This is a genomic window from Micromonospora sp. NPDC048063 (assembly GCF_043202855.1).
Lineage (GTDB): Bacteria > Actinomycetota > Actinomycetes > Mycobacteriales > Micromonosporaceae > Micromonospora.
In genome coordinates this window covers 223,663-279,721 of record NZ_JBIDBG010000001.1, presented here as the reverse complement: position 1 = coordinate 279,721, position 56,059 = coordinate 223,663, and the positions used below count along the sequence as shown (strand labels likewise).

At 74.9% G+C, this 56,059-nt stretch carries 52 protein-coding genes (1 of these 52 cut by a window edge); 14 read left to right on the top strand and 38 right to left on the bottom strand.

Annotation, left to right across the window (positions count from 1 at the left end; translation table 11 throughout):
* Window positions 1-9 precede the first annotated feature (9 nt).
* From ACGFZ2_RS01315 to ACGFZ2_RS01290, 6 genes are all read right to left on the bottom strand, one after another.
* Window positions 10-303: a DUF6510 family protein gene (locus ACGFZ2_RS01315; protein WP_357463842.1), complete on the bottom strand. Its 294-nt coding sequence runs from the start codon at window positions 301-303 to the stop codon at window positions 10-12.
* Between the two features lie 20 nt (window positions 304-323).
* On the bottom strand, window positions 324-1,058 hold the full coding sequence (locus tag ACGFZ2_RS01310) for a ferredoxin reductase (protein ID WP_393448886.1): 735 nt from the start codon (window positions 1,056-1,058) through the stop codon (window positions 324-326).
* Window positions 1,055-1,645: a sulfite oxidase-like oxidoreductase gene (locus ACGFZ2_RS01305; RefSeq protein WP_393270992.1), complete on the bottom strand. Its 591-nt coding sequence runs from the start codon at window positions 1,643-1,645 to the stop codon at window positions 1,055-1,057. The genes ACGFZ2_RS01310 and ACGFZ2_RS01305 overlap by 4 nt, the downstream gene beginning before the upstream one ends.
* 80 nt (window positions 1,646-1,725) lie before the next feature.
* Window positions 1,726-2,745, bottom strand: a complete 1,020-nt coding sequence (locus tag ACGFZ2_RS01300) for a TerC/Alx family metal homeostasis membrane protein (RefSeq protein WP_393448883.1) — start codon at window positions 2,743-2,745, stop codon at window positions 1,726-1,728.
* Between the two features lie 190 nt (window positions 2,746-2,935).
* Window positions 2,936-3,925, bottom strand: coding sequence for a glycosyltransferase family 9 protein (locus tag ACGFZ2_RS01295; protein WP_393448880.1), 990 nt, complete (start codon window positions 3,923-3,925; stop codon window positions 2,936-2,938).
* Window positions 3,918-5,096 carry a glycosyltransferase family 4 protein gene (locus tag ACGFZ2_RS01290; RefSeq protein WP_393448877.1) on the bottom strand — a complete coding sequence of 393 codons (1,179 nt, stop codon included), beginning with the start codon at window positions 5,094-5,096 and terminating at the stop codon, window positions 3,918-3,920. Before ACGFZ2_RS01290 ends, ACGFZ2_RS01295 begins: the two co-directional genes overlap by 8 nt.
* Before the next feature lie 73 nt (window positions 5,097-5,169).
* Between ACGFZ2_RS01290 and ACGFZ2_RS01285 the strand changes: the two genes are divergently transcribed.
* A complete protein-coding gene (locus ACGFZ2_RS01285; RefSeq protein ID WP_393448874.1) occupies window positions 5,170-6,336 on the top strand; it encodes a CaiB/BaiF CoA transferase family protein in 1,167 nt (388 codons plus the stop codon).
* Between the two features lie 106 nt (window positions 6,337-6,442).
* On the opposite strand, the gene ACGFZ2_RS01280 is transcribed toward ACGFZ2_RS01285, so the two are convergent.
* Window positions 6,443-6,853 (bottom strand): DUF2267 domain-containing protein, encoded by a 411-nt coding sequence (locus ACGFZ2_RS01280; protein ID WP_357704191.1) that lies wholly within the window; start codon window positions 6,851-6,853, stop codon window positions 6,443-6,445.
* Window positions 6,854-7,007: 154 nt separating this feature from the next.
* Between ACGFZ2_RS01280 and ACGFZ2_RS01275 the strand changes: the two genes are divergently transcribed.
* Window positions 7,008-7,277, top strand: a complete 270-nt coding sequence (locus ACGFZ2_RS01275; protein WP_357463863.1) for a DUF2795 domain-containing protein — start codon at window positions 7,008-7,010, stop codon at window positions 7,275-7,277.
* 53 nt (window positions 7,278-7,330) lie between these two features.
* Window positions 7,331-7,990: a DUF1345 domain-containing protein gene (locus ACGFZ2_RS01270; RefSeq protein ID WP_393270982.1), complete on the top strand. Its 660-nt coding sequence runs from the start codon at window positions 7,331-7,333 to the stop codon at window positions 7,988-7,990.
* Window positions 7,991-8,210: 220 nt separating this feature from the next.
* Here ACGFZ2_RS01270 and ACGFZ2_RS01265 read toward each other — a convergent pair whose 3' ends face one another.
* From ACGFZ2_RS01265 to ACGFZ2_RS01245, 5 genes are all read right to left on the bottom strand, one after another.
* Window positions 8,211-8,870: a hypothetical protein gene (locus ACGFZ2_RS01265; protein WP_357463869.1), complete on the bottom strand. Its 660-nt coding sequence runs from the start codon at window positions 8,868-8,870 to the stop codon at window positions 8,211-8,213.
* 42 nt (window positions 8,871-8,912) lie between these two features.
* On the bottom strand, window positions 8,913-9,884 hold the full coding sequence (locus tag ACGFZ2_RS01260; protein ID WP_350712187.1) for a pirin family protein: 972 nt from the start codon (window positions 9,882-9,884) through the stop codon (window positions 8,913-8,915).
* Between the two features lie 671 nt (window positions 9,885-10,555).
* Complete coding sequence (locus ACGFZ2_RS01255) at window positions 10,556-11,191, bottom strand: hypothetical protein (protein ID WP_393266068.1); 636 nt, start codon at window positions 11,189-11,191, stop codon at window positions 10,556-10,558.
* Between the two features lie 13 nt (window positions 11,192-11,204).
* Window positions 11,205-12,896 (bottom strand): DUF4012 domain-containing protein, encoded by a 1,692-nt coding sequence (locus ACGFZ2_RS01250; RefSeq protein ID WP_393448870.1) that lies wholly within the window; start codon window positions 12,894-12,896, stop codon window positions 11,205-11,207.
* A gap of 208 nt (window positions 12,897-13,104) precedes the next feature.
* On the bottom strand, window positions 13,105-14,328 hold the full coding sequence (locus ACGFZ2_RS01245; RefSeq protein ID WP_393266074.1) for a glycosyltransferase family 4 protein: 1,224 nt from the start codon (window positions 14,326-14,328) through the stop codon (window positions 13,105-13,107).
* Between the two features lie 159 nt (window positions 14,329-14,487).
* Here ACGFZ2_RS01245 and ACGFZ2_RS01240 point away from each other — a divergent pair, with 159 nt between their 5' ends.
* The gene (locus ACGFZ2_RS01240; RefSeq protein WP_393448867.1) at window positions 14,488-15,063 is read left to right on the top strand and encodes a low molecular weight phosphatase family protein; all 576 of its coding nucleotides are present in this window, start codon (window positions 14,488-14,490) and stop codon (window positions 15,061-15,063) included.
* Here the strand turns inward: ACGFZ2_RS01240 and ACGFZ2_RS01235 are convergent.
* Window positions 15,044-16,501 (bottom strand): polysaccharide biosynthesis tyrosine autokinase, encoded by a 1,458-nt coding sequence (locus ACGFZ2_RS01235; protein WP_393448864.1) that lies wholly within the window; start codon window positions 16,499-16,501, stop codon window positions 15,044-15,046. The two genes, ACGFZ2_RS01240 and ACGFZ2_RS01235, sit on opposite strands and share 20 nt — an antisense overlap.
* Before the next feature lie 334 nt (window positions 16,502-16,835).
* Between ACGFZ2_RS01235 and nhaA the strand changes: the two genes are divergently transcribed.
* Window positions 16,836-18,155, top strand: a complete 1,320-nt coding sequence (gene nhaA / locus ACGFZ2_RS01230) for a Na+/H+ antiporter NhaA (RefSeq protein ID WP_393448861.1) — start codon at window positions 16,836-16,838, stop codon at window positions 18,153-18,155.
* Between the two features lie 136 nt (window positions 18,156-18,291).
* On the opposite strand, the gene ACGFZ2_RS01225 is transcribed toward nhaA, so the two are convergent.
* From ACGFZ2_RS01225 to ACGFZ2_RS01180, 10 genes are all read right to left on the bottom strand, one after another.
* Complete coding sequence (locus tag ACGFZ2_RS01225) at window positions 18,292-18,489, bottom strand: hypothetical protein (RefSeq protein WP_393448858.1); 198 nt, start codon at window positions 18,487-18,489, stop codon at window positions 18,292-18,294.
* Window positions 18,490-18,524: 35 nt separating this feature from the next.
* On the bottom strand, window positions 18,525-18,812 hold the full coding sequence (locus tag ACGFZ2_RS01220) for a hypothetical protein (protein WP_393266086.1): 288 nt from the start codon (window positions 18,810-18,812) through the stop codon (window positions 18,525-18,527).
* Entirely contained in the window at window positions 18,809-19,171 is a 363-nt protein-coding gene (locus ACGFZ2_RS01215) for a DUF1622 domain-containing protein (RefSeq protein ID WP_393266088.1), read from the bottom strand. Before ACGFZ2_RS01215 ends, ACGFZ2_RS01220 begins: the two co-directional genes overlap by 4 nt.
* A gap of 40 nt (window positions 19,172-19,211) precedes the next feature.
* Complete coding sequence (locus ACGFZ2_RS01210) at window positions 19,212-19,799, bottom strand: TMEM165/GDT1 family protein (RefSeq protein ID WP_357699458.1); 588 nt, start codon at window positions 19,797-19,799, stop codon at window positions 19,212-19,214.
* Between the two features lie 243 nt (window positions 19,800-20,042).
* On the bottom strand, window positions 20,043-21,008 hold the full coding sequence (gene egtD / locus ACGFZ2_RS01205; RefSeq protein WP_393266091.1) for an L-histidine N(alpha)-methyltransferase: 966 nt from the start codon (window positions 21,006-21,008) through the stop codon (window positions 20,043-20,045).
* Window positions 21,009-21,049: 41 nt separating this feature from the next.
* Window positions 21,050-21,796, bottom strand: coding sequence for an ergothioneine biosynthesis protein EgtC (gene egtC / locus ACGFZ2_RS01200; RefSeq protein WP_357699454.1), 747 nt, complete (start codon window positions 21,794-21,796; stop codon window positions 21,050-21,052).
* 13 nt (window positions 21,797-21,809) lie between these two features.
* Window positions 21,810-23,147 carry an ergothioneine biosynthesis protein EgtB gene (gene egtB, locus ACGFZ2_RS01195; RefSeq protein ID WP_393266094.1) on the bottom strand — a complete coding sequence of 446 codons (1,338 nt, stop codon included), beginning with the start codon at window positions 23,145-23,147 and terminating at the stop codon, window positions 21,810-21,812.
* A complete protein-coding gene (gene egtA, locus ACGFZ2_RS01190; RefSeq protein WP_393448855.1) occupies window positions 23,144-24,379 on the bottom strand; it encodes an ergothioneine biosynthesis glutamate--cysteine ligase EgtA in 1,236 nt (411 codons plus the stop codon). The genes egtB and egtA overlap by 4 nt, the downstream gene beginning before the upstream one ends.
* Window positions 24,380-24,520: 141 nt before the next feature.
* Window positions 24,521-25,273 carry a hypothetical protein gene (locus ACGFZ2_RS01185; protein ID WP_393448852.1) on the bottom strand — a complete coding sequence of 251 codons (753 nt, stop codon included), beginning with the start codon at window positions 25,271-25,273 and terminating at the stop codon, window positions 24,521-24,523.
* Between the two features lie 15 nt (window positions 25,274-25,288).
* Window positions 25,289-25,918 (bottom strand): RNA polymerase sigma factor, encoded by a 630-nt coding sequence (locus ACGFZ2_RS01180; RefSeq protein WP_393266101.1) that lies wholly within the window; start codon window positions 25,916-25,918, stop codon window positions 25,289-25,291.
* Window positions 25,919-26,452: 534 nt separating this feature from the next.
* Between ACGFZ2_RS01180 and ACGFZ2_RS01175 the strand changes: the two genes are divergently transcribed.
* Together ACGFZ2_RS01175 and ACGFZ2_RS01170 are read left to right on the top strand one after the other, a co-directional pair.
* Window positions 26,453-27,844, top strand: coding sequence for a serine/threonine-protein kinase (locus ACGFZ2_RS01175; RefSeq protein WP_393266104.1), 1,392 nt, complete (start codon window positions 26,453-26,455; stop codon window positions 27,842-27,844).
* 178 nt (window positions 27,845-28,022) lie between these two features.
* On the top strand, window positions 28,023-29,285 hold the full coding sequence (locus ACGFZ2_RS01170) for a nucleotide sugar dehydrogenase (RefSeq protein WP_350707623.1): 1,263 nt from the start codon (window positions 28,023-28,025) through the stop codon (window positions 29,283-29,285).
* 59 nt (window positions 29,286-29,344) lie between these two features.
* On the opposite strand, the gene ACGFZ2_RS01165 is transcribed toward ACGFZ2_RS01170, so the two are convergent.
* The 5 genes from ACGFZ2_RS01165 to ACGFZ2_RS01145 form a co-directional block, all read right to left on the bottom strand.
* On the bottom strand, window positions 29,345-31,828 hold the full coding sequence (locus tag ACGFZ2_RS01165; RefSeq protein ID WP_393266110.1) for an ABC transporter permease: 2,484 nt from the start codon (window positions 31,826-31,828) through the stop codon (window positions 29,345-29,347).
* Entirely contained in the window at window positions 31,825-32,619 is a 795-nt protein-coding gene (locus ACGFZ2_RS01160) for an ABC transporter ATP-binding protein (RefSeq protein WP_393448848.1), read from the bottom strand. The genes ACGFZ2_RS01165 and ACGFZ2_RS01160 overlap by 4 nt, the downstream gene beginning before the upstream one ends.
* A gap of 147 nt (window positions 32,620-32,766) precedes the next feature.
* Complete coding sequence (locus tag ACGFZ2_RS01155; protein WP_393266112.1) at window positions 32,767-33,432, bottom strand: response regulator; 666 nt, start codon at window positions 33,430-33,432, stop codon at window positions 32,767-32,769.
* Window positions 33,429-34,673: a sensor histidine kinase gene (locus tag ACGFZ2_RS01150; protein ID WP_393266114.1), complete on the bottom strand. Its 1,245-nt coding sequence runs from the start codon at window positions 34,671-34,673 to the stop codon at window positions 33,429-33,431. Before ACGFZ2_RS01150 ends, ACGFZ2_RS01155 begins: the two co-directional genes overlap by 4 nt.
* A gap of 62 nt (window positions 34,674-34,735) precedes the next feature.
* A complete protein-coding gene (locus ACGFZ2_RS01145; protein ID WP_393266117.1) occupies window positions 34,736-35,434 on the bottom strand; it encodes a DUF305 domain-containing protein in 699 nt (232 codons plus the stop codon).
* Window positions 35,435-35,571: 137 nt separating this feature from the next.
* Between ACGFZ2_RS01145 and ACGFZ2_RS01140 the strand changes: the two genes are divergently transcribed.
* Window positions 35,572-37,014, top strand: a complete 1,443-nt coding sequence (locus tag ACGFZ2_RS01140) for an LVIVD repeat-containing protein (protein WP_393448845.1) — start codon at window positions 35,572-35,574, stop codon at window positions 37,012-37,014.
* 97 nt (window positions 37,015-37,111) lie between these two features.
* Here ACGFZ2_RS01140 and ACGFZ2_RS01135 read toward each other — a convergent pair whose 3' ends face one another.
* The 6 genes from ACGFZ2_RS01135 to ACGFZ2_RS01110 all read right to left on the bottom strand — a co-directional run bounded on the left by ACGFZ2_RS01135 (window position 37,112) and on the right by ACGFZ2_RS01110 (window position 44,258).
* Window positions 37,112-38,119 carry a linear amide C-N hydrolase gene (locus ACGFZ2_RS01135; RefSeq protein WP_393448842.1) on the bottom strand — a complete coding sequence of 336 codons (1,008 nt, stop codon included), beginning with the start codon at window positions 38,117-38,119 and terminating at the stop codon, window positions 37,112-37,114.
* A gap of 82 nt (window positions 38,120-38,201) precedes the next feature.
* Window positions 38,202-39,134, bottom strand: coding sequence for a PfkB family carbohydrate kinase (locus ACGFZ2_RS01130; RefSeq protein WP_393448839.1), 933 nt, complete (start codon window positions 39,132-39,134; stop codon window positions 38,202-38,204).
* A 175-nt stretch (window positions 39,135-39,309) separates the two neighbouring features.
* Window positions 39,310-40,920, bottom strand: coding sequence for an asparagine synthetase B family protein (locus tag ACGFZ2_RS01125; protein ID WP_393448837.1), 1,611 nt, complete (start codon window positions 40,918-40,920; stop codon window positions 39,310-39,312).
* Window positions 40,921-40,924: 4 nt separating this feature from the next.
* The gene (locus ACGFZ2_RS01120) at window positions 40,925-41,884 is read right to left on the bottom strand and encodes a DUF5715 family protein (protein ID WP_393448834.1); all 960 of its coding nucleotides are present in this window, start codon (window positions 41,882-41,884) and stop codon (window positions 40,925-40,927) included.
* A 140-nt stretch (window positions 41,885-42,024) separates the two neighbouring features.
* A complete protein-coding gene (locus ACGFZ2_RS01115) occupies window positions 42,025-42,864 on the bottom strand; it encodes an isocitrate lyase/phosphoenolpyruvate mutase family protein (RefSeq protein ID WP_393448831.1) in 840 nt (279 codons plus the stop codon).
* Between the two features lie 647 nt (window positions 42,865-43,511).
* Window positions 43,512-44,258, bottom strand: a complete 747-nt coding sequence (locus tag ACGFZ2_RS01110) for an ArsR/SmtB family transcription factor (RefSeq protein ID WP_393266136.1) — start codon at window positions 44,256-44,258, stop codon at window positions 43,512-43,514.
* Between the two features lie 133 nt (window positions 44,259-44,391).
* On the opposite strand from ACGFZ2_RS01110, the gene ACGFZ2_RS01105 reads away from it, so the two are divergent.
* On the top strand, window positions 44,392-46,611 hold the full coding sequence (locus ACGFZ2_RS01105; RefSeq protein WP_393448828.1) for a family 43 glycosylhydrolase: 2,220 nt from the start codon (window positions 44,392-44,394) through the stop codon (window positions 46,609-46,611).
* Between the two features lie 75 nt (window positions 46,612-46,686).
* On the opposite strand, the gene ACGFZ2_RS01100 is transcribed toward ACGFZ2_RS01105, so the two are convergent.
* Both ACGFZ2_RS01100 and ACGFZ2_RS01095 read right to left on the bottom strand, forming a co-directional pair.
* Window positions 46,687-47,292 (bottom strand): response regulator transcription factor, encoded by a 606-nt coding sequence (locus tag ACGFZ2_RS01100; RefSeq protein WP_350681505.1) that lies wholly within the window; start codon window positions 47,290-47,292, stop codon window positions 46,687-46,689.
* A complete protein-coding gene (locus tag ACGFZ2_RS01095; RefSeq protein ID WP_393266140.1) occupies window positions 47,289-48,446 on the bottom strand; it encodes a sensor histidine kinase in 1,158 nt (385 codons plus the stop codon). Before ACGFZ2_RS01095 ends, ACGFZ2_RS01100 begins: the two co-directional genes overlap by 4 nt.
* A 133-nt stretch (window positions 48,447-48,579) precedes the next feature.
* Here ACGFZ2_RS01095 and ACGFZ2_RS01090 point away from each other — a divergent pair, with 133 nt between their 5' ends.
* Together ACGFZ2_RS01090 and ACGFZ2_RS01085 are read left to right on the top strand one after the other, a co-directional pair.
* Window positions 48,580-49,446, top strand: coding sequence for a hypothetical protein (locus ACGFZ2_RS01090; RefSeq protein ID WP_393448825.1), 867 nt, complete (start codon window positions 48,580-48,582; stop codon window positions 49,444-49,446).
* Window positions 49,447-49,549: 103 nt separating this feature from the next.
* Window positions 49,550-51,346, top strand: a complete 1,797-nt coding sequence (locus ACGFZ2_RS01085; RefSeq protein ID WP_393448822.1) for a DEAD/DEAH box helicase — start codon at window positions 49,550-49,552, stop codon at window positions 51,344-51,346.
* Window positions 51,347-51,440: 94 nt separating this feature from the next.
* Here ACGFZ2_RS01085 and ACGFZ2_RS01080 read toward each other — a convergent pair whose 3' ends face one another.
* Window positions 51,441-51,905 carry a MarR family winged helix-turn-helix transcriptional regulator gene (locus tag ACGFZ2_RS01080; RefSeq protein ID WP_393448819.1) on the bottom strand — a complete coding sequence of 155 codons (465 nt, stop codon included), beginning with the start codon at window positions 51,903-51,905 and terminating at the stop codon, window positions 51,441-51,443.
* Window positions 51,906-51,960: 55 nt separating this feature from the next.
* Between ACGFZ2_RS01080 and ACGFZ2_RS01075 the strand changes: the two genes are divergently transcribed.
* Entirely contained in the window at window positions 51,961-52,443 is a 483-nt protein-coding gene (locus ACGFZ2_RS01075; RefSeq protein ID WP_393448816.1) for an SgcJ/EcaC family oxidoreductase, read from the top strand.
* Between the two features lie 88 nt (window positions 52,444-52,531).
* Here the strand turns inward: ACGFZ2_RS01075 and lon are convergent, their stop codons facing one another.
* Window positions 52,532-54,868 carry an endopeptidase La gene (lon, locus tag ACGFZ2_RS01070; protein ID WP_393448813.1) on the bottom strand — a complete coding sequence of 779 codons (2,337 nt, stop codon included), beginning with the start codon at window positions 54,866-54,868 and terminating at the stop codon, window positions 52,532-52,534.
* Window positions 54,869-55,192: 324 nt separating this feature from the next.
* On the opposite strand from lon, the gene ACGFZ2_RS01065 reads away from it, so the two are divergent.
* Entirely contained in the window at window positions 55,193-55,540 is a 348-nt protein-coding gene (locus tag ACGFZ2_RS01065; protein WP_357699401.1) for an Lsr2 family protein, read from the top strand.
* A 398-nt stretch (window positions 55,541-55,938) separates the two neighbouring features.
* A protein-coding gene (locus tag ACGFZ2_RS01060; RefSeq protein WP_393448810.1) for an MDR family MFS transporter crosses the window boundary here: on the top strand, window positions 55,939-56,059 show its 5' end (the start). It continues 1,136 nt past the right edge of the window; 121 of the gene's 1,257 nt are visible here — the first part of the coding sequence; the start codon lies at window positions 55,939-55,941; its stop codon lies off the right edge, out of view.

The window sequence follows — 56,059 nt, the reverse complement described above, 5'->3', positions numbered from 1 at the left end:
GGCCCGCCGTCACAGCGGGCCCGGGTGCGGCTGGTCCAGCGGCATCGGCACCTGGAGGAAGGTGGCCCCACGCAGATCCAGCCAGGCCCGGTCGGGCGAGCGGACCAGCCGCAACATCACCTCGGCGCAGTTCGGGCAGCGGGCCACCAGCCCGGGCGCGTGCGAGTAGACGTGCAGGCCGGCCAGCGGGCCGAGCGTGCCGCAGTGCGCGCACCGCCCGCTGGCGGCGCTCAGGTCGACGGCGAACAGCTCCCGCAACGGGCCGTCGAGCATGTTGCCGTCCAGGTACGACAGCTCGGTCATCGGACACTCCTCCTCGACGCTCAGCCGGTCGGGCCGAACCGCTCGGTCTTCACCCGCCGGCTCTCGTGGCCGAGCCCGACGAGCAGGTCCGCCACGGTCTCCACGAAGCCGGTCGGGCCGCAGACGTAGCAGAGCGGCTCCAGCTCGGGCGGCCAGCCGTGGCTGCTGACGTCGGCCAGGCCGATCCGGTGCGGCTCCCCCCGCCAGCCCTCCGGCGCCTGGCGGGTGTACACGTACGTCACGTCCAGGCCCCGGTCGTCGCGGACGCGGGCGCGCAGCTCGTCGGCGTAGAACACGTCGGCGGGGGTGCGCACCGAGTAGAGCAGCCGGAACGGCGCACGACTGTCGGCGGCGCGGCGCGCCCGCACCATCGCCATCAGCGGCACCACGCCCGAGCCGCCGGCCACCAGCAGCACCGGCGCGGCCTCCTCCGGCCGCCAGACGAACCAGCCGCCGACCGGGCCGCGCACCTCCACCGGGTCGCCCTGGGCGTACACGTCGACGAGGTACGGCGACACCTCGCCGTCGGGCATTCGCTGCACGGTCAGGGCGATCCGGTCCCCGTCGGCCGGTCCGGCCAGCGAGTACGACCGCGCCGCCTGGTACCCGTCGGGGGCGGTCAGCCGCACGTCGACGTGCTGCCCGGGCAGGTGCCCCGGCCAGCCGGGCACCTCCAGCACCAGCGTGTGCGCGGTCGGCGTCTCCAACCGGCGCTCGGCGAGCCGGGCCACCCACCACCGCAGCGGGGCGGTCAATCGCCCTGGTACCGCTGCTCACGCCACGGGTCACCGTAGTCGTGGTAGCCGGCGGTCTCCCAGAATCCGGGCTGGTCCTCCGTGGTGAGCCGGATGCCGCGCACCCACTTGGCGGACTTCCAGAAGTACAGGTGCGGCACGAGCAGCCGGGCCGGGCCGCCGTGCTCGGCCGGCAGGGGGCCGCCGTCGTACGAGTGCGCCACCCAGGCCCGCCCGCCGCGCAGGTCGGCCAGCGGCAGGTTCGTGGTGTAGCCGCCGTACGAGTGGGCCTGCGCGTAGTGCGCGCCGGTGTCGATGCCCTCCAGCAGCGTGTCCAGGGAGACGCCCTGCCAGTCGGTGTCGCGCTTCGACCAGCGGGTGACGCAGTGGATGTCCACCGTCGGGGTCTCCTGGGGCAGCGCCATCAGCTCGTCCCAGGTCCAGCGGAACTCCGCGCCGGACTCGGTGGAGATGAGGAACTCCCAGGTCTCCAGCGGCACCTTGGGCGTCGGGCCGGCGGAGAGGACCGGGAAGTCCTCCGTCAGGTACTGCCCCGGCGGCAGGGCCGGCTCCGCGGAGCGGGGCCGGCCCTGGAAGCCCGGTGACACGATTCCCACCCGTCAGTCGTACCACCCGGGGTGGGTCGGGCAGGCGCGGTCGGCCGGAACGGCACCGCGGCGGGTGACGCTCAGCGCCGCTCGACCACCACTTCCTTCCTGCCCGGCGCGGTGCCGCGGGTGGCCCGGAGGCTGGTGAGCGTGACGACCACCAGGACGCCGATGATGACGCCCAGCGAGGCGAGGGTGGGGATCTCCGGCACGCCCGCCCAGATGCCGTGCGCCCAGTGCAGGCCCAGCTTGACGCCGATGAACGCCAGGATGATCGCCAGACCGTAGCTGAGGTGGACCAGCCGGCTGAGCGCGGCGTGCAGCACGAAGTAGAGCGCGCGCAGCCCCAGCAGGGCGAACGCGTTGGTGGCGAAGACCAGGTACGGGTCCTCGGTGATGCCGTAGACGGCGGGCACCGAGTCGACGGCGAAGACCACGTCGGTGACGAGCAGGGCGACCACCACGAGGGCGAACGGGGTGAGCGTCCGCCGTCCGGCGAGGCGCACGGTCATCTTCGTGCCGTGGTACTCCTCGGTGACCGGCATGAACCTGCGCAGCAGCTGCACCGAGCGCATCTTGTTGATGTCGACTTCCTGCTCGTGCCCGGAGAGGGCGTCACGCAGCAGCTTCACGGCGGTGACGATCAGGATGACCGCGAAGAGCAGGAAGGCGAAGTCCAGGGTCTGCAGGGCTGCCGCGCCGAGGGCGATGAAGACCGCGCGCAGCACCAGCGCCCCGACGATGCCGTAGAGCAGTACCCGCTGGGCGAGCACCGCCGGCACCGCGAACGCGGCCAGCAGCAGCATGAAGACGAACAGGTTGTCGACCGAGAGCGACTTCTCCACCAGGTAACCGGTGAGGTACTCCACGCCCTGCTCGGAGCCGTAGCGGGACCAGACCCACGCGCCGAAGGCGAGCGGCAGGGCGATGTAGAACGCCGACCAGCCCAGCGCCTCCCGGATCGACACCTCGTGCGGCCGGCGGGTGACCAGGAAGTCCAGCGCCAGCAGGGCGAGCACGGCGGCGATGGTGACGCCCCACAGCGTGGGGGTGCCGATCGAGTGGATCTCGGCAACGGCAAGGTACGACAAATCGGACATGGAGCCTCCTCGAACACCGTGTCATGTTCGAGGTCTCCTTCACCCACCGTTCTGTGGGCAACCACCCGAGGCGCGCTCCGGGCACGCCGTACTGACCGGGATGGTTCGTGGGAAGTACTCCCCTCGTGGCGACAAGGTTATGGCAGGCTCGGCGGGCGCGGCAAACGGGGCACACGGGATCACCCGCCGGTCAGCGGGCGGCAACGGCGGCGAGCACGGCGTCCACGTCGAGGTCGGCCATGCACGCCGGGCCCACCGAGTCGAGCGGGCAACGCGCCTCCCACCAGCACGGCTGCTCCGTGATGGCGGTGGGGCGCCGGTGCGGGCACCCCGGCAACCCCTGGAGATCCGTGCCGCCCATCCCGTACCGCCGGGCGTCGGTGGGGCCGAACAACGCGACCGTCGTGGCGCCGGCGGCGGCGGCAAGCCGCACCGGCCCGGTGTCGGGCCCGGCCACCACCCCACCGCGCCGGCCCACCGCGGCGAACTGGCCGGCGAGGGTGGGCAGGTCGGACCGGGGCAACGGCACCCCGAGCGGCGCGTCGGGGTCGACGGGGCCGACCGTGAGCACCGGGTGACCGCGCCGGGCCAGCTTCCCGGCCAGGGCCCGCCAGTGCCGCCCGGGCCACCGCTTCACCGCCATCCCGACGTCGGTCACCAGCACCACGGGCGGCGCGAGCGGCTCCCCCACCAACCGGGCCACCGCCCGCTCCCCGGCGCGACGCGCGTCGTCGTCGACGTGCACCCGCGGGCGGGCGGACCGGTCGGCGGCGTCCAGCAGCCCCTCGGCGTGCAGGATCTCCAGGTAGCGCGCGCCCACCGGCTGGTGCGGTGGCGGGCCACGCCACAGGTTCGTCACCGCCCGCGCGGTGCCGGCCTCCAGCAGCTCCGCGATGCCGTCGTAGCGGGTGGTGCTGACCGCCAGGTCCGGCCGCGCCGCCGCGAGCGCCTCGACCACCGCCTCCCGTTCCGCGCCCGGCCGGCCGTGGCGGGGGGTGCGCACCTCGGTGACCGCCGGGTCGCCGCGCACCAGCTCCGCCCCCGGGTCGTGGGTGAGCACCCGCAGCCGCGCGCCCGGGTTGCGGCGGGCCAGGCCGTGCACCGCCGGCAGCAGCATCAGCAGGTCGCCGATCCCGCCGAGCAGGTCCACCACCAGGATGTCCGCGTACGCCTCAGGCACCGGCCCGCCCCAGCGTCCGCGCGTAGAGGTCGCGGTGCGCGGCGGCGACCCTCGGCCAGGAGTACGCGGCGGCGAAGGCCCGCCCCCGCTCGGCGAGCCGGCGGCGCAACACCGGATCGGCCAGCAGCCTGCCCACGGTGCGCGCGATCGCGGCGCTGTCCCGGCGCCGCCCGATCACCGCCACCGCCCCGCCCCGGCGCAGCTCGTCGTCGGCGGAGTCGGGCACCGTCACCGCCGTCGGCACGCCGTGCGCCAGCGCGGCGAGCAGGGCGCCGCTCTTCGTGCTCACCCCGGCGGTGAACGGCAGCACCGCCACGTCGGCGGCGTGCAGCGCGGCGGAGACCCGCTCGGCGGGCAGGTGCCCGGTGAACGTCACCGCCTCGGCCACCCCGCACCGGCGGGCCAGCCCGGTCAGCTCGGCGCGGAACGCCCGCGCCTCCTGCTCCGGCAACGCCTGCGAGGTGAACCCGCCGACCACCAGCAGCCGCAGTTCGGGGTGGTCGCGCCGCAGGTCGGGCAGCGCCTCGACCAGGTGCCGCAGCCCCTTCACGGGGTGCACGAAGCCGAAGAAGGCCAGCAGCGGGGCGCCCTCGGGCAGACCCAGCTCGGCCCGCAGGCACCGCCCGGCGGTGGCCGCGCCGACGTGGTCGGCGACGTTCGGGGCGATCGGGATGTGCGTCGGGGCGCGACCGGTGCGCGCGCGGACCACGTCCCCGTGGCCGGGGTTCGTGACGATGACCGCCGCGCTGGCCGGCACCAGCCGGCCCGACTCCCGGTCCCAGCAGCGGGCCCGCTCCGCCACCGACCAGAGCCGGCCCGGCAGCCAGCCGGGGCAGGCCCACCACCCGTACTCGTGCAGGGTGGTGACCAGCGGCACCCGCCGGGGCAGCCGCCACGGCAGCAGGCCGGGCTGACCGGAGAACCGGTAGGCCGACGGCGCGAACTGCACGTGCACCACGTCGGGGGCCAGCTCGCGGACCCGGCGCGCGGCCCGGACGGTGGCGGCCCGCCAACGGCCCCCGTCCCCGTCGGGACGCACCGGCACCGGGGTCACCTCGACGCCCACGTCGTCCAGCGCCTCGACCAGGTGTGCCACGTAGTCGCTGACGCCGTCGGCGTCGGGCCGGCCGGGACCGTGCAGCATGGCCACCCTGATCCGGTCGTCGACCACGCCACCTCCCGCCTCTCGCCCGGCGGGTTCCCGACCCCTTCCGGCGCAAACGCGCAGCGCCTATCGTTTGCCGATGACCGAGGACGTGCCGGCCGGCCCGCTGGCCGGCGTACGGGTGATCGAGCTGGCCGGCATCGGGCCCGGCCCGTTCGCCGCGATGATGCTGGCCGATCTGGGCGCGGACGTGGTCCGGGTGGACCGGGCCACCGACGTGGACCCGGGCGCGTTCGGCAGCCCGCACCCGGACCTGCTCAACCGGGGGCGCCGCTCGATCGGGGTGGACCTGAAGTCCCCCGGCGGCCGGGAGGTGGTGCTGGCCCTGGCCGGCGGCGCCGACGCGCTGATCGAGGGCTTCCGGCCGGGGGTGACCGAGCGGCTCGGTGTCGGCCCGGCGGACTGCCTGGCGGTGAACCCGCGACTGGTCTACGGGCGGATGACCGGCTGGGGGCAGGACGGCCCGGCCGCCCCGTACGCCGGGCACGACATCGGCTACGTGGCGCTGACCGGGGCGCTGCACGGGATCGGGCGGCCCGGGGAGCGCCCGGTGCCGCCGATGAACCTGCTCGGCGACTTCGGCGGCGGCGGGATGATGCTCGCCCTGGGCCTGGTCTCGGCCCTGTACGCGGTGCGCGGCGGCGCGCGCGGCCAGGTGGTCGACGCGGCCATCGTGGACGGCGTGGCGGTGCTCAGCACCCAGATCCACGCGCTGCGCCGGCTGGGCATGTGGCAGGACCCGCGTGGGGTGAACCTGCTCGACGGCGGCGCCCCGTTCTACGACACGTACGAGTGCGCCGACGGCCGCTATCTGGCCGTCGGCGCGCTGGAGCCGCAGTTCTACGACGAGCTGGTCCGGCGCAGCGGGTTCCCGCTGCACCCGGACGAGGCGCTGGACCGCACCGACCCGGCGAACTGGCCGGCGCTGCGCCGGGCGTGGGCGCGTCTGTTCCGCACCCGTTCCCGGGACGAGTGGACGGCGCTGCTGGGCCAGTCGGACGCCTGCGTGGCGCCGGTGCTGGACTGGCGGGAGGCGCCCGAGCACCCGCACCTGGCCTCCCGGCGCACCTTCGTGGAGCAGGGCGGGGTCACCCAGCCGGCCCCGGCGCCCCGCTTCTCCGGCACGCCGACGGCGCTGCGCCGCCCGCCGCCGCAGCCCGGCGAGCACACCGACGAACTGCTGGCCGAAGCGGGCTTCGACCCGGGCAGCGTCGCCGCCCTGCGCGCCGCCGGCGCGGTCGCCTGACCGCCGCCGGTCGCGCCGGGTCGGTCGGGGATGGGTCGCACCCCGACGTCCGACCGCCGTGCCGGGTCGCGGGACGGACGGTCGGCGGGCAGGTCGGCCGGCCCGGTCAGGAGCGGCGCAGGGTGGCGCCGGGAGCCATCGCGGGTTCCACCAGCATCCGGTAGTCGCGCGGCAGTTGGGTGGCCACGTCGTCGAACTCGCCGCCGGTGATCGCCTCGCGGAGCGTGATGAAGACCGCGCGGGCGGCGTCCCTGGCCGCCGACTCGTCGATCCCGGCCCGCACCGCGATCCGCGCGACGAACTCGGCCGCACCGAACCGGTCCGCCGACTCCGTGCGCGGCCTCGGCTTCATCACCACCTGCAACGGCTTGGGCAGCTGCGCCGCCAGGTCCAGCACCTCCCCGCCGGTCAGCCGCTCGGCGAGGGTCTCCAGCGTCGCCCGGGTCAGCGCCACCGCCTGCTCGGAGGACATGTGGGTGCGCCGGGCGACCTGGTCGACGAAGGTGTCGTAGTTCATCCGTGGCTCCTTCCGCGCCTGCGTCGGCTGCGCGTACCCGGTGCCCCGTCCACAAAACGGCGGCGGATTTCCCCGCCGGACGGCGCGTGACGGGCCGCCGGGCGGGTAACCGCCGCCGGTCGTGACCGGATCGATGCCCGGAGGAGCCGACACCATGGCGAGTTACGCCGACGTGCTGCAGTACCTGTCGAGCCTGGACTACCCGGCCGGGAAGGACGACGTGGTACGCGAGGCCGAACGCGAGGGCGCCCCGCCGGACGTGTTGCAGGCCCTGCGGGCCCTGCCACCGGTCGACTACGCCAACGGCAACGAGGTGGCCCGCTCCGCACACATCGACGCCGCGCCCGAGGTCGGCCCGTCCCAGCGGGCGGCGCAGGCCCGGGAGCGGCACCAGCGGGTCTCGCAGCACCTGCGCGGCATCTGAGCCTTGCCCGCGCCTCGGCTGACCGGCGGCGGTGCCTGCGCAGGGCGGGACCGATGACGGATGACGGTGCGCGGCCGTACGGGCACACCCCGGCCGCCCTCCAGCTCACCGTGATGGGCGTGGTCGGGCTGCTGGCCGGCGGCCTCACCGCGCTGACGGCCTCGCTGGAGCTCGCCCCCCTGGTCGGCTGGGACGCCGCCGCGCTGAGCTGGCTGCTGCTGGTCTGGCACAAGGTGTGGCCGATGGACGCGGACCGGACGGCCCGGCTGGCGGTGTACGAGGACCCGAACCGGGCGGCCCGCGACTCCCTGCTGCTCGTCGCCTGCCTGACCAGCCTGCTGGCGGTCGGCGTCGTGGTGACCCGCGCCCACCAGGGGCCCGCCACGACCCTCTGGAACGTCTACAGCGGGCTGAGCGTGCTCAGCGTGCTGCTGTCCTGGCTGGTGGTGCACACCGTGTTCGCCGCCCGGTACGCGCGGATCTACTACACCGGGCCGGACGGCGGGGTGGACTTCAACCAGCCGGAGCCGCCGCGCTACTCCGACTTCGCCTACCTGGCGTTCACCGTGGGGGCGACCTTCCAGGTCTCCGACACCGCGCTCACCAGCAACGAGATGCGCCGGACGGTGCTGCGGCACTCGATGCTGTCGTACCTGTTCGGGGCGTTCGTCATCGCGGTGACGGTGAACCTGCTGGCCGGCCTGGCCAGGTGAGCGGGTAGCGGCCGGACAGGCGGGCGCCCCCGCCGCGAACCGCGACCGGGGCGCCACGCAGAACCTGACCGACGGTCGACGAGGCCCGAACCGGGCCGCGACCACCAGGCGGTTGATGTACGCCCGAACCGGGCGGGCATCACTGCCGAGATCATCATACGATGCGCCATCCCCCGTTTGGAGGAATACCGGCGAACTGTGGGCCACCGCACCCCGCGCGTCAGGGGGTCAGCTCCGCGTACCGCTGCTCCAGGTCGACCCGGGCCAGCGCCCCGACCAGCCAGGCGAGCCGCTCGGACTCGCCGCTGCCGGCCAACCCGGCGAGGTCGTCGGCCGAGCGTCCCAGCCCCAGCCGGCGCGCCGCGACCAGCGCCCTGCGGTCGGCCACCGGCGCCACCTCCCGCCACAGCGCCTGCGCCTCGCGCAGGAACAGGTCGGCCACGGCGGCGTCCACGCCAGGCAGCTCGGTGAGCAGCTCGCGCTCCCGGGCCGGGTCGTGGTGCGCCACCGCGCGCAGCCGGCGCAGGTCGCCCCGGTAGCGCTCGACGACGGCCCGGGCCAGGTCGCCCAGGGTGTCGGCGAGCGCGTCGACGTCGCCGCGCTGGCCGCTGTCGCGCAGCACGCGCACCCGGTCGGCATGCAGCGAGCGGGCCAGCCGGGCGGCGCTGTCCCAGCCCGCCTCGGGCAGCGCGTGCGCGGTGTCCAGGGCGCGCCGGAAGTCGCCGCGCCGGGCCAACAGCACGGCGAGGCAGAGCACCTGGAACAGGCTCGACGGGTTGTTCGTGACCCGGAAGCCGTACTGCTCCGCGAAGCCCCGCCCGCTGCCGGCGAGCCGGCGCACCAGTCGCTTCTTGTCCTCAATGCGGGAGATGGTCGGCATGCCGGCGACTACCCATGTCGGGCCCGGCCACGCCTGCCCGAGTCAGCCGAGGACGCCGCCACTGCGGTCGCGCGCCTTGAGCCGGGTGGTGGGCAGTGCCGGGGCGGGCAACGGCGGGGCCGGGTCGTCGGCGACGACGCCGAAGCGCCGCCCGGCCATCCAGTCCTCCCGGGCGGCGGCGACCTCCTCGTGCGAGCGGCCGACGAAGTTCCACCACATCACCAGCGGCTCCTCGAAGGGTGCCCCGCCGAGCAGCAGGAGGCGGCTGCCCACCTCGCCGGTCAGGGTGAGCCCGTCCCGGCCGGTGCCGAGGTAGAGCAGCGCTCCGGGGGCGAGCGACACACCGTCGACCTCGGCGGCGCCGGACATGGCCAGCAGCGCGTACTCGAAGTCGCGGCGCAGCGGCAGCGTGGCCGGCGCGGCCCCGCGCACCTCGAGCTGCGCGCCGAGCAGCGGGGTGTGCGTCACGGCCGGCGACCGCTCGCCCTCCAGCTCGCCGACCAGCAGCGTGACGTCCAGCTCGCCGTCGCGCCAGCGGGGCAGGTCGGCGTGGTGGGCGAAATCGGCCGCGCCGGCGCGGGCCGGGTCCGGCAGCGCCACCCAGAGCTGCACGCCGTGCATCAGCGGCGGATGCCGATCAGGCGACCGTTCGGAGTGCGCGATGCCGTGCCCGGAGGTCATCACGTTGAGCTGGCCGGGGCGGATAGGCTGCACGTTGCCGAGGCTGTCCCGGTGCAGGATCTCCCCGTCCAGCAGCCACGTCACCGTCTGGAGGCCGGTGTGTGGGTGCGGAGGCACCTCCATGCCGGGCCGCTCGGCCACGTCGTCCGGGCCGAAGTGGTCCACGAAGCACCAGGCCCCGACCATCCGCCGCTGGCGCTGCGGCAGCAGCCGCCGCACCGTCGTGTAGCGGCCCAGCGGCACGTCGTGGCCCGGCAGCAGGACGCTGCCGGGATCGGCCGTGGCCACGCCGGGCGGGCGGGTCTGCGCGGGCATTCTCTCGGTACGCTCCACCAGCCCGACTGTACGCCCGGCATCGTGCCGGCTCCGGACGACCACGACACCTTGGCCCCGACGCGGCCGTCCGTCGCCGCCGCCCGACCCCTGTCGAGCTGCCCTCACAGACGGGACACAACCGGACCCCACGGGTTCCGCTGCCTGGTCCCTGTCGAGCTGCCCTCACAGACGGGACACAACCGGACCCCACGGGTTCCGCTGCCTGGTCCCTGTCGAGCTGCCCTCACAGATGGGGCACAACGTGCCACCGCAGGCGACCGAACCTGGTGTCACGGGGGTGGTCTCACAGCTGGGGCAGCTCGACAGGACCCACGTCACCCGACCCACCCGGACCTGCCGACAGCGGGTCGACCCGGTCGCCACCCCGCAGCCGACACCACGCCAACCCCACGGCCAACACGAGGCCAACCCCACTGCGCGACCCCTCACCGACGCCTCGCCGACGCTTCGCGGACGCCGAACGGCAGCCGTACCGCACAACCGACATTCGGGCACGGACGGCGCGCGACCACCGACGGGGTGTGGCCCGCACCGCCACGCAACCCAACGCCCCACCACGACCAACAGCAACCAAAGAACCAGAGAACAAGCCGACGCCCGCCGGGAAACCTCCCGACGGGCGTCAGCCGTTTCGCGGTGCCCGGGCACTGCCCGGAAGGCGCTCACCGTCAGCGCGCGGCCCCCATGCCGAAGCGGTGGCGCTTGCGCCAGACCAGCGACAGCAGCAGAAGCACCGCGCCGGCGCCGACGAGGCCGCCGCCGAACTTCATCGGGGTGCTCAGGCTGTCACCCGTGACGGGCAGCGGCGCCGGGGAGTGCTTCTTCAGCACGGTCAGCGTCGCGGTCGCCACCTTCTCCGACGACTCACCGCGGGCGCGGAAGGTGTAGGTGCCGTGGTGGCGCGGCGTGTAGGTCGTGCGGAACTCGCCCTCGTCGTCGGCCGTGACCTCCCAGCTCCTCGGGTTCGGCTGCGGGGCCTGCTGGAACGAGACGGGCGCCATCGCGACCAGCTCGCCGTTGCTGCGCCGCGCCTGCTCGGTGCCCAGTACGGGGGCGGCGAGCGGCGCCGTGCTGGCGGTGATCACGACCGTCTCGCCCGGCGTCCAGCCGGTGCCGATCAGCGTGGCGGTCTGACCGACCACGACGGTCGTCGGGCTCACCGCAAGGGTTGCGGGGCCGGGCGCGTAGGGCGGTGGTTGGGTTTCGCTCGGCGCCGGCTGCGGCTGCGCCGCCCCCGCGGCGGACGGCGCGGCCACCACGGCCAGACCGACCGCGAGCGCCATGATGATGCGGGATAGCCGCATGATTGGTTCCCTCCTACTGGTCACAGCTTGGTGCGGAAACAACTTGGGTGGTCCATGGGGTGGCGGTGGGGGTCAGCCACAGTTCGGCCGTACCGACGCCGGTCTTCGCGGTGAGCACGGTGACCTCCAAGGTGCGGGAGCCTCCCGGGCCGACCTCGACGTTCGCCGTGGTCACCTGGCGGCGCCGTTCGGTGCCGCTGCCCACCGCCGTCTCGACGCCGTCGAGGTGGGTGGTGAGCACGGTCCCGCCGGCGGGGCTGTACACCGACACCAACGTGCGGGCGGTGTACGGGTCGCCGGCCAGGCCGAGGCCGAGGACCGACTTGCTGAGACCCGACTTGGGCGCCGACGAACGCAGGGTGACCCGGAGCCGGAGTTCCCGGCGGCCGTCGGTCCGGCAGTCGCCGACGGTGAGGGTCGCCGTCTGCCGGAGGTAGTAGCCGAGCTTCGCGCCGCTGCCGTCGTTGAGGAACACGCCGACCGTCGGCACGGCGTCCTTCTCCGGAAGCACCCCGGCCATTCGGCTGTCGCCGATCGTCCGTTGCTCTTCGGGTCGGGCACTCCAGAACAATATCCGGCGTTCGGTGACAGCACGGTCAAATGCGGACAATAACCCCTTCGGGTCGTATTTCTTCGTGACCAGCGCGTCGAACACGGCGGCGGCGGAGGCCGCGAAGAAGGCGTCCTGCTCCTCGTTGTCCATCCGCTGGTAGCTGTCGCCGAGCACCGTCTGGACGACCTTCTCCGCAGCCAGCGGGACCCCGCCGGGCACCATCACCGGGCCGGTGGCCTTCAGCAGGTACGACAGCACCACCGGGTCGACGGCGAGCACGCCGTCCACCGTGGTCCCCGTACGCCGGCGGAACATCTCCCGGTAGAGCGCGGCGGCGGTCGGGAAGTGCGGGGTGAGGTTGACGTCCGCCGGATAGATCCCCGGCAGGTCGGCCCAGAGGTGACGCACCTCCGCGGGCACCTTCAACGGCGGCTGGAACCGGCCCAGCGTGCTGCTGCTGCCCTGCCGCCCCATCCGGACCCGGCCGTCGTCGGCATGGATCACGGCGTACGCGCCGATCATGCCGCCGGTGGCGCGCAGTTCGGCCGGGTTCTGGGACACCACGAGATAGGTGCGCGGGCCGGCGGCGCCCAGCAGGGGCGGAAGCAGCCGGGTGGCCTGGTCCGCCGCGGCGGTGAGGCCCGCCAGGCGGTCGATCTCCCCGCGCAGGTCGGCGAGCGCCTGCCGGACCTGGCTCACCAGGCCGTCGGTGGGCACCCTGGCCAGGCTGCTCCGGGTGCCCTGCACGGCCGCGTTGACGGTCGCCAGTTCCGCCGAGACCGTCCGCAGCCGGGCCACGTCGAGCCGCCCACCCGCCGGCACCAGGCTGGCCAGGTCGGTGCGGAGCAGCAGCGGGAACGCCTGCCGGGCCAGGTCGTCGACGGCGACCGAGATCTGCCGCACGGCGGCCAGGTTGTCCCCGGCGTACGGGGTGTGCCGGCCGAGCCACCAGCCGGGGTCGCCGGTCGCCGACCTGGCCTTGCCCGCCTGCTCCTGGAGCGCGGCCAGGGTGCGCTGCGCGCGGGCCGTGTCACCGCCGACCACCTGGGCGCTGAGCTCCCGGGCCAGCCCGGCGGCGTTGAGCAGGTGGGCGCGGGCCTGCCAGCCCCGGAAGCCCACCCAGCCGCCCGTCACCAGGAGCAGCGAACCCACCACGAGGCAGGCGAGAAGTGCCCGGCGAAGTTGCCGACGCCGCCGGGGCCGGCCCCGCCGCCGGCGCGTTCTCTGGCTCTCCGTCACACCACACGTCCCTTCGCGGAAACGGACAGAAGACCCTATTCCTCCGCCTGTTCCTAGCAGGTAACGATCGTTTTCGCCGGTAGATGACGGTATTGGCCGGTACGCGAGGGTTGCTCGCGGTTCAGCGGCCGGTGGCGCGGCCGGCAGCCGCCTCGTACAGCAGGCGTTCGATCCGGTCCACGCCCGCCGGCATGGACATCTCCCGCAGGTACGCCTCCCGGCCGCGCCGGCCCATGTCCACCCGGGCGGGCGGCGGGATGGTGGCGGCCAGCCAGAACCGGTCGGCCAGGCTCGCCCAGTCCTCCGGCGGGCAGGACAGCCCGGCCCGGGCCCGCTCCACCAGTTCGGCGGTGTCGCCGCCGGCCGAGGCCACCACCGGCGCGGCGCAGGAGAACGCCGCCTGGAGCTTCGCCGGCAGGGTGCTGCGCAGCTCCGGGAGGTCGCGCAGCATGACGAGCTGATAGTCGGCGGCGGCGTACAGCTCCGGCATGTCCAGCGGAGACCGGCGTTCGACGAAGCGCACGTTGTCGGCGCGCAGTTCGGCGGCGAGCCCCCGCACCCGCCGCTCGTCCGCGCCCGAGCCCACCAGGACGAGGTCCATGGTGCGGTCCAGCGCCGCCGCCGCCCGTACCGCCGTCTCCAGGCCCTGCCGGGCGCCGATGGTCCCGGCGTGCATCACCACGCAGCGGTCGTCGCGGCGCACCAGCCGGCGCGCCGCCCCGCTGGGCCGCGCGGGCTGGAAGATCCGCTCGTCGGTCCAGTTGAGCACCACCTGCACCCGGGCCGGGTCGGCGCCGGCGGCCACGACCTTGTCCCGCAGCGACGGCGCGGAGACCGCGATCCGGTCGGCGGCACGGTAGGCCCGGGTCATCGCCGCGCCGATCCGCGCGGCCCACCGCCCGTTCCCGGCGCCGGTCGGCTCGTCCGCCGCCCAGACGTCCTGCACGTGAACGACGGTCGGCACCCGGCCCAGCAGCCGCAGCAGGCCCGCGGCGGCGAAGGCGGTCGCCGGCGGCAGGTGGACGTAGAGCGCGTCGACGTCGGCGAGGAACGGCCGACCGGTCAGCGTGGCGCTGCCGGCGAAGGAGAGGTAGCCGGCCATCCGCGTGCGCAGCGACCCGTCGCCGGCGCTGTAGCGCGGGACCCGGCGGACGGTCAGCCGCTCGCTGCGGGTCTCGTGACGCCACCGCTGTCGCCACCCCGGGTAGACGTGCCCCCCGGGATAGTCGGGGAAGCCGGTCAGCACCTTCACCTCGTGTCCCCGCACCGCGAGTTCCTCGGCGAGGCTGCCCGGGATGAACGCCGGCTCGGGCGGGAAGTGGTAGGACAGGATCCCGATCCTCATCGGCGCGCCTCCGTCCGGGTCGGGCGGTTCGGCGCGGCACGGCGTGGTGGACGCGTCGATCCCGCGTACGATGCCCGCATCCCCTCCGCGTCCGGCCGGCACCGACGGCCGGCGGCCGGCGCGGCGTTGCCCGCGCGAGCACCGACGAGAGGGGTCCAGATGGTCGACCGCGTGCTGTTCGTCTGCCACGCCAACCTGTGCCGGTCCCCGATGGCCGAGTACCTCGCCCGCCGCCTGCTGGCCGGGCAGCCGGTCGTGGTCTCCAGCGCGGGCACCGACGCCGTCGACGGCCTGCCGATGCACCCGTACGCGGCGGAGGTGGCGACGTGGGCCGGCGGTGACCCCACCGGCTTCCGCACCCGGCGGCTGCGCGGGGAGCACCTGGTCGGGGCGACGCTGGTCCTGGCGGCCACCCGACGCCAGCGCTCGGTCTGCACCGCGCTCGCGCCGGCGGCGCTGCACCGGACGTTCACCCTGCGCCAGTTCGCCCGGCTGGCCGAGGCCGCGGACGACGCGGATCCGGCGGACGACGCGATCGCGGACCCGACCGACGGGCCCGTGCGGGCCGCGGTCCGGGCGGCCGCCCGCGCCCGGGGGCGGCTGCAACCCGCCACCCCCGACGCGGACGACCTGGTGGACCCGATCGGCGGGACCGCCGCCGACTTCCGACGCTGCGCCGAGGAGATCGAACGGTCCCTGCGACCCCTCGCGGCGCTCATCGGGACAGCCGGGTGAGTTCCTGCGTGCGGTCGCTGACGCCGTCGATCCGCTCCGCGTGCCGGGCGGTCTTGGCCCGGTCGGCCGGCACGTCCGCGGGCCCGCCGGCCGCCACCACCCGGTAGGCCTCGTACTGGTAGGCCTCGGCCTTGGCCACCTTGGCCATGTTCAACACGCAGCCGAGCAGCCGGACGGAGACCGAGTTCAGGGAACGCGCGGCGGCGGCCACCTGCGTCCGCGAGGTGCGTCCCTGCTGGGAGACCAGGAGCGCGCCGTCGGCCTGCACGGCCACCACCACGCCGTCGGTGACCGCCAGCAGCGGGGCGGTGTCGATGATGACGATGTCGGCCGACTCCCGCAGGGCGAGCAGCAGGTCCGCCATCGCCTTCGAGCCGAGCAGCTCGCTGGGGTTGGGCGGCGCCGAGCCGCTCGGCAGCACCAGCAGGGACTTGTCGCCCCAGCGCTGCACCACGTCGCCGACCTGGACGTCGCCGACGAGCACGTCGGTGAGCCCGATGCCGGCGTCGAGCCCCAGGTAGTCGGCGACCTTCGGCCGGCGCAGGTCGGCGTCGACCAGCAGCACCCGCCAGCCGGCCTCGGCCAGGGCGATCGCCAGGTTGCAGGAGAGCGTGGTCTTGCCCTCGCCCTGCAGGGCGCTGGTGACCGCGATGACCCGGGCGGGCTCGTGCACGTCCACGAAGCGCAGGTTGGTGCGCAGCTTGCGGACCGCCTCGGCGCGGGCGGAGTTCGCCGCGTCGCCCACGATCAACGGCTCCGACTTCGCCGTGCTCTCGAACGGGATCTCACCGAGCAGCGGGCTGCCGGTGGTGCGCTGCAAAGCGGCGGCGTCGCGCAACCGGACGTCGGCCACCCCGCGCAGGATCGCCAGGCCCACGCCGGCGAGCAGCCCCAGCAGCGTCCCGATGACGACGTTGCGGACCGGCTGCGGCGAGACGGGGCTCGAACTGACCCGCGGCCCGCTGACCACCTCGATCTTGATGGGGCCTGCCTTGCCGTCCTGGGTCGTCTCCACCTTCTGCACCAGCTCCACGAACTTCGCGGAGAGCGCCTCAGTGACCTTCAGCGCCCGGTTCTGGTCCGTGTCGGTCACCGACGCGCGCAGCAGGACGGTGCCCGTCTCGGTGGACGTGCTGACCAGACCCTGGACCTCCTCGGCGGTGAGCCCGATCGCGTTCTCGGCCACCACGCTCTGCGCCAGCCGGTCGCTGGTCAGCAGCTCCGCGTACGACTTGACGCGCTGCTGGAGGAAGAGGCCGCCCTGGTAGGCGTCCGTGACGCCCTGGCTCGGCGTGGTGACGAAGAAGGTCACCGAGGCGACGTACCGGGGCTGGGCCCGGACGGTGACGAGGGCGGTGACGCCGAGCGCGACCATGACGGTGAGGAGCACGATCCACCAGTGCCGACGCACGAGGCGGAGTTGGCGGTACAGGTCCATCAGGCGCGCCTCCGTACCAGGCCGGTAACGCCAAAGAACTTCACGAAAACCCCCAAGGTCGACATAATCTCGTGAAACCATTAAAGCGACTCATACGACCTATGTCCTGAGTTATGCATTTTCACCCCTTGACATCTACGACCGACCCGCCAACCGACAAACGGGCGTGCGGCGTCCCGGGACGCGGGGAGAAACGAACGGGCGTGACGTCTCCGACGACGAACCGTCCCGACTCGCCGGTGGCGGCTGCGATGGATAGGGTCGGTGACGGTGTGCCGGGAAGCCTGGTCGGCAGCTACCCCCTGCTGCCCCGACACCAAGGTGAACCTCACGCATGAGCGACCGCGCCCCGCACACCGGCCCTTCCCGCCCGACCCGCCGGCTCTTCTCGCGTACGTCCTGGCCGGAGGCCCGCTTCCTGGCCGACGTACTGCGGACCGAGACGGTCGGCGGCGGTCTCCTCCTGCTCGGCGCGGTGATCGCGCTGGTCTGGGCGAACTCGCCCTGGGAGTCCGCCTACCAGACCCTCGGCGGCTGGGTGCCGTGGGCCGGCGGGGCTGCGCTGCACCTCGACCTGAGCCTCTCCGCCTGGGCGGCCGACGGCCTGCTCGCGGTCTTCTTCTTCGTGGTCGGGCTGGAACTGAAGCGGGAATTCGTCGTCGGCGAGTTGCGGGACCCGCGGCGGGCGGCCCTGCCGGTGGTCGCGGCGGTCGGCGGAATGGCGCTACCGGCGCTGATCTACGTCGCGGTCAACCTGGCCGCCGGCGGCGACGGCCTGCGGGGCTGGGCCATTCCCACCGCGACGGACATCGCCTTCGCCCTGGCCGTGCTGGCCATCATCGGCTCCCACCTGCCGCAGGGCCTGCGGGCCTTCCTGCTCACCCTCGCGGTGGTCGACGACCTGCTCGCGATCACCGTCATCGCGATCTTCTACACCGACGACTTCAGCCCGCTGCCGCTGCTCGCCGCGCTCGCCCCGATCGCACTCTTCGGCCTGCTCGTGCAGCGCCGCAGGACCTGGTGGTGGGCCCTGATCCCGCTCGCGGTGGCCGCGTGGACGCTCGTGCACGCCTCCGGGGTGCACGCCACCGTGGCGGGCGTCCTGCTGGGCTTCACGGTGCCGGTCCTGGGCAGGGACGGCGACACGCACGGGCTCGCCGAGCACCTGGAGCACCGCTGGCGCCCGGTCTCCGCCGGCTTCGCCGTGCCGGTCTTCGCGTTCTTCGCGGCCGGGGTGTCGCTGCGGGGCGCCGACCTGGGCGCGATCGTCACGGACCCGATCGTGATCGGCGTCGTCGCCGGCCTGGTGGTCGGCAAGGCCGTCGGGATCTTCGGCTCGACGTTCCTGCTCGCCCGCTTCACCCGGGCCCGGCTCGACGAGGACATCACCTGGGCCGACCTGCTCGGGGTGGCGCTGCTCGCCGGGGTCGGGTTCACCGTCTCCCTGCTGATCGGCGAACTCGCGTTCGGCGCCGGCAGCGCGGCCGACGACAACGTCAAGGCGGCTGTGCTCACCGGCTCGGTGATCGCGGCGCTGCTCGCCGCGGTCGTGCTGGTCCGGCGCAACGCCGCCTACCGGCGGATCGCCGAGGCGGAGGCCGTGGACACCGACCGCGACGGCGTGCCGGACGTCTACCAGCGCGGGGACGGCTGACCCGGACGGCCGAGGGCTGATCCGGGACGGCCGACGGCTGATCCGGGACGGCCGACGGCTGATCCGGGACGGCTGCGGCCGGAAGCCGCGCGGAACTCCGGCGGAACGACAACCGGCCCGCCGGAGCCCGGACGGGTCAGCGGCGCCGCTCGGCCGCCCGGCGCTCCTCCTGCTCGTCGGCGAGGGCGTCACTGACCGGCTCCATCAGGTCGTCGGCCGGCACCCCCACCTCCTCCGCCCGGTCCTGCTCGTCGGCCCGCCCGCCGGCCGGCGGCTGCGGGGCGGTGGCGTCTCCGGCGAAGCCGTACTCGTTCGGCTCGTCATGCTTGCTCATGTCGGCAGTCCTCCCGCTTTCTCCGGTTTCGCCTCCTACCGCAACGGTAGGTGGTGATCCTCTTGCCCGCTGGAGGCCGCCGATAGTCGTGGCGGCGCCGCGCCGGTGAGCGCGGCCCACAGCAGCCGGCGCAGCAGGACGATCGCCGCCGCGGCCGCCAGCTCCGCCCAGCCCTGGTCGACGGCCAGCCGCAGCAGGCCGGCGGCCGTGAGCAGGTCCAGCAGTACCCGCAGCGCGCAGCGCCAGGAACGCGTGCCGACCAGCGCCGCCAGGCCGGCGAGCGTGGCCAGCGCGGTGGTGGCGGTGGCCAGGACACGGGTCACCTGGCGTGCTCCGTCTCCCCCACCTGCCGCTGCTCCTGGCGGATCTCCCGACCGAGGAAGTAGTTCAGCGCGGTCCGGATGGTGGCGATGGCCGCCAGCTGCCCGATCTGGGTGAAGGTCGGCGAGACCGCCGTACGCAGGATGTCCGCCGCGAGCTGGAACTCCAGCCCGAGGGTGAGGAACCGCCCCAGGGAGAGGCGGATCGGGGTGAACACGGCGGCGCTGCGGTGCCGCAGCCCTTCGACCACGAACCGCAGCGCCGCCCAGGCCGCGCCGACGAAGATGACCACCGCGCCGGCGACCTCCACCGCGGTGACCAGCAACTGGTAGCCGTGGCGCAGCACCTCCTCGACGCCCACCCGCTGGCCTTACCCGGCCCGCCGGGCGGTAGTCGGGGCATCAGGTGAGCTGCGCGACCGCCTCCAGGATCAGCCAGAGGCCGCAGATGGCGAAGAGCGCGGCGGCCCCGTACTTGATGGTCTTCTCCGGCAGCCTCCGGCCGAGCATCCGCCCGACCAGGATGGCCAGCGCGTCCGCCGCCACCATGCCGACCGTCGAGCCGAGCCAGGTGCCGAACCAGCCGTACTTGGTGGCGAGGGTGATGGTGGCGAGCATGGTCTTGTCGCCCAGCTCCGCCAGGAAGAACGCGACCGACACCGCCACGATGGCGGACTTGCTGGTCTTCTCGGCCTTGCGCTTCTCCTCCTCGGTGAGCGTGTCCCCGCGCAGGGTCCACGCGCCGAAACCGAGGAACGCGAGGCCCGCCACCAGCGAGATCCACTCCGTCGGGAGCGCGGCGCCGAGGCCGTAGCCGATCGCCACCGAGGCCAGGTGCACGACGGCGGTGGCGACGGTGATGCCGATCAGGACCGGTACGGGTTTGAAGCGGGTGGCGAAGGTCAGGGCCATCAGCTGGGACTTGTCGCCCAGCTCGGCGACGAAGATGACGCCGAAGCTGACCACCAGCGCGACGAGGAAACCTTCCATGACATCCTTCCGGATCACGCCGGGAGGAGGTACGGGGGCGCCCTCGACCCGGCTGCGACAGCCTGAGTCGAAGGTCTCGCCCGCCCCGATGACGAGGCCGCGTGGCCGGATGCGGAACGCACCAGTGTGTCGACCACGACATTGGGGGCTACTCCCCTTCGCGCCGCCCAGCCTAGCCGACCACCGGCGGGGCCGGGCGCCACGGGTGAAGATCGTCACGCGCCGCCGGCCGGCCGGTCCCGGTCACTCCGCGCGGGCCAGGGTGACGCCGAACAGGCCGTCCGGGTCGGTCCAGAAGTCGTGGACGCCGAAGCGGGCCGCCGCCAGCTCCGCGGCGATGCCCTCGGGCCGGAACTTCGCGGACACCTCCGTGCGCAACTCCTCGCCCTCGGCGAAGGTGACCGCCAGGTCGAGCACCCGGACCCGCATCGGCCGGAGCGCGCGCAGCCGCATCTCGATCCACTCCCGCGCCGGGTCCCAGAGCGCCACGTGGGCGAACGCCTCCGGGTCGAAGTCGGCGCCCAACTCCCGGTTGACCACCCGCAGCACGTTGCGGTTGAACTCGGCGGTGACCCCGGCCGCGTCGTCGTACGCCGGCACGACGACCGCCGGGTCCTTGACCAGATCGGTGCCGATCAGCAGCCAGTCCCCCGCCTCCAGGGCGCCCCGCATCGCGCCCAGGAACCGCGCCCGCTCGGCCGGCAGGAGGTTGCCGATGGTGCCGCCGAGGAAGAGCACCAGCCGCCGCCCGCCGGTCGGCAACCGGCCCAGGTGACGGGTGAAGTCCCCCACGATGCCGCGCACCCGCAGCCCCGGGTAGTCGGCCGCGATCTCGACGGTGGACTGGCGCAGGGCGCTGACCGACACGTCCAGCGGCACGAACGTGCCGAGGCCGCCCCGCCGGGTGAACGCGTCCAACAGCAGCCGGGTCTTCTCCGACGAGCCCGAACCGAGCTCGATCAGCGTCTTCGCGCCGGTCAGTTCGGCGATCGCGCCCGCCCGTTCGGCCAGCACGGCGCGTTCGGCCCGGGTCGGGTAGTACTCCGGCAGCCGCGTGATCTCCTCGAACAGCTCGCTGCCACGGGCGTCGTAGAACCACTTGGGCGGCAGCCACTTGGGCTCGGCCGTCAGGCCGGCGCGGACGTCCTCCCGCAGGCTGCGGCCGAGGTCCTGCTCCTCGAGGTGGATCTCCAGCGGCTCGGCGCCCATGTCTTCCCCTTCGTCGTCGGAACGTCCCTGTCGGCCGGCGGTCAGACCTCGGCGAGGGCGCGCAGACGCACCCCCGTCGCGGTCGCCTCCACCAGTTGTCCGTCCGGCACGGCCTGCCAGCCGGGGTCGTCGTCGTGCGGTTCGGACGCCAGCAGCACCGAGGCCGGGGTCGCGCGGATCGACAGCGCGTGCCCGGCCACGCTGGCCACCACGGTGTGGCCGTCGGTGAGCAGCAGGTTGAGCCGGGACCCGGGGGCCGCCACGGCCACCGCCGTCACGGTCTCGGCGATCGCGCGGGCAGGCTTCACCCCGGCCCGCAGCCGGTGCCGGACCAGCGCCCAGAGCAGCGCCGAGTCGGTGGCCGCGTCCAGGGTGAGCAGGTCACGTACGGGCAGGGTGCCGGCGAGCGGGACCATCGTGTCGGGCCAGCCCCGCACCACGCCGTTGTGGCTGAACAGCCAGGGCCCCTCGGCGAACGGGGCGGCGGCCCCGTCGAGCACCGCCATGCCGACCGTGGCGGAACGGACGGCGGCCAGCACCGCGCCGGCGGAGGTGACCGCCGCGAGCTGCGCGATCGTGGGGTCGCTCCAGATCGGCTGGGCCCGCCGGTAGCGCACCGGCTCGCCGGAGCCCGGATACCAGCCGACGCCGAAGCCGTCGGCGTTGATCGTCCCGCCGCCGCGCATGTCGCGCGGCGCCCAGGACTGCCGCACCAGGGCGTACGGCGGGTCGAACAGCAACTCCCGCAGGGTGACCGGCGGTCCCAGGTAGGCCAGGTGGCGGCACATCAGGCGGCCGTCCTCACGGCTGCGACTCCTCTGGCCGGGCGTCGCGGGCGCAGCGGAAGCCGCTGAAGATCTGCCGCCGGATCGGGTAGTCCCAGTTGCGGAAGGTGCCCCGGCAGGCGACCCGGTCGGTGCCGAACGACCCGCCCCGCAGCACCTGGTAGTCGTCGCCGAAGAAGACCTCCGAGTATTCGCGATAGGGGAACGCGGTGAAGCCCGGATGCCCCCGGAAGGTGGTGGAGGTCCACTCCCACACGTCGCCGATGAGCTGGTGCACGCCCAGCGGCGAGGCGCCCGCCGGGTAGGCGCCCACCGGGGCCGGCCACAGGTGCCGCTGCCCCAGGTTGGCGTGCTCGGCGGTGGGGTCGTCGTCACCCCACGGGTAGCGGCGGGAACGGCCGGTGGCCGGATCCCAGCGGGCCGCCTTCTCCCACTCCGCCTCGGTCGGCAACCGCTTGCCGGCCCAGGCCGCGTACGCCTGCGCCTCGTGGTGGCAGACGTGCACCACCGGCTCGTCGTCGCGGACCGGGGCCCACCGCCCGAAGCGCAGGTAGGCCCAGCCGTCGCCGTCGCGCCGCCAGTGCATCGGCGCGGACAGCCCCGCCTCCCGGCGGTGCCGCCAACCGGCTGGGCTCCACCAGCGCGGGTCGTCGTAGCCGCCGTCGGCGATGAACTCGCGGTAGCGGCCGTTGGTCACCGGCGTGGCGTCGATGACGTACGCCGGCAGGTGGACCCGGTGGGCGGGGCGCTCGTTGTCCAGCGCCCACGGGTCGGTGTCGGTGCCCATGGTGAACTCACCGGCCGGCACCAGCACCTCGCCGCCGACCCGGGTCCGCGGCTCCGGCGGCGGCGGGGCGTGCAGCACCGCCGGGCCGGCGCGGAGCTGGTGGGTGGCGAGCATCGTCTCGTCGTGCTGCTGCTCGTGCTGCACGATCATGCCGAAGGCGAAGCCGTCGGCGACCAACGGACGGTCGGTGAACGCCACCCTGTCCAGCAGGTCGAGCACCTTGTCCCGGACGGTGAGCAGGTAGGCGCGGGCCTCCTCCGGCGGCAGCAGGGGCAACGACGGGCGGTCCCGGCGGGGCTGCTTGAACGCGTCGTACAGGTCGTCGATGTCCCGCCGGACCGGCTCGCGGCCACCCACGTCCCGGACCAGCCAGAGTTCCTCCTGGTTGCCGACGTGCGCGAGGTCCCACACCAGCGGGGACATCAGCGGCGAGTGCTGCCGCACCAGGTCGGCCTCGTCGACCGCCTCGGTCAGCAGCGCCGTGCGGGCGCGGGTGCGTTCCAGCTCCGCCGCGATCCGGCTGCGCAACCGCTCCGCGCCCGGCCGCTGCGTGGTCGCTCCGGTCACGCGTGCCTCCTCCCCGCGGCGGCCCGTCGCCGCCGTACGCCTCGGTCGATGTCGTCGTGCAGGGCCGCCGGCAGGCCGAGCCGGGGCAGGGCGGTCAGGGCCAGGTCGAACAGCTCCACGGCGGCGGCGGCCAGCGCCGGGTCGCGCAGGCCGTGCCGGGCGGCGGCGCGCCAGCGGTGCGCCACCGGGCCGGCGACGGCGCGGGCCGCGTGCACGGTGCCGGGCTCGGCGAGCAGGGCGGCCACCACCGCGAGCGCGACCGCCCAGCCCCGGCCGGGCTGTGCGTCGAGGTAGCGCAGCTCCAGGTAGCCCCGGGGGCGCACCGGCGGGAACAGGGTGCTCACGTGGTAGTCGAGGTCGTCGGTGGTCGGCGGTCGGGGCAGCGCCCCGTCGACCCAGTCGGCGAAGCTGACGGCCGGCGGCGGCGTCCAGTCGGGACCGCCACCGCGTACGCAGAGCAGCGGCGCGGCGAGGACGTAGTCGGTCCAGGCGGCGACCGGGTCGACGTCGGCCCGCGCCGGCGTCCACACCGGCCGGGTGCGGGCCGGGTCGATGGCGAACCAGGCCGCCATGCGCGCGGACGCCCAGCCGGTGGCCCGGCCGGCGTGCCGGGCGGCCGTGGCGAAGGCGGCCAGCAGGGGCGGCCCGAGCGCGTGCGCCGTCGCCCAGCGGGCCGGCAGGTGCTCCGGCTCCCCGGCGTCCAGGCAGACCTGCAGGCCGGCGGTGCTGTACATCATCGTCCGGCCGGCGGCGCCACGCCGGTCGAAGACGTGCCGCATGGCGCGGTAGCGGGGGGTCTCGACCACCGCCCGGGGCGGCCGGTGGGGGTCGATGCCGCTCTGCCCGAGGACCAGCCCGGCGGTGGCGAGCAGGCCGCTCAGCTGGGCGATGTCGCCGTCGGTGGCCTGGACGAGGGTGGCGAGCGAGGTGCGGGGCGCGGTGGAGATCTCCAACTGCCCGCCGGGCTCGACGGTCACGGTGCCACCGTGACGGAGCGGTGCGGCGGGGCTCGCGCGGTCGAGGGTCGGGGGGCTGTGCCGCCCCAGCGCCGCCCGGAGCCGCTCGCCGTCGACGGGGCGGGCGGGGTCGGCGGCGTCGTGCACGGTCCATTCGAGTTCGACGCCGGTGTGGGTCGGCGGGCCGGTCTTGAAGCAGATCCGGGCGAGGTGACCGGCGGCTGCGGCGCGCTCCCGCAGGACGATGCTCCGGTCGAGTTCCGGCGACGTCACCACAGGACGGTCTCCCTTCCCCGCGCCGACTTCCGGGCCATGTCACCGTAGCGCCGCCCACCGTCATCGGCAGGGCGTCGGCGGCCCACCACTTCTGTTTCTAACAGACGGATTTCGCGGGGTCGGCCGGAACGAGCAGGGCAATCAGCCGGTCGCCTCCGGGGACGGTGCCGTCGTGGGCTCGGCGTTCTTCGGCTCGGCCTCGGGCGCCAGCTCCCGGCAGAAGTCGTCGACGTTCTCCCGGCCGCCCGCCGCGGTCACCACGCCGGCGTACGCGGAGCTGTCCAGCGCCTTCTCCCGCTGGGCCGGCGGCTTGGCCAGGTACGCCTGACAGAGCCCCCGCATCTGCTCGGTGCGCTGCTCCGGCGGTCGTGGCCCGCCACCGCCCGGGGCGCCGGGGGTGGCGGCACCGGACGTGGGGGCGGCGGACGGGCCGCGCGAGCCGTCGGTGGGCGCGTCGGAGGGGGTGCCGCCGCTGCCGGTGGCGCCGGTCGACCCACCCTGCTCCGTACCCGTGGTGGCCGGTGCCGGCGTGGCCGGGCGCGGCGGCGGGGCCGGGTCGTCGGGGCGGTCCAGGGTGACGGCCGCGAAGGCGGCGCCCGCCGTCGCGGTGACCGCGATTCCGGCGGCCCAGGCCACGGCGCCGGCGGTGAACCGGCGTCCGCGCGGTGGCCGCGTCGCGGCGGTGGCGGCGGGCGCGGCGGCGCGGGCGGCCCGGAAGGCTGCCAGCGCGCCCTCCTCGCCGGCCAGTTCGCCGGGGCGGGCGGGGGCCGCCGCGGCCGAGAGCAGCCGGGCGAGCGACTCCGGGCCGGCGTCGGGCGAGCCGGCGCGGGCCGCGTCGAGCAGCCGGTCGGACTCGGCCCGGTCGGCGGGCCGCTCGTGCCGGCGGAAGGTCATCTGATTCCCCTCACGTCAACCGTCCGCCGGCTCGGCGTGCGGCGCCTGCCGCCGACCGGCGCGCGGACGCGGCGGGGTGGCTCCCTCGGTGTCGGCCGGCGGCTGGGACAGGTCGTAGCGTGTCATCAGGGCGGCGAGGCGGCGCAGACCCCGGTGGGCGGCGGTGCGCACGGCACCGGGCCGGCGGCCGAGCACCCGCCCGGCGGTCTCGGCGTCCAGCCCGATGACGGCGCGGAGCAGGACCGCCTCGGCCTCCCGGGGCGGCAGGGTGGCGATCAACGCCAGCGCCGCCTCGGTGCCGATGGTCTCGCCGGCCCGTTCGGCGGTGTCAGCGTCGCCGGCCAGCTCGCTGAGCGCCTGCACCGGCACCGGCAGCGACGGGCGGCGGCGTTGCCGCCGCAGGTGGTCCATGGCCCGGTTGCGGGCGATGGTCACCGTCCAGGCCCGGAACTCGCCGCCGGTGAAGCTGGGCAGGTCGCGGGAGATCTGCAGCCACGTCTCCGACGCGACGTCCTCGGCGTCGGCGCCGACCAGGGCGGTCAGGTACCGCAGCAGACCGGGTTGGAGGCTGCGGTAGAGGAAGCGGAAGCCGTCCTCGTCGCCGGCCTGCGCCGCCGCGACCGCGTCGTTCAGCTCAGCGGACACGGGACCGCCACTTCCGCTTCCCGGACGCGCCGGGGTGGCGCACGCCGACCCGGGCGTGCGCGACGCCAGCACGGTCCGGCACCCGGACCTGATCCCGCACCCTCAGCCCCCCGCTGACCTGGTCACGCCCGGGACCGCGGCGGCCCGGACGGTAGTTCTGGACTCTCGCCACGGCGGCACGGCCGGCGGCGCGGCGCCGGCGACGCCGTGGGGCGGGCCCGAGTCGGGCTAACGGTAGGAGCACCGGGCCGATCGGACAAGTCGGCCCCGGTCGGCAAAAGAGTGAGAATTATCTACCTGATCGGGTGGCGGGTCGCCGTAACGCGGCGCGCGCCCGCGACGCTGCGCCCGTGCTGGAGGGGCGTTCGTCCAGCGTACGGTGGCGACGGGCGGATCTCGTCACGGGGCGTCCCCGGACGGTCACACCATATCGGAGGCGACCGCCGGCACACAGCCCCCGACGGGGCGGCCCGCGCCGGTGGGCCGGCCCGCTCACCGCGCGCCGTTCTCCGCCGCTCTGGGTACGGTGGTGCTGTGTTGTCATCGGAGGTCGTACTCAGCGGTCGGTACCGCCTGGACGAGCGTGTCGCCACGGGCGGCATGGGCGACGTCTGGCGGGCCAAGGACCTGGTCCTCGGCCGTCAGGTCGCGGTCAAGGTCCTGCTGCCCGCCCTGGTCTCCGACCCCGATTTCATCGCCCGTTTCCGCGCCGAGGCACGGATCATGGCCGCTCTGCGGCACCCCGGCATCGTCCAGGTCTTCGACTGCGGCGAGGACGACCTGCCCGACGGCGGCCGGGCCGACTACCTGGTCATGGAGTTCGTGACCGGCCAGCCGCTGTCCAAGCGGATCGAGGCCGCCGGCCGGCTCGACGTCGGCGAGACGATGGCGATCGTGGCCCAGGTCGCGCAGGCCCTGCACGCCGCGCACCTCGGCGGGATCGTGCACCGCGACGTCAAGCCGAGCAACCTGCTGGTCCAGGAGGACGGCAGCGTGGTGCTGGTCGACTTCGGCGTGGCCCGGTCGACGAACGTCACGAGCATCACCAGCACCAACGCGGTGCCCGGCACCGCGCTCTACATGGCGCCCGAGCAGGCCGCCGGCCGGCCGGTCTCGGGGGCCACCGACATCTACGCCCTCGGTGCCGTCGCCTACTGCTGCCTGAGCGGCAGCCCGCCGTTCACCGGCGACAACCCGCTCCAGGTCGCCGTCCGGCACCTCGACGACGAGCCACCGGAGCTGCCGCACGACATCCCGGAGGCCGTTCGCGCGCTGGTCTCCCGCGCCCTGGCGAAGGATCCGGCCGACCGGTTCAGCAGCGGGGCCGCGATGGCCCAGGCCGCCCGCGCCGCGGTCTCCGACCCGTCGGCGGCGACCGCCATGGTGCCCGCCCCCGGCGTCGCCGCGCTGCGTGGCGCCGACCCGGGCACCCGCACCGACGTCCCGGTCGTGCCGGCCGCGGCCGGGCGGAAGAAGCGCCGCGGCCCCCTGGTGGGCGCGGCCGCGGCGGTGCTGGTGGCGTTGGCGGGCCTCGGCGCGGCGCTCGGCGCGACGAGGGACACCGACGCGCCCGCGGTGAACGTGCCGAAGACGACGGCGCCGGCCGCCGTGCCGAGCGCGGAGGCGCCGACCGAGCAGACGCAGAACCCGGACCGGGGTCGGCCGTTCCGGCCCGCCGGGTCCACCTCCAGCCCGTCGCCGTCGGCCACCGTGCCGCCGGAGTCGCCCCAGCCGAGCCAGACGGCCGGCCCGGAATCCCCGGGGCCGACGGGCAGCACGGATCCGACGCCGCCCGGCGGCGGCTCTTCTTCGGGCCCGCCGACGGGGCCCGCGACGCCGAGCGGCGGGCCGAGCACCCCGTCGGACGACACGAACAACCCGCCGGGTGGCGGGGGCGGCGGCGCGGCGACGGACCGTTCGGCCTGATCTCGGCACCCGTGCCGCCGCGCGCGCCGGCGGCGATCCCGCCGTTCGGGCGCTCCGGTGACGCACTGTCGACACTCCACGTACCCCGGCAGCACCGGTAATCCCAAAACGGACTTACGGGTACAGAGATCGCTCTAGGCTCCCAAGCAGGTTGTTTCCGTCTGCCTCGGGAGTCCGGGTGAGCGTTGAGAAGTTGGTCGTCATCGGCCAGGGGTACGTCGGCCTGCCACTGGCCATGCGGGCCGTCGAGGCCGGCCTGGACGTGATCGGCCTGGACGTCGACTCCGACCGGGTCAAGCGGCTCGCGTCGGGCGAGTCGTTCGTCGAGGACATCCCCGCCGACCGGCTGGGCCGGGCGCTGGCCAGCGGCCGGTACCACCCGAGCACCGAGTACGCCGACGCCGAGGGCTTCGACATCTGCGTGATCACGGTGCCCACGCCGCTGCGCGACGGCACGCCCGACCTCAGCTTCGTCGAGCAGGCCGGCATCGGCATCGGCCCGTACGTCCGGCCGGGCTGCGCGGTGGTGCTCGAGTCGACCACCTACCCCGGCACCACGGAGGAACTGCTGCGCCCGCTGCTGGAGTCGGCCAGCGGGCTGCGCAGTCCGGGCGACTTCCACCTCGGCTACAGCCCCGAGCGGATCGACCCGGGCAACCAGACGTGGCGGCTGGAGAACACCCCGAAGGTCGTCTCCGGGGTGGACGCGGACTCCCTCGCCCGGGTGGACGGGTTCTACCGGCGGATCGTGGAGCGGACCGTGCCGGTGGGCTCCACCCAGGTGGCCGAACTGACCAAGCTGATCGAGAACACCTTCCGCCAGGTCAACATCGCCCTGATCAACGAGCTGACCATGCTCTCCCACCACCTGGACATCGACGTCTGGCAGGCGATCGAGGCGGCCGAGACGAAGCCGTTCGGATTCATGCCGTTCCGGCCGGGCCCCGGCGTCGGCGGGCACTGCCTGCCGATCGACCCGTGCTACCTGTCATGGCAGGTCAAGCGGCGCCTCGGGCGGCAGTTCCGGTTCATCGAGCTGGCCAACGACGTCAACCACGAGATGCCCGAACACGTGGCGCAGCGGATCATGGGCGGGCTGAACCGGACCGGCCGCACGATCAGCGGGGCCCGGCTGCTGCTGCTCGGGCTGGCGTACAAGAAGAACACCGGCGACATGCGCGACTCCCCCGCGGTCGACGTGGCCCGCCGCCTACAGGCGCTCGGCGCGGACGTGCGGGCGGTGGAGCCGTACGCCGAGCCGCACCACATCCCCGGCGGGGTCCTCGTGGTGGAGCTGACCGAGCGGGAGATCCGGGCGGCGGACGCGGTGGTGGTGGTCACCGACCACGACGTCTTCGACTACGACCTGGTCGTCCGGCACGCCCGGTACGTCTTCGACTCCCGCAACCGGTGCTCCGGGCCGGTGGTGGAGCACCTCTAGACCCGGCACCGCTGGCCGGTCCCGCCACCCGGGCGGGCGACGGGACCGGCCGGCGGATGTCACTGGTCGCCGAGCGCCTCGACCACCGGCCGGGCCAGCGCCCGGCGGGCCGGCAGCACCGAGGCCGCCAGGGCGGCCACCACGGCGACCCCGAGGATCAGCCCGAGCTGCCCCAGCGGCAGCACCACGGCGAAGTCCCCGCTGATCCGGGCCAGCAGGGCCATCGCGGCCGCGCTGACGCCGGTGCCGAGGCCCACCCCGAGCAGCGCGCCGACCAGCGCCATCAGCACCGCCTCGACGGCCAGCACGGCCCGCATCCGGCCCCGGGTCAGGCCCACCGCCCGCAGCACGGCGTTCTCCCGGGTCCGCTCCACGACCGACAGGCTCAGCGTGTTCGCCACCCCGACCAGCGCGATCACCACGGCCAGGCCGAGCAGCGCGGTGACGAACGCGAGCAGCATGTCGACCGTGCTGGTGAGCATCTTCTTGTACGCCCCCTGGTCCATCAGGTTGGCCGTCGGGTAGCGGGCGACCACCGCCTCGATGGCGGCCCGGGCCTGGTCGGCGGTGACGCCGTCGGCGGGGTCGATCTCGGCCAGGTAACCCCGCTCGGCGGGGAAGAGCGCGGTGAAGTCGGCGTCCACCACGTCGATCACGTGACCGGCCGGGACGGAGCTGCCGGCCAGGACCGGCCCGTCGTCGGTGACGACCGCGGCCACCCGGAACGACCGGCCCCGCACGGTGACGGTGGAGTCGGTCGTCCAGCCCCGCGCCTCCGCCAACTCCCGGTGCACCAGCACCGACCCGGGCGCGAGCCGGTCGACGTCGCCCGCCACGACCCCGGTCAGCGTCCGGCCGACCAGGGCGGGATGGGCGGCCCGGACCTCGACGTCGGCGGTGACGGCGCTGCGCTGCTCGTGCACCACCGCCAGCTCGGGCCGGGCGCGCAGCTCGCCGACGAGCGGCGCGGGCAGGTCGCCGCCGATCCCGGTGACCAGCCAGTCGACCCCGATCTCGGCGTCCACGCTGCGCTCGATGCCGTCCTTGGTGCTGCGCGCGCCCACCACGAACGCCGACACCAGCCCGATGCCGATGACCAGGGCGGTCGCGGTCGCCGCGATGCGGCGCGGGTTGCGCACGGCGTTGGCCACGGCCAGGCCGGCGGTGGCGCCGAACAGCTTCCGGGCGGGCCAGCCCAGCACCCGCACCAGCGCCGGGACGAGCACCGGCCCGAACAGCACGATGCCGAAGAAGGTCAGCACCCCGCCGAGCGCCACCAGCACCACCTGGACCGCGGACGCGGCCGCCACCAGCGCGGCGATGCCGGCGACGAAGACCAGCGCACCGACGGCGAGCCGGAGCCGGCCGGCACCGCGGGCGGGCTGGACCGCCGCGTCGGTGAGCGCGGCGACCGGCGGCACCCGGGTGCCCCGCCACGCGGGCAGCAGGGCGGCGCCGACCGTGATCGCGGTGCCCAGCAGCAGGCTGAGCAGCACGGTCGGGGCGGTGAGGGTGAGCCCGCCGGAGACCGGCGCGTCCACCCTCGTCATGAGCTGGTTCATGCCGCCGGCCAGGGCGACGCCCAGCAGCACGCCGGCCGCGGAGGCGGCGGCGCCGATCACGGCGGACTCCAGCAGCGCCGCCCGGAACAGCTGCCCCCGGGTCGCGCCGACGAGCCGCAGCAGCGCCGTGCGCCGGGTCCGCTGGGCGAGCACGATGGCGAAGGTGTTGGCGATGACGAACCCGGCGACCACCACCGCGACCCCGGCGAAGGTCAGCAGCACCATGTTGAACTGCCGCAGGTCGCGGACCGCGTCCTCGACCGCGTCGTCGAGGATGCGCTGGCGCGTCTTGACGGTCGCGCCGGCTCCGGCCGCCTCGGCGGCCCGGTCGGCCAGCGCCGCGTCGGTCACGCCCGGGTCGGCGGCCACCATGATCCGGTCGTAGCCCCGCTGCCCGGTCACGGCCATGGCGTCCGCACCGACCAGACCGATGAACGGGCCGCCGACGTCGCGGGGGGTGCCGGCCACGTCGACCGTGCCGACCAGGGTGTACGGGCGGGCCTCTCCCCCGCTGCCGCCGACGCGTACCGGCCCGCCGAGGGTGAAGCCCTCCTCGGCCACGGTGGGCGCGTCCAGCACCACCTCGCCGGGGCGGTCGGGCAGCCGCCCGGCCACCACGTCGTACGAGCGCAGCGCCGGGTCGACGGGGACCGCCGCGAGGACGGCGTAGCCGAGCACGGGGCGGTCGTCGGCGCCGACGATCCCGCCGGAGCCGAGCAGTTCCCCCTCGGCGGCGGCGACCCCGTCGAGCGCGCGCACCCGGTCGACCAGCGCGGTCGGCAGCGGGTCCTTGGTGGCGGAGTAGACGGCGAGGTCGGTGTGCCGGTCGAACGTCCCGGCCCGGTCGTACGCTCCCGCGCGCATTCCGTCGACGAAGATCAGCGTGCCGGCGATGAAGGCGACGCCGAGCACGATGGCCAGCGAGGAGAGCAGCAGGCGCAGCGCCTCGGCGCGGAGCTGGCGCAGGGTCAGCCGGATCACCGGGCCACCGCCTCGCGGCCGGCGGCCGGCACGCGCGCCGAGTCGAGGCCGGCGAGGGTGTCGAGCACCCGCTCGGCGGTCGGCGCGGTGAGGTCCCGCACCGGCCGGCCGTCAGCCAGGAAGAGCACCCGATCGGCGTGCGCGGCGGCCGTCGGGTCGTGGGTGACCATGATCACGGTCTGGCCGAGGGCGTCGACGGCCTCGCGGAGCAGGCGCAGCACCTCCGCGCCGGAGCGCGAGTCCAGGTTGCCGGTCGGCTCGTCGGCGAAGATCACCCACGGCTTGGTGATCAGCGCCCGGGCGACCGCCACCCGCTGCTGCTGCCCGCCGGAGAGCTCTGCCGGCCGGTGACCGAGCCGGTCGGCGAGCCCCACCGCGGCGACGACCTGGCGCAACCAGGCCCGCTCCGGCCGGCGGCCGGCGATCGCCAGCGGCAGCACGATGTTCTCCTCGGCGGTCAGCGCCGGCAGCAGGTTGAACTTCTGGAACACGAAGCCGACCCGGTCGCGGCGCAGCAGGGTGAGCCGCTTGTCGTCGAGCCGGGAGAGATCGGCGTCGCCGATGCGTACGCTGCCCGCGGTGGGACGGTCCAGGCCGGCGAGGCAGTGCATCAGGGTGGACTTGCCGGAGCCGGACGGGCCCATGATGGCGGTGAACCGGCCGGCGGCGAAGTCGACGTCGACGCCGTCGAGGGCGACGACGGCGGCCTGGCCGGCCCCGTACCGCTTGGACAGGCCGCGGGCGGAGACCGCGACGCCGGCGGTGGCGTGCGCGGGAGGTGCGACGGACACGTGGAGCTCCCCGTGGAGATCGTGACTGGGACGTCTCCGACGCTATGGGCGCGGCGGCCCGCGGGCGTCCACCCACGCGCTCGACCCCGCTGCGACCCTGGGCGGCCCCGACGGGGCGGACCCGTACGACCTGGGTCGTACGCCGACTCAGCCGCCCGGGGTGACCAGGCCGCTCTCGTACGCCAGCACCACCGCCTGCACCCGGTCACGGAGCTGGAGCTTGGCCAGGATCCGCCCGACGTGCGTCTTCACGGTCGCCTCGGCGACGTGCACCCGGGCGGCGATCTCGGCGTTGGAGAGCCCCTGCGCCACCAGCAGCAGGATCTCCCGTTCCCGTTCGGTGAGCTGGGCGAGGCGCGGGTCCTCGGCCGGGCCCGGGCCGAGCCTGCCGGCGAAGCGGTCGAGCAGCCGGCGGGTGATGGACGGGGCGACCACGGAGTCGCCCTGGGCGACCACCCGGATGGCGGCGAGCAGCTCCTCCGGCGGGACGTTCTTGAGCAGGAAGCCGCTGGCGCCGGCCTGGAGCGCGGCGAAGGCGTCCGCCTCGGTGTCGAAGGTGGTGAGCACGAGCACCCGGGGCGAACCGGCAGGACGGTCCCGGCAGATCCGGCGCGTCGCCTCCACCCCGTCCATGGTCGGCATCCGGACGTCCATCACCACCACGTCGGCCTCGACCCGGGCCAGCACCCGCAGCGCGTCGGCGCCGTCGATCGCCTCGCCGACGACCTCCAGGTCGGGCTGGGAGTCCAGCACCATCCGGAAGCCGGCGCGGACCAGCGCCTGGTCGTCCACGATCACCACGCGGACCGTCATGCCGCCACCACCTCCGTCGTCCCGGACGTCGACGGTAGCGGCAGCCGCGCCTCGACCTGCCAGCCCCCGGCCAGCCGCGGACCGGCGGTGAGGCTGCCGTCGTACACGCTCACCCGCTCGCGCATGCCGACCAGGCCGTGCCCGCCGGACGGGGCCGGGCTGACCGGGGGGCGGCCGCGCCCGTCGTCGAGCACCCGGACCACCACGGCGTCGCGGGCATGGTCGAGGGTGACCTCGACGCCGGCACCGACCCCGGCGTGCTTGAGCGCGTTGGTCAGCCCCTCCTGCACCACCCGGTAGAGGGTCAGCTCCAGGCCGGCCGGCAGCGGCACGGGCTCCCCGGTGACCGTGTGGCGTACCCGCAGGCCGGCGGCGCGGAACCGGTCGAGCAGGGCGGGCAGCTCGGTCAGCGCCAGCCGGCGGTGCTCCGGGTCGGCGACCAGCCCCGCGCCGCCGGGCTCGGCCGCCGCGCCCGGGTCGGCCGCCGCGTCGGGCGGGCTCGGCTCCCGCAGTACGCCGACCAGCCGGCGCATCTCCTCCAGCGCCTGGCGCCCGGTGTCGGCGACCACCTTCACCGCGTTCCTGGCGGTCTCCGGGTCGCGGTCGAGCATGAACCGCGCCCCGTCGGCCTGCACGATCATGACCGCCATGCTGTGCGCCACCACGTCGTGCAGCTCCCGGGCGATGCGGGTGCGCTCCCCGGCGACGGCGGCGCGCGCCTCCGCCTCGCGTTCCCGCTCCAGGGTGGCGGCCCGCTCCTCGAGGCTGAGCACGTAGAGCCGGCGGGTCCGCACGTTGAGCGCGACCAGCCAGACCGCCCCGGTGACCAGCCCGATATAGATCGCGGTCGCCCACCAGGCGACGGTGCTCTCGGTCTGGATGGCGGCGAGGACCACCCCGACGGCGGCGGTGATCCCGGCGAGGATGCCGTCGCGGAGCCGGTCGGCGTACTTCACGACGCTGTAGAGGGCGACCAGCACCGCGACGTCGAAGGCCAGTGGGCCCCAGCCGGCGAACACCTGGACCAGCGCGAGCACCGCCACGACGGCGGCGACCGCCGACGGGTGGGACCGGCGGAACAGCAGCGCCACCGCCATCGCGGCGCCGACGAGGGCGGCCTGCCACCCACCGGGCTGGTTCACCAGGCCGGCGAGGCCGAAGAGCACCACCAGGCCGGCGACGAAGACGTCGAAGGCGACGCTGCGCAGCGGGCGGCCGAAGATCGTGCGGTTCACGGTCACCCAGCGTACGTGCCGCTGCCGCCCGCGGGTCACCGCGCGCCCGGCGGGACCACCCAGCCGCGTCAGGGGGCCAGCACGTCGCGCATCCGGTCGATCTCGACGGCCTGCTCGGTGGCGACGGAGTTGGCGAACTCCGACAGGGTGAGGTCGGCGCCGACCTTGAGCAGGTCGGTGGCCATCTGGACCGCGCCCTGGTGGTGCTCGGTCATCATCCTGACGAAGAGCCGGTCGAACTCGGCGCCCCGGGCCGCCGCGAGCTGGCGCATCGCCTCGGGCGACTGCATGCCCCGCATCGTCCCGTGGTCGTGCCCCGGCACGTCCGGGGAGAGCCCGCGGGTCTGCAGCCAGCCCCGCATCATGCCGATCTCCGGGCCCTGGCTGGCCCGGATCCGCTCGGCGAGGGCGCGTAGATCCGGGTCGGCGACGCGGTCCGGGGCCAGCGCGGCCATCTCCAGGGCCTGGGCGTGGTGCGGGATCATCATCCGGACGAACCAGACGTCCATGGAGTTGTGCCGGGACGTGGGGGCGGCGTCGCGCAGTTCCTCGGCGGGACGGACCGCGGCGGTCTCCCCCGGTCGGCCCGGCACGATCACGGCGGGCCGGGCCGGGTCGACGGGCGCCGACGCCGAGGCGGGGGCGGCAACCGGCTGCGCGGAGGGCGCGGTCGAGTCGTCGCCGGACCGGGACAGGACGACGGCCACCACCGACACCACGAACACGGATGTGACGACGGCCAGGATCCGTGCGCGTCGGTTGGTCATGGGCCACTCCCCCGCTAGAGGTCACGGCGATCGTATCCATTGACGGAGACACCAACATGTGACCCAAGTCACATCGACGCACCTCATCGGACGGTAAGGTGTCGACAATCGTCACCCCCTTGCGAAGGGCCTCGCCGATGATCACACTTCGCACGCCGCGGGCCCGGCGGCTCACCACCGTGAGCCTGGCCGCGGCCGGCCTCCTCCTCGCCAGCGTCGCCACCGCCCCACCGGGGAATGCCGGGGTCGCGGCACCCTCCGGCACGGTGGACACCACCTACACCATCCCCGGCGTCGACGAGATCGTCAGCAGCCCCAACCTTCGGCAGGTCGCCAACCTGCCGAAGCAGGCCCCGCTGGACGCCACGAACAGCGACCTCGCCTTCCAGGGCCGCTACGCCTTCGCCGGCAACTACAACGGGTTCGTCGTCTACGACATCTCCCGGCCGACCGCGCCGACGGTCGTGTCGCAGGTCTACTGCCCCGGGTCGCAGAACGACATCTCCGTCCACGGCGACCTGCTCTTCCTCTCCACCGACGCGCCCCGCAGCGACGACTCCTGCAACAGCACCGGATCGTCAGCGACGGTCAAGGAGTCCTGGGAGGGCATCAAGGTCTTCGACATCAGCGACAAGGCCAACCCGCGTTACATCAAGGCGGTCGAGACGGCCTGCGGCTCGCACACGCACACCCTCGTGCCGGGCACGGACCGCAAGACGGTCTACCTGTACGTCTCGTCGTACAGCCCGCGGGCGGAGTTCCCGGACTGCCAGCCGCCGCACGACTCCATCTCCGTCGTCAAGGTGCCGCTGAAGAAGCCCACCGACGCGGCGGTCGTGGCCACGCCGAACCTCTTCCCGGACGGCGGCTACGAGGGCCGCCCGGGCGGGTCGGCGACCACCGGCTGCCACGACATCACCGCGTACCCGGAGAAGAACCTGGCCGCCGGCGCCTGCATGGGTGACGGCATCCTGATGGACATCTCGGACCGGGAGGCCCCGCGGGTCATCAACCAGGTCCGCGACACGGTCAACTTCGCGTTCTGGCACTCGGCCACGTTCAACAACTCCGGCACCAAGGTGATCTTCACCGACGAGTTGGGCGGCGGCGGCGCGGCCACCTGCAACGAGGCCATCGGTCCCAACCGGGGCGCCGACGCCATCTACGACATCACCGGTAGCGGCGACGCCCGGACGATGATCTTCCGCAGCTACTTCAAGATCCCCCGGCCCAACGCGGACACCGAGACCTGCGTGGCACACAACGGCTCGCTGATCCCGGTGCTCGGGCGCGACATCATGGTCCAGGCGTGGTACCAGGGCGGCATCTCGGTCTTCGACTTCACCGACTCGGCCAACCCGCAGGAGATCGCGTTCTGGGAGCGGGGCCCGCTGTCGACCGAGCGGCTGACCGGCGGGGGTTCCTGGTCCGCGTACTACTACAACGGCTACATCTACTCCAACGACATGCAGAAGGGCTTCGACGTCCTGAAGCTGACCGACTGGCGGACCTGGACGGCGAACCTCGTCCGGTACCGCGAGCTGAACGTGCAGACCCAGCCCAGCTACCTGGGCTGGTAGTCGCACAGCGCGCCGACGGGCCCGGCCCCCACCTCGGGGGCCGGGCCCGCCCGCGTTCCGGGTGCAGCCAGTTCCCTCGCCGGGGACGTGCGGAAGCTCAGCTCACCGGGAGCTGGTAACGCCGCTCACCGCCGCCGGTCGCGGTGGTCAGCCGGACCTCGCCGCTGCGCAGGCCGTACGTCACCGACCAGCGGGTGTGCGACTGGCGTACGTCGTTGAGGATCTCGAACGCCGCCGGGGCGTCCGCCGTGCCGCCCGTCCGGTCGAGGGCCGCGGCGATCACGCCGTAGCGGTGGTCGGCCCGGCGACGCTGCTCGTCCACCCCGACGACCGGCACGTTGGTCAGCGCCCGCCAGTCGCCCCGACCCTTCTCGACCGACATCTTCCCGTTGACGAACTCGACCACGGCCGACGCCCCGGTCGCGTCGGCGAGCAGGTAGTGCAGCGGCGGCCCGTCGGTGAAGTCGAGGTTGTAGCGCCCGAACACGGCCACCGCCTCGTCCACCGTGGCCGCATGGTCGAGCACCAGACGCTGGATGCGAACCGACCCGACGGTGGCCTTGCCCGGGTCGGCGACGGCCCGCGCGCCGTCGTCGGCGGCCAGCCCGATTGCCAGCCCCCGCTCGTTCATCCCGTCGAAGGGCAGCAGCGGCGCGTTGAGCAGCCGCCGGTCGCCGGTCGGGTCGGGGCCCACCCCGAGGTAGGACATGTCCACCACGGAGATCGAGGCGTACCCGTCCGGAGGATCGGTGCGCAGCACCAGCGCCGGGTTGGCGTCCCAGTCGAAGTTGCGGGCGAACAACGGCCGGGCCGGGTCGCCGGTGGCGGCGAAGAGGGAGCAGCCGAACGCCTTCGCCGGGCGCGCGTCGGTGCCGACCGTCGCGTCGTACGCCCCGACGTAGGTCATCTCGTACATCGGAAGGTCGTTGACCTTCCGCAGGCTGGCCAGGGTCTTCTCGACCTCGCCCGGCTCCTGCCGGGAGGCGCTGGGCGTGCCGGCGGGCGTCGGTGCTCCCGGCGACGCCGGCGGACCGGGCTCCGCGCTGGAACAGGCGGTCACGGCGAGCAGCAGGGCGACACCGGCGCCCAGGAGAGTCCTCCGCATATCCTCTGGACGCTAGGGCAGGAATCGAGGGTTGTCCACCGCCCGATCGGTCGCCCCGGCGCGGCACCGGCGACCTGGACGGTCAGCCGGCGGGAATCCGGTCGAGCTGCTCCCGGATCGCCTCGTCGGTCAGTGCCGGGCGGCCGCCCGGGTGGCCGACGGTGGCGCCGGCGGCCGCCACGGCGTGACGGGCGACCCGGTCGCGGGGCTCGCCGCGCAGCAGACCGACGGTCAGCGCGGCGACGAACGCGTCCCCGGCGCCGGTGCTGTCCACCGTGGGTGTCCGGCTCAGCGGCAGGAACAGCTCGCCGTCCGGCCAGACGAACGCGTTGCCCTCCCCCGCCACCTCGATCGCCAGCAGGGACGGGCCGCGCCGCAGCAGCTTGCGCCCGGCGGCGAGCCCACCCTCGGCGTCCCGCGGCGCGTCGCCGGTGATCAGCTCGACCTCCTGCGCGTCGGCCCGCAGCACGTCGGCGAGGGCGAGCAACTCGTCGGCGTCGGCCGGGTCGGTCGGGGCGCCGTCGAGCACGACCAGCCGGCCGGCCTCCCGGGCGGTCCGGGCCGCGACCAGGGCGGCCCGCGCCGGCTGTTGCAGCTGCACCAGGACGGCCCGCGCGGCGCGCAGCGCGTCGGCCGCCCCGGCCACGTCCTCGGGGGTGAGCAGGGTGGCCCCAGGCAGGTCCTCCAGGTAGCGCCAGTGGGCCTCCGCGTCGACCACGTCGACGACGAGCCCGGTGGGGCTGCCCGGCCGGCGCAGCACCCGCGCGACGTCGATCCCGTCGGCCCGCGCCTGCGCCAGCAGCCGCTCCCCCACCTCGTCGTCGCCGACCACGGCGAGCAGCCCGACCGACGCGCCGAGCTGGGCGAGCCCGACGGCCTGGTTGGCCCCCTTGCCGCCGAGCAACTCGCGTCGGCGCCGCACGAGGGCGCTGCCGCCGGCCTCCGGTACCTCGTCGACCAGCAGCACGAGGTCCCGCGCCACCTGCCCGACCACCACCACGTCCAGTTCCGTCATGGCTCGGGTTCTACCCCGGGCCGGGCGGCGCAGTCCTCGGCTCGCGCCCGCCCGGCCCGACCGTCGGTGCCGTGGCCCCGGAGGGGCCTTGTGGACGGTCCGACGCACCCCTGCGCTTCGCATTCGGCAAGGGCCACGAGGGCCGACGGCCGTGTACGTGGCTGCACCTGTTCCGTCAACCCGGCAGCGGGGCCTCGTCACCCCGGTTACGGCGCGGGCCGACCAGCCGGCGCACCATCGGCGCGGCGTTCCACTTCGCCGCGCCCACCAGGTCCCGGGCGTGCTCCAGCACCGTGTAGTCGGGCCGGGCCCGGCCGGCCGCGAGCGCCCGGTCGAGATCGTTGCCGCAGCGGGTGAGCACGCTGTCGAAGTCGCGGCGGACCGGTTCCAGCAGGTGGTAGCCGAACGACCGGTGCAGTCGGGCGAAGAGCGGCTTGTACAGCCGGGCCCGCTCGTGCAGGCCGGACGAGTACGACATCGGGTTCTTCGGCCGGCGCCGGACGTAGTCGGGCAGCAGGTCGGCGAAGGCCCGCCGGACGATCCACTTCTCCTGCCCCTCGCGCATCTTCAGCCCGATCGGCAGCCGCATCGCCAGCTCCACCACGCTCAGGTCGAGGAACGGCACGCGGGCCTCCACCCCGTACCCCATGCTGGCCCGGTCGACACGCTGCAACTCCGTACGGCAGAGGTTGCGGATCTTGTGCAGGAAGAGCCGGCGGGACGCCTCGGGGTCGACCTCGTGGTACATCGGGTAGCCGCCGAACAGCTCGTCCGAGCCGTCCCCGGTCAGCACCACCTTCACGCCCAGCTCGCGCAGCCGGCGGAAGAGCGGCACGGAGACCACCGCGTTGATGATGTCGCCGTACTCGGTCAGCTCCGAGATCCGGATGGCCTCCCGGACGTCGGCCAGCCGGATGTCGCGCGGGCGCAGCTCGACCACCTCGTGCGGCACCTCCAGGTCCCGCGCCAACCGCCGCGCGTACGCCACGTCGGGGCTGTCCGTCACCCCGACGGTGACCGCGACGCAGTCGGGGTGCATCTCGCGCACGTGCAGCAGGGCCAGCGAGCTGTCCAGCCCGCCGGAGAGCACCACCCCGACGGTGAGGTCGGTGTCCACCCGCGTCCGGATGCTGTCGGTGAGGGCGGCACGGACGAGCAGGGCGGCCTCGTCCGGGTCGTCCACCACCGACAGCCCGTCGCCGAGGGTGAGCAGGTCGACGTACGCGCGCAGCCGGACCTGCCCGTCGGGCTCGGCCCAGCCGTGGTGCCCGGGCGGCACCTCGCCGATCGGGACGCCGTGCCCGACCAGCGCCTTGACCTCGCTGGCGACGTGCAGGCAGCCGGGCGTCCGGGCCCAGTACAGGGGCTTCACGCCGAGCGGGTCCCGGACCAGCCAGGCGCGGCCCGTGGCCCGTTCCACGACGGCGAAGGCGTACTCGCCGCGCAGCCGGGTGACCATGCCCTCGCCCCACTGCAGGAACGCGGCGAGCACGACCTCGGTGTCGCTGGCGCTGCGGAAGCGGTGCCCGAGCCGGACCAGCTCCGCGCGCAGCTCGTGGTGGTTGAAGACCTCGCCGTTGTAGCAGAGCAGCCACCGCTCGTCGACGGAGGTCCACGGCTGCACGGCGCGCTCCCGGTCCACCACCTTCAACCGTCGGGTGCCGGCGAGCAGGCCGTTCTCGTAGCGGGCCTCGGTGACCTCGCCGCGGGGGGCGAGGGTGGCGAGCATCCGCCGGAAGATCGCCGGGTCGGCCTCGGGGCCGAGGCTCAACGCGATGCCGCACATCGACTCAGACCCCCATCTCGGCTTCGTACGCCCGGCGCAGCCGCCGGCCGCTGGCGGGCGCGAGGCAGAGGTGCCACGCCTGCCCCTCGTCGACCACGTTGACCTCGCCGGCCCGCTGCCGGGCCAGCAGCAGCTCGGCGAGGGTGTCCCGGACGCCGAAGCGGCCGAACCACGCCAGCTCGACGTCGACCGCCCAGCCCAGGCAGTGGCCGCTGGGGACCATGGCGGCGTACCCGAGGCGGCGCAGCCGGTGCTGGTGCTCGGCGCTGCGGACCAGGCTGGTCACCCACAGCGGCGGGGTGGCGGGCGGGGTGTTGGCGGCGAACTCCCGCCCGATGTCGTTGAGCAGCGCCACGACCTCCCGGCGGGCCCGCCGGAAGCGCAGCCCGGCGGTGCGCGGCGTGGCGTCGGGCCGCAGCCGGCGCCGGGCCGCCCGCATCCCGCGTCCGAACAGCGTCTTCGGCTGCTCGATGTAGCAGAACCGGAGCAGGTCGCGGCGGCGCAGCCACTCCAGGTCGACCAGGTCGGGGCTGGCGTCGACCTGGGCGTCGGTGAGGAAGGCCGGCGCGTCGCGCCACCACATCACGTCGACGCGGGAGAGCAGGTAGATGCGGACCAGTGCGGTGAGGTCGGCGGCGGAGCTGCGCGGGTTGGGCTGGTAGCGGGCCATCTCCAGCAGCAGCGTCTCGCGGGCGCCGACGAGCCCCTGGGGGGTGGCGTCGAGCACCGCGGCGATCGCGGGCTCGCGCAGCCGGTCGTCGATCAGCACCTGCCGCGCCGCCGTGCAGGACGCCCCGGCCAGGGCGCCCACCTCGACCAGCAGGTCGGCGACGGCCGCCCGGTAGGCGTCGAGGTCCGGCGTGGCGGGGCGGGGCGGCGTACCGGGCACCCGCCGGCGGGCGCGGGCTGCGGGTGTGACGGAGGGCCCGGGCTGCTGCCCCGGACTTCGGCTGGGCACTCGCATGGTCGGGTCCTCTCTCCCGTCACGACATCACTGTGTGCATCGCCCTACGCACAACGTAACCAGGCGCGACGGGATAAGTACGAACAATCCTCTTATCTCCTCCTAAGGGCCAGCTCCGGGGCGTGGGCGGGCACGAACGGCTACGGCCGGGACGCGCCGCTCAACCGCTGCACCTCGGCGTACGAGGGCGGTTCCCGGTCCGGCGCGGCGCCGGACCGGACGGCGTCCAGGACGTCCAGGGCGGCGCCGAGCGCGGCCCGGAACAGCAGCGAGCCCGTGCTCACCCGGGCCACGCCGATCGCCCGCAGCTCGTCGAGGGTGGGCCCGCCCGGGCGGTACAGCACGTTCAGCGGCAGGTCGATCCCCGCGACGAGGGCGCCGATGGTGTCGGCGTCCGGCGCCGCCGGCACGAAGATCCCGTCGGCGCCGGCATCCGCGTAGGCCCGGGCCCGGGCCAGGGTCGCCGGCAGCGGGTCGGGCACCCCCAGCCACCACGTGTCGGTGCGGGCGTTGACGAACAGGGCCGGCGCCGCGGCCTTGACGGCGGCCACCTTGGCCGCGGTCAGCGCCGGCGGGTCGAGGGTGCCGTCGGCCCGGCCGTCCTCGATGTTGATCCCGACCACCCCGAGGGCGGCCAGCTCGGCCGCCAGGTCGGCGACGGCCGCCGGGTCGTCGGCGCAGCCCGCCTCCATGTCGACGCTCAGCAGCACCGGAAGGCCGCGCAGCGCCCGGGCCAGCCGGAGGTTCTCCGCCCGGGTGGCCGCCGCCGCGTCCGGCAGCCCGGCGGCGGCGGCCACCCCGAGGCTCGTGGTGCCGACCGCCGGGTGTCCGCGCGCGGCGAACGCGGCGGCGCTGGCGTGGTCCCAGGCGTTGGGCAGCAGCAGCGGCCGGTCGGCGTGGTGCAGGGCGTGGAAGGCGGCACAGCGCTCGTTCATCGGGGTGCCGGGTGCGGGCGGGATGACGAGGTCGTCGACAGTCACCCCACGACGGTAGGACCGAAAGCATTCGGCGCCCGCCGAAACGTCGGCCACCCGGCGCGCGGTGCCACGCCTCCGGGCCGAGCGGCCAGGAGCCTGCTCCGGCCGACGCCGGGGCCGCGCGCCCGGTGGCGGCCTGATCGCGGCCGGATCGCGGCCGGATCGCGGATGCCCTGGCCCGCCTCTCAGCAGGCCCAAGGACACGCCGCGGATCGTGGCGGCCGGCTGACGCAAGGCGGGACGAACACGCAACGTGGCGGCCCGAGCCAACCGGCCACCGCTACCTCACGCCCTTTGCTCTGCACCCGCGGCCGCGCCAGCTACGGAAAGTCAACGAAGCTTGCCCGCTCAACCAGCACCGGACCAATGAAGCGCCAGGTCAGTCCTGTGGTGCGTGGATGGGTGCAGAGCAAAGGGGCCAGGGTGAACCGGGCGACTGGATCGCCGACCGCCACAGAGAGTGACGCCCCTGATCCGTCACCGTCGGTAAGGAGATTGGCGGCGGACTTGCACGCCGTCGGTCTCAGGGGTCGAATCCGAAGGCGCCGCCGGACGGGGCGGGGCATCGGCGGGACGCCGACCAATGGGCACGGACCCCTGGGGCCGCACGTTCCGGGGTTCAGCGCGAGTCGGGTCAGGCGCGAGTCGGGTCAGGCGCGGCCGCCGCCGGTATCCGGTGCGGCGGCGGGCGCGAGGTCGGCCGGGGCGAGGCCGAGCGCGGCGGCCAGCGCGGGACCGCCGGCCGCGGTAAGCCGGACGGCCCGGCCGCCGCCTCGGGTGAGCCAGCCCGCGTCGAGGAACCGGGTGCACAGCGCGGCGCCCAGCGCGCCGGCCAGATGCGGGCGGCGTTCGGTCCAGTCCAGGCAGTCGCGCAACAGGGGGCGGCGGGCGGACCGCAGCGGCGCGACCGGCACCCCGAGCCCGTCCAGCCAGCCCAGCCCGGCCGGGGTCAGCGCCAGGCCGTCGGCGCCGTCGAGCAGCCCGCGGTCGAGCATCGTGTCGCGCAGCAGCACGCCGAGGCGGCCGGCGAGGTGGTCGTAGCAGGTGCGGGCGTACGCCAGGGCGGCGTCGGCGCGGGCGGCGCGCAGCGAGCGGACGGGCTGGGGCCGCGCCGGCGCGTGGCCGGCCAGGTCCTCGATCAGTTGGGCCACCGAGGGACCGGCGAGCCGGACGTAACGGTGCCGCCCCTGCCGCTCTTGGACCAGCAGCCCGCCGCTGACGAGGCGGGTGAGGTGATCGCTGACGGTGGAGGGCGCCACCCCGGCGAGCCGGGCCAGCTCGCCGGCCGCCCACGCCCGGCCGTCGAGCAGGGCCAGGCAGATGCGGGCCCGGGTGTCGTCGGCGAGCAGGGCGGCGAGCCGGGCCAGGGTCGGGCCGTCCGTGGCGGTGGTGGTCACGGAACCATGCTGGCACGGGCACGTTCCGGTGCCCACCGAAGTGTCGCCTTCCGCCTTTACAACGTTGTATCCAACGTTGTAGAAACGGACCCAGTGATCCAGGTCGACTTCTCCCCCACCCGAGGTAGGTCTGATGGGACATCTCCGCCGCGCCGGCGCGCTCGCCGCCGTAATCGGTCTGGCCCTGGCCGGAACGGCGTCCGCGCCGGCCGCCGCCGCGCCCGACCCCCGTTACCGCAACCCGGTCTCGGCCGGGTTCGCCGACACCTTCGCCGACCCGGTGGTCGTCCGTGGTGAGGACGGTTTCTGGTACGCGTACGGCACCACCGACCCGTTGCGCGAGGGCGAGGGGACCTTCCACCGGGTGCCCACCGCCCGCTCCGCCGACCTGGTCGACTGGACGTACGTCGGGGACGCCTTCGGCGCCGACCAGCGCCCGGTGTACGCGGCGCCCGGCGCCGGCTTCTGGGCCCCCGACGTGCGCCGGGTCGACGACCGCTGGGTCATGTACGTGACCGTCACCGACACCACCGTCTCCCCCGACGGCGGCGACTTCGCCGTCGGCGCGGCCACCGCGCCCACCCCGACCGGCCCGTGGACCTTCGCCGACGAGCCCGTGGTCGCGCCCCGCCCCGGCGGTGGCGGCGGCTGGCTGTGGACCATCGACCCGAGCCAGTTCACCGACGTCGACGGCCGGCACTACCTCTACTACGGCAGCTACTACGGCGGCATCTCGGTCACCGAACTTTCCCCCGACGGGCTGCGCGCCGTCGGCGCGCCGACGCCGGTCGCCATCGACAACAAGTTCGAGGGCAGCTACGTGCTGCGCCGCGACGGCTGGTACTACCTGTTCGCCTCCACCGCCAACTGCTGTGCCGGCCCGGCCACCGGCTACTCCGTCCACGTCGGCCGGTCGCGCAGCCCGCGCGGCCCGTTTGTCGACCGCGACGGCATCCCGCTGACCGCCTCCCGGGCCGGCGGCACCCCCGTGCTCGCCCAGAACGGCAACCGCTGGATCGGCACCGGTCACAACGGATTCCTGACCGACCTGTCCGGCCAGGACTGGATCGTCTACCACGCCATCGACCGGGCCGACCCGTACCTGGACGAGCCGTTCGGCATCAACGAGCGGCCGATGCTGCTGGACCGCCTCGACTGGATCGACGGCTGGCCGACCGTGAACGCCGGCGCCGGCCCGTCGGAGGGCGCCCGGCCCGCGCCGGTCACCACCGGCCGGGTGGACGAACGCTTCGACGCCGGCCTCGCCGGCTGGCGCGGCACCGCCGGGGACTGGCGGGTCTCCGGCGGCCGGCTCACCGGCAGCGGCACGCTGGCCGGCCGTACGTCCGTCGGCGGGGACCTGCGCGCGGAGGCCGACCTGCGGCCCGCCGCCACCGGGGCGGCCGGGCTGACCCTCGGCGCCCGTGTCGCGGTGCGGGTGGACACCGCCGCCGGCAGGCTGGTCGCCCGGGACGGCGCCCGCACCGCGAGCGCACCGCTGCCCGCCGGCTTCGACGCGGCGGCCGGGCACAACCTCGCCGTCGAGGTACGCGGCCGGCAGCTCACGGCCGAGCTGAGCCCGGCCCGGCTCGGGGACCAGGTGGCGGCGCTGTCGCTGCGGCTGGACGGGCCGGTCGTCGGCCGGATCGCGCTGACCGCCACCGGCGGGGACGCCGGGTTCGACAACGTCAGCGTCGCCCGGCTGCACCGGCCGGTGCGGCACGCCGCGCCCGAGCCCCGGGCCGGCGGCCTGCTGCCGGCGTTCTCCGACGAGTTCACCGACGGGCTCGACCCGGCGTGGCGGTGGGTCCGGCCGGACCCGGCGGCCACCGTGTCCGGCGGTGCGCTGCGCTGGCCCGTGCAGGGCGCCGACCTGACCGGCACCGGCAACAGCGCCGGCGTGCTGCTGCGCGACGCGCCGACGGGCGACTACGTGGTGGAGACGAAGGTGACGCTCGACCTCGGCGAGGAGACCGTGCGCAACTACCAGCAGGCCGGCCTGGTCGCCTACGTCGACGACGACCGCTTCGCCCGGTTGGCGCAGGTCGCCATCTGGAACACCCGCCAGGTCGAGTACGGCTACGAACTGCCCTTCGCCGGCCGGCCGGTCTACGGCGGCAACATCGTCGGCACCCCGGCGACCACCACCTGGCTGCGGCTGGCGCACCGGGTCGACCCGGCCACCGGCGAGCACGAGTTCCGGGCCGGCTCCAGCCGGGACGGGCGGAACTGGACGTGGGGCGGGGTGTGGACCTTCCCGGCCGACACCGCCCCGCGGATCGGGCTGGTCGCCCACGGCGGCGCCGATCCGGCGCTCACCGCGCAGTTCGACTACCTGCGCTTCCACCGCTGAGCGGATCGGACCCCCTGCCGTCGAGGGGCGGCAGGGGGTCCGCCGGTCAGAGCCGCCAGGCTGGCGGGCGGCCGGTCAGAGCCAGCCGTTGTCCCGGGCCGTCCGCGCCGCCTCCGCCCGGCTCGTCGCACCGAGCTTCTGCACCGCCGCGGCGAGGTAGTTGCGGACCGTGCCGCTGGACAGGTGGGCCCGGCGGGCGACCACCGCTACCGGGGCGCCGTCCTCGGCCAGCCGCAGCGTGTCCAGCTCGCGCGGGGTCAGCGGGCACGGCGGGATGGTCAACGCGTCGGCGGCCAGCGCCGGGTCGACGTACCGGCCGCCGGCGTGCACCCGCCGGATCACGTCGGCGAGCGCCCCGCCGGGCGCGCCCTTGGGCAGGAACCCGCGGGCCCCGGCGGTGAGCGCGCGGGCCAGGTGTGCCGGCCGACCCTGGCCGGTGAGGATCACCACCGCGCAGGACGGCAGCACCCGGGCCAGCTCGGCGGCGACCTGGAAGCCGTCGGGGCCGGGCATCGCCAGGTCGACGACGGCCACGTCGGGGCGGTGCGCCAGGGCGGCGGTCACGGCGGCCCCGCCGTCGGCCGCCTGCGCCACCACCGTCAGGTCCTCCTCCAGGTCGAGCAGGGCGGCGAGGGCGGCCCGGATCAGCTCCTCGTCGTCGGCGAGCAGGACCCGGATCATGACGCCGTCGGGACGGTCGCCTCGACGGTGAAGACGCCGTCCTCCCGGTGCGTGCGCAGTTCCCCGCCGGCGGTGGCCAGCCGCTCGGCCAGCCCGCGCAGGCCGTGGCTGTGCCGGTCGGGCGCGCCGGCCGCGCCCGCGCCGTCGTTGGTCACCGTCATCCGCGCCACGTCCGCCTCCTGGTCGATCTCGATCCGGCACCAGCCGGCCCGGCTGTGCCGCAGCACGTTGGTGCCGGCCTCTCGCAGCACCGCCGCGAGCTGGGCGGCCGCCTCCGCCGGCAGCTCGCCGGCGGGCGGCACCACGGTGCACCGCACCCCGGAGGAGCGCAGCACCTGCCCGACTGCGGCGACCTGCTCGGCGAGGTCGACACGGCGGTAGCCGTGCACCGTGCGGCGCAGCTCGGTCAGTGCGGTGGCGGCCAGCCGCTGCGCCTCGGCCGCCTCCCGGCCGGCCCGCTCCGCGTCGGTGGCCGCGAGCCGGGCGGCGAGTTCGGCCTTCAGCGCGATGACGGTGAGGTGGTGCCCGAGCAGGTCGTGCACGTCGCCGGCGAAGCGCAGCCGCTCCTGCGCCGCCGCGAGGCTCGCCTGGGCGACCTGCCCTCGGTCGGCCTGCACCAGCAGCTCCCAGAACCACACCTGGAATCCGTTCACCGCGGCGATGCCGAGGCCGACGCCGCCGCTGATCGCCAGGGACCGACCCACGGGCGTCCCGGTCGCCGTCGCCACCGCCGCGGCGACCGGCAGGGTGGCGGCCGCCACGGGAACCACCATCCGCAACCGGGCGACCAGCGGCACCGCGCCGACGACCGCCGCGCCCAGCCAGGCCCAGGTGGGCCACGCTCCGGCGGCGACCGGCGCCACCAGCGGGACGCTCAGCACCGCCACGGCGGCGAACGCCACGCGGCACCGGCGGCGGACCCGGTCCGCCACGTCCGGTGTCACGGTCGCGTACAGGGCCACGGCCAGCACCGCGGCGACCGCGGCGAGCCCGACCGCACCGAGCGCCACCCGCAGGCCCGACGGCTCCCGGGCCAGCCCGATCGCGGGCAGGAACAGGCCGGAGGCCACCCCGGTGGCGAGGGACACCAGCGCACCGGTCCGGGCCCGGCGCAGGCGCCGGTCCGGTCCGGACACCGTCGGGTCGAACGCCACGGTCCGAATGGTAGGGCGTGGCGGCGGCCCACCGCCGTACGCGGGATGCACGGATCGGCGGTGCGTTCCGCACGGTCGACCGGTGACACGGCGCGGGTGTCCGGCGCGCCCGTCCGGCCGCAGGCTCGGTGGCATGACGGAGACGACGACGAACGCCAACCCGACGACGCCGCACGTCGGTCACGCGCGACCGCGCGCCGCGCTCCTGCGGCACCTGCTGGAGATGGCGCTGGCCATGATCGCCGGCATGCTGCTGCTCGGGCCGCTCCGCGCGGCCGTGGGCACATCGCTCGGCGTCTCCCCCGACCTCGGACGGGCCGACGTCGGCGCCGTGCTGATGGCGACGGACATGAGCGTCGGCATGGCGGTGTGGATGCGGTACCGGAGGCACTCCTGGGCCGCCGTCGGGGAGATGATCGCGGCGATGTACCTGCCGGTCCTGGTGCTGTTCGTACCGTTCCGGGCCGGGCTGGTCGGCGCGGACGCCATGCTCCTCGGCAGCCACCTGCTGATGCTCCCGGCGATGGCGCTCGCGGTGTTGCGGCGGCGCGCCGAGTACGCCCGGCACCCGGCCGCCGCCCGCGTGGTTCCGCGTCACCGGCTGCTGGCGGCGCTGGTGCGCCGCTGGCCGACGGGGCTCGCCCTGCTGGTGACGCTGGACATGCTCCTCTCCCCGTGGGTGCCCCCGGCGCTGTTCCTGCTGGCGCTGCCGGCGGCCTACCTGGTCATCGGCGCGGCGCGCGGGCAGCTGGGCGAGCGCCGGATGCTCGTCCTCCAGGTGGCCGGGCTGGCCGGCTGGGCGGCGCTGGCGCTGGTCGCCACCGTGGTCGACCACGGGCTGGCGGGCTGGCTGGTGGCCGCCGGCTGGCTCGGACACGCGGCCTGGGACGTGGTGCACCACCGCGCGAACCGGGTCGTCCCGCGCGGCTACGCCGAGTGGTGCGCGGTCTTCGACATGGTCGTCGGGCTCGCCGTCGTGCTGGCTCTGCTGACCCGCTGACCCCGACCGGGGTGGGTCGCCGGCACGGGGCGGCGACCCACCCCGGCGGGCTGTTGTGCCGGTCGCCGGAACCGCCGGCCGGCGATGATGAAAAGCTTGCCGCATGAGTTCCGCACCCGTACGGCACGACCCACCGACCGACCCCTCCCCGGACACCCCCGACGAGGTGACCGCCTTCGCGGATCTTGGACTGCGCGCCGAGCTGCTGGGCGCGTTGTCCGCCCTCGGCTACGAGGAGCCCACGCCGATCCAGCGGGAGGCGATCCCTCCCCTGCTGGCCGGGCGGGACCTGCTCGGGCAGGCGGCCACCGGTACGGGCAAGACCGCCGCGTTCGCCCTGCCGCTGCTGCAGCGGATGCCCGACGAGCGGCCCGGCGACCCGGTGGCGCTGGTGCTGGTCCCGACGCGGGAGTTGGCGGTGCAGGTGTCGGAGGCGTTCCACCGCTACGGCAAGGACCTGGGCACCCGGGTGCTGCCCATCTACGGCGGCCAGCCGATCGGCCGGCAGCTGCGCGCCCTGGACATGGGCGTGGACGTGGTGGTGGCGACCCCGGGCCGGGCGCTGGACCACATCGCCCGGGGCACGCTCAACCTGGGCTCACTGGCCACGGTCGTGCTCGACGAGGCCGACGAGATGCTCGACATGGGCTTCGCCGAGGACATCGAGGCGATCCTGGAGCACACGCCCGCGCAGCGGCAGACGGTGCTGTTCTCGGCGACGATGCCGGCGCGGATCGACGGGCTGGCCCGCCAGCACCTGACCGACCCGGTGCGCATCCTCATCGCCCGGGAGCAGCCGGTGGCCGGGGAGGCGCCCCGGGTGCGGCAGAGCGCGTACATCGTCGCCCGGGCGCACAAGCCGGCGGCGCTGGGCCGGGTGCTGGACGTCGAGTCCCCCACCGCGGCGATCGTCTTCTGTCGCAGCCGGGAAGAGGTCGACCGGCTCACCGAGACCATGAACGGCCGGGGCTACCGGGCCGAGGCGCTGCACGGCGGGATGAGTCAGGAGCAGCGCGACCGGGTGATGGGCCGGCTGCGCACGGGCACCGCGGACCTGCTGGTGGCCACCGACGTGGCCGCCCGCGGCCTCGACGTCGAGCAGCTCACCCACGTCGTCAACTACGACGTGCCGTCGGCCCCCGAGTCGTACGTGCACCGGATCGGCCGGGTGGGCCGCGCCGGGCGGGAGGGCGTGGCGATCACCCTCGCCGAGCCGCGCGAGCACCGGATGCTCAAGACCATCGAGCGGGTCACCGGCCAGCGGATCACCATCGACAAGATCCCGACGGTGGCGGACATGCGCACCCGGCGGCTGGAGCTGACCCAGGGCGCGCTGCGGGAGAGCCTGCTGGAGGACGACCTCGACCCGTACCGGGCGATCGTCGAGTCGTTGACCGACGAATTCGACCTGGTGGAGGTGGCGCTCGCGGCGGTGAAGCTGGCGCACGAGGCGACCTCGCCGGGCGCCGACGACGAGGAGGAGATCCCGCAGGTGCCGGTCCGGGCTCCGCGCGAGGGGCGGCCGGAGGGCGGCGGCCGGGGCGAGCGGCGCGGCGGTGGCCGGCCCCGCACCGGCGGCACCACGCAGGTCTTCATCGGCCTCGGCCGGCGTGCCGGGGTCCGCCCGCAGGACCTGGTCGGCGCGATCACCGGCGAGACGGGGGTCAGCGGCCGGGACATCGGCTCGATCGAGATCGCCGACCGGTTCTCGCTGGTGGAGGTGCCCTACGCCGTGGCCGACGAGGTGATCGCGGGGCTGCGCGGCAGCACGATCAAGGGCCGCAAGGCGACCGTACGCCGGGATCGTGACGGTGACGGCGGCGGCGAGCGCCGCTTCGACGGGGCCGACCGGCGCGAGCGCCGCGACCGCGACTTCGGCGACCGGCGCGACCGGCGCTGACGACGACACCACCGTCCCCACCGGCGACAAGCAGCACGCGCGCACCGAGGCCCCCGCCGTTCCGGGCGGGGGTCTCGTCGCGTTCGCGCAGCGGTCAGTCGGCCGGCTCCGTGGCCACCCGTTCGGCGTGCTCCTGCTGCACGGCGCGAGCGGTGGTGAGGAAGTCGACGATCGTCTCGAGCTGTCCGTGGTCGTACCGCGTCAGCGCCCGCAGGCCGGCTTCGCCGACCGGCCGGTAGATCCTCTGCTCGGCCGCCCGGGCCGCCTCGGTCGCCTCGACCAGCACCCGACGCCGGTTGGCGGCGTCCCGGGTACGCGCCACCAGGCCGACCCGTTCGAGCCGGTCGATGACGGTGGTGGTGGCCGCCGGGCTGAGCCGCAGCGCCGCCGTCAACTCGCCGGCCGTCACCGGCCCGTGGCCGAGGACGACGTCCAGCGCCCGCAGATCCGTCCGGTTGATCCCCAGCCGGCCGGCGGCCGCCTCGTCGAAGGCGTCAGAGCTCTGCTGCAGCAGCCGGATCTCCCGGGCCACGCGGTACACCAGCTCACTTTTCGACATTCGAATCTTCCTGCTAGCTTAGATTTCGACAGTCGAACTTTAGCAGGGAGCGACCATGACCGAGAACGACCGCAGGGAGATCCGCGAGCTGTTCGACCGGCTGCTACGGGCGTGGACCGACAACGACGCGGTCGCGTACGGCGCCTGCTTCACGGAGGACTCCGACTACGTGTCGTACGACGGCACCCGGGCGGCCGGACGGGCACCGATGCAGGACGCGCACGACCGGCTCTTCCGGGGCGTACTCGCCGGATCGGCGCTGGTCGGCGAGGTGGAGTCGATCCGGGCGGTGACCGCCGACGTGGCCGTCGTGCACGGCACCGGCTCGGTGCTGATGCCCTGGCGCTCCCGGCCGCCCCGGCGCCGGCTGTCCCGCCAGACCCTGGTCGCCGTGCGGACGCCGGCCGGGTGGCGGTTCACCGCGCTGCACAACGGTCGGGTCCGCCCGATAGGGATCCCCGCGCCCGACTCGGCACCGGCCCGGCTGTCCCGCACGATGGGGCGGTACGCCCGACGGCTCGGGCTGGGCCGCGCCTGACCGGCGGGACCCGCACACGCGGCGGCCCCCGGCGCCCCCGGGGCGCCGGGGGCCGCCGGGTGACGGGGGCCGCCGGGTGACGGGCCGGTCAGGCCGCGGTCAATGCCTGGCCGCCCAGGGCGTCCGCGTCGACGTCGGCGGGGCGCAGCGCCAGGGCGAGCACGTCGGCGACGTCGGCGAGGGTGTGGACCGTCAACGCCTCACGGACCTCGGCCGGCAGGTCGTCGAGGTCCGGCTCGTTGCGGGCCGGGATGATCACCTCGGTCAGGCCGGCCCGGTGGGCGGCGAGCAGCTTCTGCTTCACCCCGCCGATGGGCAGCACCCGGCCGGAGAGAGTCACCTCACCGGTCATCCCGAACTCGGGCCGCACCGGCCGGCCGGCGGCCAGCGAGGCGAGGGCGGTGACCATGGTGATGCCGGCGCTGGGGCCGTCCTTGGGCACCGCGCCCGCCGGCACGTGCAGGTGGATCCGCCGCCCGGCGAGGGCGTTCGGGTCCAGCCCGAGCCGGCGCCCGTTGGAGCGCAGGTACGACAGCGCGATGTGCGCGGATTCCTTCATCACGTCGCCGAGCTGGCCGGTCAGGGTCAGCCCCGGCTCGCCCTCCATGCTGGTGGCCTCGATGAAGAGCACGTCGCCGCCGGCGCCGGTGACCGCCAGGCCGGTCGCCACGCCGGGCACCGCCGTCCGCTCCGCCGACTCCGGGGTGAACTTCGGCCGCCCGAGGTAGGTGGCGAGGTTGTCGGCGTCGACACGGACCGGCGCCGGGTCGGTGGCCAGGGCCACCGCGACCTTGCGGAGGATCTTCGCCAGCGCCCGTTCGAGCTGGCGCACGCCGGCCTCCCGGGTGTACTCGCCGGCGATCCGGGCGAGGGCGTCGTCGCCGAAGCCGACCTCCTCGACGGTCAACCCGGCCCGTTCCCGCTGCCGGGGCAGCAGGTGGTCCCGGGCGATGGCGACCTTCTCCTCCTCGGTGTACCCGTCCAGGGTGACCAGCTCCATCCGGTCCAGCAGCGGGCCGGGGATGGCCTCCACCACGTTGGCGGTGGCCAGGAAGAGCACGTCGGAGAGGTCGAGGTCGACCTCCAGGTAGTGGTCGCGGAAGGTGTGGTTCTGCGCCGGGTCGAGCACCTCCAGCAGGGCGGCGGCCGGGTCGCCGGAGTAGCCGACGGCCAGCTTGTCGACCTCGTCGAGGAGCACGACCGGGTTCATCGAGCCGGCCTCGCGCAGGGCGCGCACGATCCGGCCAGGCAGCGCGCCGACGTACGTGCGGCGGTGGCCCCGGATCTCGGCCTCGTCGCGGACACCGCCGAGGGAGACCCGGACGAAGTTGCGCCCGAGCGCGCGGGCGACCGACTCGCCGAGGCTGGTCTTGCCGACACCGGGCGGGCCGGCCAGGGCGAGCACCGCGCCGGAGCCGCGGCCACCGACGACGCCGAGGTTCCGCTCGGCACGCCGGTTGCGCACCGCGAGGTACTCCAGGATGCGGTCCTTCACGTCGGCCAGGCCGGCGTGGTCGGCGTCGAGCACCGCGCGGGCCGCGGCCAGGTCGGTGTTGTCCTCGGTACGGGTGCTCCACGGCATCTCCAGCACCGTGTCGAGCCAGGTGCGGATCCAGCCCGCCTCCGGGGAGGCGTCGCTGGCCCGCTCCAGCTTGCCGACCTCGCGCAGCGCCGCCTCGCGTACCTTCTCGGGCAGGTCGGCGGCCTCGACGCGGGCGCGGTAGTCGGCGGAGCCGTCCGGCTCGTCCTCGCCGAGTTCCTTGCGGATGGCGGCGAGCTGCTGGCGGAGCAGGAACTCCCGCTGGGACTTCTCCAGCCCCTCGCGGACGTCGGTGTTGATCTGCTCGGCGATCTCCTGCTCGGCCAGGTGGTCCTTCACCCAGCCGACGAGCAGTTCCAGCCGGGCGGTGACGTCCGGCGCGGCGAGCAGCTCGGTCTTCTGGGCGAGGCTGAGCCAGGAGACGTAGCCGGCCGAGTCGGCCAGCTCGGAGAGGTCGGTCATCCGCTCGATCGCGTCGATGACCTGCCAGGCGCCGCGCTGCTGGAGCACGGACGTCATCAGGGCGCGGTACTCGCGGGCGAGTTCGCGGGCGCGGCCGGCGGGGGCGGGCTCGTCGAGTTCGGTCGCCTCGACCCAGAGGGCGGCGCCGGGTCCCGGGACCCCGGAGCCGATCCGGGCGCGGGAGAGGCCGCGGACGACGGCGGCCGGTTCGCCGCTGGGCAGCCGGCCCACCTTCTCGATGGTGGCGACCGCGCCGATCGGGCCGTACTCGCCATCGAGGCGGGGTACGGCGAGCAGCTTGCCCTCGCCGGTGGCGCGGGCCGCGTCGACAGCGGCCTGGGTGGTGGGGTCGAGGGTCACCGGGATGACCATGCCGGGCAGCAGCACGGCGTCGGTCAGGGGCAGTACCGGAAGAGTTGCCATCGAACACCTGCTATCGCGTTGAGTTGAGCGTGTCCAACTCAAGTAACAAAGCGTTCCCCTTGTTCCGCACTGTGACCCAGACCACTTCCCCGCGCCACCTGGCGCGTCCGGGAGCATCAACTCACGCACCGGCGCCGAGGCCGCGGCGCTCGCCGGCCACGCCGACGTGCTGGCCACCCGAACTCCCCCGCCTTTGCGCCGGCCGCGCCGATTTCCCGCGATAACGCGACCCGCCGAAATGAAAACGACGCGTATTGTTGCGCAATTGCGGTGCGATAGGTCAAACTTTGACCACACCCCGCCCCACACAGGGAGTAATTGGCGATGGCGAGAAAAGTAATCACTGTTCTGACCGACGACCTCGACGGCGGAAAGGCTGACCGGACCGTCGAGTTCAGTCTGGACGGCGTGGCGTACACCATCGACGTCTCCGACGAGAACGCGGGCGTGCTGCGCAAGGCCCTCGACCCGTACATCAGCGCTGGCCGGCGGATCGGGCGCGGCACCGTCGACGTCGGGCGGGCACCCCGCCGGGCGGGCACCCCGGGCGGCGCGGGAATGGACCGGGAGCAGAACCGGGCCATCCGGGAATGGGCCGTCAAGAACGGCTACAAGATTTCCGAGCGCGGCCGCATCCCGGTCGAGGTCGCCGAGGCGTACAAGAACCGCTGACCTGGCGCCGGGTTCACGCTCGCGTCCACGCGGGGTCACGCTGCGGAATCAGCGGGGCCCCGCCGGTCTTTTCCCACGGCCGCCCATTCGCACGGCCCGCATCCGGCGGCGGACGCATTCGCGGGCGGCGCATTCGCCGAGCGGCCCCCACGGATCGCCGGGCGACCCCCGAGTGACCGCGCCGGGCGGATTCCCGCGACCGGACGGAACCGGGATCCGGCCCGAGGACCGGCGACCCGCCCAAGGCGGCGAAGCGGCCGGTGGCGACCCGGGCGGCCCCGGGCGCGGGTGATCACCGCCACGATTCGTGCCCGCGCGACCCGAGACCGTCGCACCCCCGGAGTGTAATGAGCGACAGCTTTGTCGGGCATTACGCAAACGCATCTCGGGGGTGGCGGATGACGCGCTGGTGGAGCCAGACGGCCGGCGGGTTGCCCCGCACGTTCTGGTACCTCTGGACGGCCACGCTGATCAACCGGCTGGGTAGCTTCGTCGCCATCTACCTCGGCGTCTACCTGG

Excerpts from the sequence above, each read along its gene's own strand:
- ACGFZ2_RS01315 (WP_357463842.1), bottom strand. The coding sequence starts at position 303 with ATGACCGAGCTGTCGTACCTGGACGGCAACATGCTCGACGGCCCGTTG.
- ACGFZ2_RS01300 (WP_393448883.1), bottom strand. The coding sequence starts at position 2,745 with ATGTCCGATTTGTCGTACCTTGCCGTTGCCGAGATCCACTCGATCGGC.
- ACGFZ2_RS01285 (WP_393448874.1), top strand. The coding sequence starts at position 5,170 with ATGACCGAGGACGTGCCGGCCGGCCCGCTGGCCGGCGTACGGGTGATC.
- ACGFZ2_RS01280 (WP_357704191.1), bottom strand. The coding sequence starts at position 6,853 with ATGAACTACGACACCTTCGTCGACCAGGTCGCCCGGCGCACCCACATG.
- ACGFZ2_RS01275 (WP_357463863.1), top strand. The coding sequence starts at position 7,008 with ATGGCGAGTTACGCCGACGTGCTGCAGTACCTGTCGAGCCTGGACTAC.
- ACGFZ2_RS01270 (WP_393270982.1), top strand. The coding sequence starts at position 7,331 with ATGACGGATGACGGTGCGCGGCCGTACGGGCACACCCCGGCCGCCCTC.
- ACGFZ2_RS01265 (WP_357463869.1), bottom strand. The coding sequence starts at position 8,870 with ATGCCGACCATCTCCCGCATTGAGGACAAGAAGCGACTGGTGCGCCGG.
- ACGFZ2_RS01255 (WP_393266068.1), bottom strand. The coding sequence starts at position 11,191 with ATGCGGCTATCCCGCATCATCATGGCGCTCGCGGTCGGTCTGGCCGTG.
- ACGFZ2_RS01245 (WP_393266074.1), bottom strand. The coding sequence starts at position 14,328 with ATGAGGATCGGGATCCTGTCCTACCACTTCCCGCCCGAGCCGGCGTTC.
- ACGFZ2_RS01240 (WP_393448867.1), top strand. The coding sequence starts at position 14,488 with ATGGTCGACCGCGTGCTGTTCGTCTGCCACGCCAACCTGTGCCGGTCC.
- ACGFZ2_RS01235 (WP_393448864.1), bottom strand. The coding sequence starts at position 16,501 with ATGGACCTGTACCGCCAACTCCGCCTCGTGCGTCGGCACTGGTGGATC.
- nhaA (WP_393448861.1), top strand. The coding sequence starts at position 16,836 with ATGAGCGACCGCGCCCCGCACACCGGCCCTTCCCGCCCGACCCGCCGG.
- ACGFZ2_RS01225 (WP_393448858.1), bottom strand. The coding sequence starts at position 18,489 with ATGAGCAAGCATGACGAGCCGAACGAGTACGGCTTCGCCGGAGACGCC.
- ACGFZ2_RS01210 (WP_357699458.1), bottom strand. The coding sequence starts at position 19,799 with ATGGAAGGTTTCCTCGTCGCGCTGGTGGTCAGCTTCGGCGTCATCTTC.
- egtD (WP_393266091.1), bottom strand. The coding sequence starts at position 21,008 with ATGGGCGCCGAGCCGCTGGAGATCCACCTCGAGGAGCAGGACCTCGGC.
- egtC (WP_357699454.1), bottom strand. The coding sequence starts at position 21,796 with ATGTGCCGCCACCTGGCCTACCTGGGACCGCCGGTCACCCTGCGGGAG.
- ACGFZ2_RS01185 (WP_393448852.1), bottom strand. The coding sequence starts at position 25,273 with ATGACCTTCCGCCGGCACGAGCGGCCCGCCGACCGGGCCGAGTCCGAC.
- ACGFZ2_RS01155 (WP_393266112.1), bottom strand. The coding sequence starts at position 33,432 with ATGACGGTCCGCGTGGTGATCGTGGACGACCAGGCGCTGGTCCGCGCC.
- ACGFZ2_RS01145 (WP_393266117.1), bottom strand. The coding sequence starts at position 35,434 with ATGACCAACCGACGCGCACGGATCCTGGCCGTCGTCACATCCGTGTTC.
- ACGFZ2_RS01140 (WP_393448845.1), top strand. The coding sequence starts at position 35,572 with ATGATCACACTTCGCACGCCGCGGGCCCGGCGGCTCACCACCGTGAGC.
- ACGFZ2_RS01135 (WP_393448842.1), bottom strand. The coding sequence starts at position 38,119 with ATGCGGAGGACTCTCCTGGGCGCCGGTGTCGCCCTGCTGCTCGCCGTG.
- ACGFZ2_RS01130 (WP_393448839.1), bottom strand. The coding sequence starts at position 39,134 with ATGACGGAACTGGACGTGGTGGTGGTCGGGCAGGTGGCGCGGGACCTC.
- ACGFZ2_RS01125 (WP_393448837.1), bottom strand. The coding sequence starts at position 40,920 with ATGTGCGGCATCGCGTTGAGCCTCGGCCCCGAGGCCGACCCGGCGATC.
- ACGFZ2_RS01120 (WP_393448834.1), bottom strand. The coding sequence starts at position 41,884 with ATGCGAGTGCCCAGCCGAAGTCCGGGGCAGCAGCCCGGGCCCTCCGTC.
- ACGFZ2_RS01105 (WP_393448828.1), top strand. The coding sequence starts at position 44,392 with ATGGGACATCTCCGCCGCGCCGGCGCGCTCGCCGCCGTAATCGGTCTG.
- ACGFZ2_RS01100 (WP_350681505.1), bottom strand. The coding sequence starts at position 47,292 with ATGATCCGGGTCCTGCTCGCCGACGACGAGGAGCTGATCCGGGCCGCC.
- ACGFZ2_RS01090 (WP_393448825.1), top strand. The coding sequence starts at position 48,580 with ATGACGGAGACGACGACGAACGCCAACCCGACGACGCCGCACGTCGGT.
- ACGFZ2_RS01085 (WP_393448822.1), top strand. The coding sequence starts at position 49,550 with ATGAGTTCCGCACCCGTACGGCACGACCCACCGACCGACCCCTCCCCG.
- ACGFZ2_RS01080 (WP_393448819.1), bottom strand. The coding sequence starts at position 51,905 with ATGTCGAAAAGTGAGCTGGTGTACCGCGTGGCCCGGGAGATCCGGCTG.
- ACGFZ2_RS01075 (WP_393448816.1), top strand. The coding sequence starts at position 51,961 with ATGACCGAGAACGACCGCAGGGAGATCCGCGAGCTGTTCGACCGGCTG.
- lon (WP_393448813.1), bottom strand. The coding sequence starts at position 54,868 with ATGGCAACTCTTCCGGTACTGCCCCTGACCGACGCCGTGCTGCTGCCC.
- ACGFZ2_RS01065 (WP_357699401.1), top strand. The coding sequence starts at position 55,193 with ATGGCGAGAAAAGTAATCACTGTTCTGACCGACGACCTCGACGGCGGA.